Origin of the sequence: Sporolactobacillus sp. CQH2019, assembly GCF_028765345.1 — a bacterium.
Classification (GTDB): Bacteria; Bacillota; Bacilli; order Bacillales; family Sporolactobacillaceae; genus Sporolactobacillus.
In genome coordinates, this window is the sequence record NZ_JARAJZ010000007.1 from 114733 (window position 1) to 172403 (window position 57671).

Genomic DNA, 57671 nt, shown 5'->3' on the forward strand with positions numbered 1-57671 from the left:
AATTTTACCGGCTGAAAACGGATGCGCACGTCCCGGGGACCGGGCTCGGGTTAGCCATTGCCAGGGGAATCATAAAGGCTCACGGCGGGAACATCCGGGCGAAGCAGAATCCTGATCGGGGCATCACCGTCTTCATCAGCCTTCCTGCGGAAGACGTCAATGAAAAATGAGGCGGGGACGATTGCAAACGGAGGTGTCGACTGTTGACGGACAGTTCAGGAGCAAGATTATTAATTATTGACGATGAAGCACAGATACGCAAATTATTGAGTGTCGCGCTGCGCGCCTACCATTTTGAAATTTTTGAAGCAGCAAACGGCGAGGAGGGCATCCGCCAGGCTTCGACAGTCCGTCCGGATCTCATCGTGCTCGATTTGGGATTGCCGGACGGCTCGGGTATCGGCGTATTAAAGACGATTCGTGAATGGTCGCAGATCCCCGTGATCATTCTGACGGTCAAAGAACGCGAAGAGGATAAGATTCTGGCTCTGGAAAGCGGAGCCGACGATTATGTAACCAAACCGTTCGGCATGGGCGAGCTTATTGCCAGGATCAAGGTCGCCTTAAGACATACGGCTAAAACGGAAGAAAAACCGGTGCTCGATTTCGGACGCCTGGTGATCGATCTGTCCCGCCGGATGGTCTGGGTCGACAAGAAATCAGTCAAATTCACGCCCACAGAATATGAGCTGCTCAGGCTGCTGGCCACACATGCCGGACGTGTCATGACACATCGCCAGCTGCTTAAGCAGGTCTGGGGCGGACAGCTGATCAATACCGACAGCAACTATCTTCGTGTCTACATCGGGCATATACGCAAGAAAATAGAAGAAAATCCGACAAAACCCAAAGTGATCATCACGGAACCGGGAGTCGGCTATCGATTTGTGGAAAACACATGAGGCAGATGAAAAATTAAAATCACGGGTATCGCCTCAACTCATATATCCAGTCGAAACAAGGCGTGAATGCATTAGGTTTGCAGGGGCGGCAGTCTATTCCCCCGAATGTTCCTGCGGAGGCGATGTATTCCGCTGAAAAGGGAGCTATCCTGCGCGGACAGCGTCCGGGAGTTGATCGGTCATTATGCTGAATTTATCGGCCGTTGCCGGGAGTTGATCGGTCATTATGCTGGATTTATCGGTCGTTGCCGGGAGTTTATCGGTCATTATGCCGGATTTATCGGTCGTTGTGCGTGATTGATCGGCCGTTTGGAGCAGTTTATCGGTCGCGGAAACACTCTCCGTCTTTCGAGCGATCGATGGTTTCAGGAGAAGGCGGCCATCAATTGACGGTACAGCGGAAAATGAGCCGAAGGGAAACTTGTAATTAAAAATGCCGGCCCAGGTAAATCCGTCTGACAACAGTGTTTAGATAGAACATGCGAGAAAGGATGACCGCTAAAATGTGAATTTTTCTTGACAAATTGATGGTTTGCTTTTAGACTGTGGAAGCAAGTTGTTTTGTTGTTCGAGTGAAAGCCTTTCCCTTTCATCGTGTGTTCAAAGAAAACTCGGATTTATTTTTTTAGCGGATCCGCCCGCCGGATCGCCGACTCATCATGAATTCCAATCCAATAATCTCCAGCAATCAGACTGACAACCCTTCAGATCAGAATATCTTCCAGCATTCGCAGACCGGATAACAGTTAAAAAAATAGATGGTTGTCTTCATTATCCGGAAAATTCACTCCATCAATGTTAATTGTTTATGAGCCGCAAACTAAACGTCAGGTTAAAAAAAGTCGGGAAAATGTAAGCGTTTACCAAACTGCTGTTTCTTTTATTGTCAGAAACAGAATCAGCCGGTCACGGCAGCGGAAATATTGAAAACGATTTTTTTGAGGCGGGGGAAGGCAGAAAACTCAATGACCCTTAATAATCCGAATGCGAACGTTCTGTTGAACGAAGAATGACTGGAGGGACTTTCATGAAACACCGTATGTTTATTCCGGATTTTTTGAAGCGGGCGGTCACGTATTATCCGGATAAAACGGCCGTGGTAGACGGAGAGATCCGATTAACGTATCGCCAGCTGGGCGAACGGGTGAACCGGCTGTCCAATATGCTTATTGATCTCGGCATTAAGAAAGGGGATCGTGTCGCCTATCTTGCGCCCAACACCCTGCAGAAGCTTGAGGGGATGTTTGGCGTGACACAGGTCGGTGCGGCGACCGTTCCGCTGAATATCCGCCTGATTCCTTCTGCATATGCCTACATCATTAATCACAGCGGTGCCAAAATTCTAATGGCGGATGCGGAGCTGGCGCCTCTTGTTGAACCGGTGAGAAAGGAACTGGGCTGCGTTGACCATTTTATTCTGCTCCCCTCTCCTGACTGTGAAGAGAGAGAAGGCTGGATCAGTTACGAAAAATTGCTTGAAAAGTATTCGGCCGAGACGCCGCCGATTCCGGAAATGGATGAAATGGATCTGGCCAGCATCCTTTACACAAGCGGAACGACGGGCCTTCCGAAAGGAGCAATGCATTCTCACAGAAGCCTGTACTTTAACGCAATAAACGGCCTGATTCATGTCCGGGTCACGGACCGCGATGTTTTGCTGCATATCCTTCCTTTATTTCACGTGAACGGCTGGGGCACGCCTTTTATGATTACAAGTATGGGCGGGACGCATGTGATGCTCCGAAAGATCGACCCCGCTCACATTTTTGAACTGATCGAGCGGGAGAAAGTCAGTCTGGCGTGCATGGCGCCGACGGTCGTTAATATGCTGCTCCATGAACCGAAAGCGAAAACAGCGCGGATCAGCCATCATTTAAGAGCCATTGTCGCCGGTGCGGCACCGCCTCCGTCTTATATTGAAAAGGTGGAAGACTTATTGAACTGGGAGTTTATCCAGGGATACGGGGCGACGGAGACAGCGCCCCTTGTGCTGCTCACTCAATTCAAATCCCATATGGATCCGAGTATTGAAAACGTGCGCCGTATCAAGGCCAAAGCCGGTATGTGCCTGATGAACGTGGATGTCAGAGTAGTTGATGACGCAGGGCGCGATGTCTCCCATGACGGGAAACAGATCGGCGAGCTGATCGTCAGAGGCAACAACGTAATGGAAGGTTACTGGCGGCAGCAGGGAGAAACGGATCGGGTGATCAAAGACGGATGGTACTATAGCGGCGATATGGCGACGATTGATGAGGAAGGGTATGTCGATATTGTCGACCGCAAAAAAGACATCATTATCAGCGGAGGCGAAAATATTTCTTCGATCGAAATAGAAGGCGTCATGGCCCGGCATCCTGCCGTTCTTGAGGCAGCGGTCATCGCCGTTCCCGATGATAAATGGGGAGAAGTGCCGCATGCTGTCTGTATCCTGAAAGAGGGCCGAAACGTGTCGGAAGAGGAACTAATTGCCTTTTGCCGGAATCATCTGCCCTCTTTTAAATCGCCGAAATCCTGCTCCTTTGTAAAAAGTTTTCCGAGGACGGCAACAGGAAAGGTCCGCAAAATGGAGCTGCGTGAGCCGTTCTGGGCAGATAAGAAAAAAAAGGTGAATTAACAGTTACAAGCCGGCGTACGTTAAGCTGACGGTGAAAAATAAAAATAGTAAGGAACAGGAGGAGAGTTCATGAGCCGAATGATACGCAGAGCGGCGGTGATCGGATCGGGGGTCATGGGTTCGGGAATCGCCGCCCATTTAGCGAATTCGGGAATCGCCTGTCTGCTGCTGGACATTGTTCCGGAGACGCTGACAGCCGAAGAAGCGGCAAGAGGCTTGAATCTGACGGATGCGAAAGTACGGAATCGCCTGGCCGTTTCGGCTGTTGCCGGATTAAGAAAAACCCATCCGGCGCCTTTATATGACAGCGCTTTCTCTGAACTGATTACCGCGGGGAACATTGAAGACAATCTGGAACAGCTGAAAGAAGTCGACTGGATTATCGAAGTGGTTGTGGAGGATCTGGCGGTCAAAAGAAGCCTGCTTGAGAAGATCGAAAGCAACTGGCAGGAGGGGACGATCGTCAGTTCCAATACATCGGGGATTTCCATTAATGAAATGGTTCGGGGAAGGAGCAAGGCTTTTAAAAGGCATTTTCTGGGCACCCATTTCTTTAATCCTCCGCGCTATCTGAAATTGCTGGAAATCATTCCGGGAGAAGAAACGGATCCCGCCATTGTCGACTTCATGTCTTCTTTTTGCAATAAGGCGCTGGGGAAGGGTGTTGTCAAGACTAAGGATACGCCGAACTTTATCGGCAATCGCATCGGAACGTACGGCCTGCTTGTGACATTGCAGGAGATGCGGGAAGCGGGCTGCAGCGTCGATGAAGTGGATGCCGTAACAGGTCCGGCATTGGGCCGCCCCAAAAGCGCCACCCTCCGGACGCTCGATGTAGTCGGCCTCGATACTTTTGTGCATGTTGCCCAGAATGTACACGATCATGTTGCCGACGAAGGGGAGAAAGCCGTTTTTAACGTTCCAGAGTACGTGCGGGAAATGGTCGCCCGCGGTTGGAACGGCGCTAAAAGAGGGCAGGGTTTCTATAAAAGCATCCCGACAAAGAGGGGAAAAGAGATCCTGGCTCTGGACATCGATTCCATGGAATATCAACCGCGGCGGAAGATTGACTCCGAGACTCTGGCGAGGGCCGGAAAAATCAGAGAAGCCGGGGAAAGAATCCGGACTTTAATTAATGGGGAGGACCGGTACGCGAGGCTTGCCTGGAATGCAACTAAAAAAGTGCTGCTTTACTCGGCGGAAAAGCTGGATGAGATCTCGGATTCTATTGTCGAAATCGACCGGGCGATGAAATGGGGATTCAACTGGGACCTGGGCCCTTTCGAAATCTGGGATGCTATTGGACTTGAAGCGTCCGTATCACGTATGGAAGCGGAAGGACTCGCGATACCCGAATGGGTGAAACAATGGATCACCGCGGGCAATCACTCATTTTACAAATGGCAGAACGGGCGAATCTATCATTTCCAGGCCGTTCCCGATGCGCCTGCCGTTCAGCACGGCGATCGATCGGAAGCATACAGCTCAGATGTTGGAACACACTCGCGGAGACAGCGCTACGCGGTGCTTGAGCAAGATCCGGAATCAATCTCGCTCCGGTCTTTGAAGGAACGGAATCCGGCCGTCCTGTCCAACCGGGATGCGAGCCTGATCGACCTTGGAGCCGGCGTCGCCTGCCTGGAATTTCATTCGCCGAACAACGCGATCGGCGACGGGATCATCGAAATGATCGAGAAAAGCATGGAGGAGGTCAGACGTGGTTTCAAAGGACTCGTGATCGCTAATGAAGGAAAAAATTTCTGTGTCGGGGCCGACCTCAAACTGCTGCTCGGCAGTGCGGAGAAAAAAGATTGGCCGGCCATCGACAAAATGATTCAAGCTCTTCAGAGTACACTGCTGCGATTAAAATATTTTGAAAAACCAGTAGTCGCCGCGCCGCATCAGATGACACTCGGCGGGGGTGTTGAAATCTGTCTCGCTGCGGATCAGGTCAATCTGGCAGCCGAGACGTACGCCGGTCTGGTCGAAACGGGGGTCGGCCTCATCCCAGCCGGAGGAGGCTGCAAGGAGATGGCTGCCCGCGCCGCAGCAGTCATTAAAGGCTATCCGGAGGCCGATCTGCAGCCGTTTATAAACAGGCCGTTTGAAATGATCGGAGCGGCAAAAGTATCGGCCAGCGCCTATGAAGCGAAAAATCTCGGATGGCTGAGAAAAAGCGATCGCGTGATTGCAAACAGAGATCACTTGGTTTATGAGGCCAAGAAAACGGTTTTATCTCTGGATGCCCTCGGTTATGCAGCGCCCAGGGAAGAAAAGATCAAAGTCGTCGGCGAAAACGGGAAAGCCTTGCTGCTTCTGGGCGCCGACCACTTGCGCAGGAGCGGCTATATCAGCGATTATGACCGGACCATTGCCGGCAAGCTGGCTCACATTCTTTCAGGCGGAAATGTTCCGCCCGGCGCCTCGGTGACGGAACAATATTTGCTCGATCTGGAGAGGGAGGCATTTCTCAGCTTGTGCGGCGAAACAAAAACGCAGGATCGGATTCGCCATATGCTCGTCCGCGGCAAGCCGCTGCGAAACTGACGATTCACGATGAAATGAAAGAGGTGGAGAGAATGAATGAAGCCGTCATTGTCGCGGCGGCCCGCACGCCTGTGGGCAAAGCGAAAAAAGGAAGTCTGGCGCAGACAAGGCCGGAAGACCTTGGCCGGACGGTTCTGGACGCCGTGATCGAACGTGCACCCGGACTGCAGAAGAAGGACGTCGAGGATATTGTCCTCGGCTGCGCCATGCCGGAAGGACCGCAGGGACTGAATGTTGCCCGCATCATCTCGCTCTACGCCGGCTATCCGGAATCTGTTCCGGCGCTGACCGTCAACCGTTTCTGCTCCTCGGGGCTGCAGGCCATTGCGTTTGCCGCCGAACGGATTATGCTCGGCCATTCGGATATCGTCGTGGCCGGCGGCGTGGAGAGCATGAGCCACGTTCCGATGGCCGGCTTCCGGCCGTCGCCCCACTTGAGAATTGAGGAAGAGATGCCTCAAATATACATCAGTATGGGCCATACGGCGGAAAATGTAGCGGAGCGCTTCGGGGTCAGCCGCGAGGATCAGGATCGGTTTGCCGCTTCCAGCCACAGAAAGGCCGCCGCCGCCCTCAGGGACGGGAAATTCAAGGAAGAAATTGCACCTGTCCATACTCAGTTAAAAGGAATTGATGAAAATGGGAGCCCATGGCATAAGGCCTTCACATTCAGCGAAGATGAAGGAGTGCGGCCGGACACTTCTGCAGAAAAACTGGCGAATCTGCGGCCTTCCTTTTCAATTTCGGGTTCGGTGACTGCCGGTAATTCATCACAAATGAGCGACGGCGCCGCCGCCGCAGTCGTCATGAGCAAAGAAAAAGCCGAGGCCCTGGGCCTGAGCCCGCTCGCTACGTTCCGTTCGTTTGCGGTTGCCGGCGTGGAGCCGGAAATTATGGGCATCGGTCCGATCAAAGCTATTCCTAAAGCACTGAAAATAGCCGGCCTGGCTTTGAAAGACATCGACCTGTTCGAAATCAATGAGGCGTTTGCTTCTCAATGCCTGCAGGTCATTCGCGAATTGCAGCTCGACGAGGAAAAGGTCAATGTAAACGGCGGCGCGATTGCCCTGGGCCATCCGCTCGGCTGTACGGGCGCCAAACTGACCTCCAGCTTGATCTATGAGCTGAGACGGCGCGGCGGCGGAATCGGCGTGGTCTCAATGTGTATCGGCGGCGGAATGGGTGCGGCCGGTGTTTTTGAAGTGCACGCTTCCTGATACGTCAAACCGTTTACCGCTGCGTCAGACTTGCCGTTCAAAAAATGAAGGGAGAGTTGGAAGATGGTTTTGAAAAGCGAAGGAACAGGCGCCCGTTTTTTAATAGAAGAAACGGGCACGGCCGATGTGCTGACGCCTGAAGATTTTTCGGAAGAACAGCGCATGTTTGCGGAAACAACGCGGAATTTCGTGGAGAAATCGGTCATTCCGAACGACAAACAGATTGAAAGTCTCGATTATGATCTGACCGTAAAATTGCTGCGTCAGGCAGGGGCGCTCGGCCTGCTCGGTGCGGATGTACCAGAATCTTTCGGCGGTTTGGGAGTGGATAAAGTCAGCTCGACTTTAATCACCGAATCACTGGTCCGGGGCTCCTCTTTTTCCTTATCCGCTTCGGCGCATTCAGGGATCGGAACGCTGCCCACTGTTTTCTTCGGAAACAGACAGCAAAAGGAAAAATACCTGCCCGGATTAGCAAACGGTACGAAACTGGCGGCCTACTGTCTGACGGAACCGTCTTCGGGTTCGGACTCTCTCAGCGCAAAAACGACAGCAAAACTTTCCGAAGACGGCAAGTATTATCTCCTGAACGGACAAAAGCAGTTTATCACAAACGCGGGATTCGCCGATCTTTTTACCGTCTACGCCAAAATCGACGGAAAGGATTTTTCGGCTTTTCTCGTTGAACGGACGATGGAAGGAGTCAGCCTCGGCCCGGAAGAAAAGAAGATGGGAATCAAAGGTTCTTCAACCCGGCCGGTCATTTTGGAAGACGTCAGGGTGCCTGTCGAAAACCTGCTCGGCGAACCGGGCAGGGGGCACATTATTGCCTTCAATATCCTGAATATCGGCCGCTTCAAACTGGCCGCCGGGGCGCTTGGCGCCTCGAAGGAAGCCATCAGACTTGCGGCCAAATTCGCCAATGAGCGCAAACAGTTTCGGCAGCCGATTGCCGCTTTCCCGATCATCCGCCAGAAGCTTGCCGACATGAACACAAAGGCTTATGCGCTGGAGAGCATGGTTTACCGTACGGCCGGACTGATTGATCAATCGTTGAAGGATCTGGATTACAGCAGTCCGGACGCGGGTCTGAAGTCGGCCAGGGGGATGTCCGAATATGCGATCGAATGCTCTATCAACAAAGTATTCGGTTCCGAAGCTCTGGATTTTATTGCCGATGAAGGTCTGCAGATTCATGGCGGATACGGTTATACCCAGGATTATAAGATCGAACGCATTTACAGGGATTCGCGCATCAACCGCATTTTTGAAGGAACAAATGAGATTAATCGATTGCTGATTATCGGCACTCTCCTGAAGAAAGCGGAAAAGGGCGAACTGCCGCTGCTCAGAAAGCTGGGCACGCTGGAATCTGAAATTCACGAGCTGCTGCAGAAAAAAACGGGGAACGGCAGCGAAAAACCGGAAGCAGATCTTATATCTTCCGCGAAAAAAATCTTCTTATATGTTCTCGGGCTGGCCATAAGGAAGTACGACCGCCAATTGCAGCAGGAGCAGCAGGTGCTGGCCTGCCTTAGTGATATGATTATCCGGATTTATGCCATAGACAGCGTTTCTCTGCGTTCTCTGAAACGTCTTGAGAAGCTGGGAGAGGAAAAAGCGGAAAATGCGCTCGATATGATGCGTGTGTTCGTGAATGAAGGATTTGACAAGATAGGGGACCTTGCTAAAGAAACGCTGGTCCATATCGAAGAAGGGGATTCCTTGCTTCAGCGGCTGGCTGTTTTAGAAAAATTAACACACCGGCCACCGTTTGATTCTTTGACTGTAAAAAACCGTATCGGCAGACGGGTCGCCGAAAAAGAGGATTATCTCAATTAAAAAAGATACAGCCTGTCCGGAAGATTGTCAAGGCATAGAAACCCGGCGCGAAAGCGAGTATTCGCTTTCGCGCCGGGTTTCTAGCCATTTTAATCTGCGTCATCTATCATGAATCGGATTTTTCGATACATGAGAAGAAGGGTGTTACTTTGGATCATCTCTCCGAATCAGGCGTTCTCTTTACGTGCAAATCCAATAGAACATTGTAAAATGAAGATATCGATGCCTGACTGTACGAACGGGAGAAGATCGGATCGATTCACATTTCGGACGCCGATCAGATGGGATTTTTCATGGGGAGATGATTTTTTGTGATCAGAAAGTATTTATCTAATCGTTTGTTTTTGTTCTTCTCGTGGATGATCGCTGTCGCCGCCACTTTCGGAAGCTTATATTTCAGCGAAATCAGGCACTTTATTCCCTGCACGCTCTGCTGGTATCAAAGGATCCTGATGTATCCGCTCGTGATCATTCTCGGGATCGCTTTCTTTAGAAAAGATTTTTCAATCAGAAAGTATGTCCTGCCCATTTCGATCCTCGGCTTCATCATTGCCTCCTATCATTTTACGATTCAGCATTTTCCCAACCTGTATTATGTCCGGACCTGCTCACTTGCCGATCCGTGTACCAGCCAGGATTTCTCTGTCTTCGGGTTCGTTACGATTCCTTTTATGTCGGGAACCGCCTTCCTGTTGATTACGCTGTCTCTGCTCCTGCTAAAGACAGGATCCGCAAATGAAAAAGTGCTGGATGAAGAACGATCAAATGCAAAAGCCTGATTTTTTGTTTTCATGCTGAGAGCTGAGCTGAATGTAAGAAATCCGCCATGCTCAGTGGGTTTCCGTACGATCTGTTTCCGCTTTTTTGAAGGTGACCGGAGAATTGGAAACGAGAAGTGCCGTCTGTATAAAATCCATTGCACCCGCTTCCTTTTATGAGCAGAGCCGTATAGGATCCATCATCTGATCAGGTAAGGACGCTGTCACTGAACTATGGGTAAATTGACGTGCTGCACTCTGTATTCTCTCGGTGTACACAAAACTTGCCTCTTAAAACGCTCAATATAGTAACTTGTGCTTCCAAATCCTACAAAACCGGCAATCTCGCTGACCGTCAGATCGGTTGTCCGCAGCAGCTCGATGCTTTTGTTGATCCGGCAGTTTGCGATATAATCGAACACCGTGCATTTGACCGTCCGCTTAAAAAAGCGGCAGCATTCTCCTTTGCTGATGTGGACGATTGCCGCGATCTCCTGAAGTGTCATTTTTTCCATATAGTGTGTCTGTATATAGGACATGATTGTTTTTATTCTCTGCTGGTTGATCGGCTCATTCGCATTCGTATCCGCTTTCAGCTCATCCTGTTTAGAAATAAGCTGCCTCCAGACAGCCGCTAATAGGATACATATATCGAGTTCGTATCCATAATTCTTTTGCGTGTAAAGTCGATAAACTTCCTTTATTTTTGTCAGTATGATTTTCTGCCATTCCACTTGATCATCTAATGTGACCGCTGAAAAGCCTTCAAGTTTCAGATAAGGTTTGACATACTTCTGTTCTATGGCACTGCCTTGAAAGAAGGAAAGCATTTTAACGGCAACGTCCAGGCAGATAAACGTGCTGTCGGGCGTTGATATCGGCTTTGACCTGTGCAGGCATCCGCTGTTGATAAAAATGCCCTGTCCTGCTTTTAAGACATATGTCTTTTGATTAACGCAAAACTCCACGTCTCCCTTCGTTACCAGTGAAAACTGAATTTCATCGTGCCAGTGCCAGTTGACGAACCCTAGGGCATTTTTATCGAGCTGATCCACATAAACAGCCATCGGGAATTCATAACTCCCGTGCAGGGTTGTTTCCCGGTGATTTTCGTCAATCAATATCTCTTTTTTCTGCATGCTATCGCCTCAGTCAATATAACACTATTATAGGTTAATATATTTGTAGAAAAAAACGTTATATATCAATATAATTGTATTATGTTTTCAACATTGAAGCAGAGTTTTTAATACGATAGTCAGAAAATATCACTTAGTTCGGTAAAGACGGGATGATCATGGCAAGACCGGAAACAAAAATTTTATACCGAGACGGCGGCTATTCCAGAGCCAGGGGCGTTGCCCTTGTCTTAACAGGGGCGATTCTCTGGGGCGTCTCCGGCACCGCCGCTCAATTTTTATTTCAGAATGCAAAAATAAATGTGGAGTGGCTGACCGTCTTTCGGCTACTGGCCTCAGGACTCCTGCTTCTGGGGCTTTACTATAGGAAGGAAAAGGAAAGAATCTGGGGCATTTGGCGGGATAAAAGCGGAAGAGCCAGCATCATTCTGTTTGGGTTATTGGGAATGCCGGGTGTACAGTATACTTATTTTGCTGCGATTAAAAACAGCAATGCGGCGACGGCAACGGTTCTTCAAAGCCTGGGACCTGTGATCATTACTTGTTATCTGGCGTTTAATCTGAGAAGACTGCCCGGATTCAGAGAAATCATCGCTGTCGCTCTGGCGGTTCTCGGAACGTTCTTTTTAGTGACTCACGGCAGTATTCACCGGCTGTCGGTCTCCGGCTTAACTCTTTTTTGGGGCCTGTGTTCGGCTTTTGCTGCTGCTTTCTACACGCTCCAGCCTAGGAAGCTTCTTAGAAAATGGGGATCCGTCGTTGTTGTCGGCTGGGGCATGCTGATCGGAGGAGCGGGTTTAAGTTTTATTCATCCTCCCTGGCTGGCTGCCGGTGAATTTACCTTTCATTCAATCGTTTCTATTGCCTTTATCATTATTTTCGGGACACTGATCGCCTTCGTTTGCTATTTGGAAAGCCTGAGATATTTGAGTGCTTCCGAAACGAGTGTGCTCGCAACGGCTGAACCCTTGTCCGCTGCCCTGCTGTCGCTGATCTGGCTCCACGTTTCTTTCGGCTTTTATGATTATGTCGGAGCGCTTTTTGTAATGAGTACGATTTTCATTTTATCTATGAAAGGGAAGCATGCTTCCGCGAAGTCTTAAAAGCTATTCAGTCGAAGTTAGATAGCCGTTTCTGCCGCGTGTGCGTGTCAATAAAATTGCTGAGGGCGAATGATCGTGCACGGCAGCCCGGACTGTAAATAAAATCAATAGGGATAAAAGAAAGGACTAAATGGAAAGGAGGAACTTTTTAATCATGTTGATTCACCGGGTTCAATCTGGATTTTGGAGCGACCGCTCGGGTTCGGAGCGGCCTTGACCTGATTCGGAGCGAACGTTCGGCTTCGGCGCAGCTTGCTAAATTCGATCGGACGGTTGTGCAGATCCCGTTTACTGCGTAGTGGTTCCTTCCTTTTGTTATGGAGCAGTAAAGAACTTTTTCCCAGCAAATCTATGCGTCAGTTATGAATGGCTGCTTATTTTTACGAAAGGCCGCTGATTCGTGCCGTTTCGGCACATCTTGGTTGTATTTATCGGTTCACACTTATAGTGTTTTGTTTGGAGCACTAGTTTAAAAATTCTGGTAAAAAATAGTCCCCCGACTCTTGATTTGGGGGAGACACGGATCCGTTTTGAATCGTTATTGCAGGGCTTTGATAATAGCGATGACTTCTTCCGGGTCTGTCCGCTTCTTATAGTCCGAATCGACATGGGAAAATACGATTGTTCCCTGTCGATTGACAACAAAAGTCGCCGGTTTCGGCAGTTCCCAGCTCTCGTTCCCGTTGTGGGCGGGCAGATCGATCCCGGATTTTTTGTAGAGTTCGATCAGTTCACCCGGCAGCTTGAAGAGCAGATCATACGCTCTGGTTATTTCTCCGCCCTCGTCGCTTAAAACAAAAAAATCCAGCCCGTCTTTTTCTTTGGTTGAAAGGGAAGCATCGGGTGTCTGAGGGCTGATGGCGATCAGTTCAGCACCCGCGTTCTTAATTTCAGGCAGCACCCGCTGGTAGGCTCTGAGTTCAAGATTGCAGTAAGGGCACCAGCCGCCGCGGTAGAATGACAGGATGACCGGGCCTTCGGCAAGCTGATCCGACAAAGAGACATCGCGGCCGGTTGCATCCGGCAGTGTAAAATCGGGGGCGTGATCACCCTTTTTCAGGCCTTTGGCAATGCCGGACTCCTCCAGTTCTTTGGTCGCCTGCGCATGAATCCGTTTCTTCTCCGGTGATGCTTTTTTGTCGGAAGAAGCCTTATATTCATTGATTTCATCGATTAACGAAGCCATTTCGGCACCCCCTGTTTATCAATATTCCTATTCTAATAAAAATCAGACCCGATTTCTATAAATGTGACTTGAGCGAAAATTTTCCCGAAAAATTTTTACCTAAACCTGACTTTGTCTATTGCCCTTTTAAGTGCTTCATCCTGATTTGTACCTATGACTATTTTTTCCCCTGTTGTCAGCCCAATCTCAATTCCTTTATTTCCCCCTAAATTATATACTTTCTCGCCCTGTAAGTTAACGCGGATGCCGATTCCTCCGAAGCGTGCAATCGTACTATAATGAACCGGATAGTAGTAGGCAATGGTTTCATAGGAAATTTTTTTGTAGTGCATGTTGAGAGGAAACAATCGAATATACAGGCCATCCATTCGTACTTCTATAGCGAATGTCAGCGTACATAGCAGGAGCGGCAATAAAATGCCGAGGAGCAGCCAATAAATAAACAGCCCGTGTGCAGAGGTACTGCGGATTAAGCTGATATTAAAAAGATATTGCAGAAAATATGTAATCCAGGCAGAGGCAGCGATCAAAATAACCGGCCAAAAAAGGATCGGTGAATTCCAGAATCCCTGAAGCTCATGAAAAATAACAGCCTCTTTTTTCACATAATCAGCCCTTTACGATTTTCTGCCCTTTCCCAAAATAGTGTTCTGAAAAATTTTCTCCGGATCTATGCTTTCTGAGACTTCTATTGCAGGCCGTACTTCATGTAACATTCGCCATGTACCCATTTTTCTCCTTCAGACAGCACCTGCGGTATAAAACCTGACCTGTCGGAAATCAATCGGCGGCACCCGGCACAGGATGCTTTCCCATTCCCGTTTGGATGAATGTCCTTCCTCTTTTTAAAATATGCTTATAGAAGCATCTTTGCGGAAGGGGAGGATGACGAGGATGGCAGCCGATGTGTCCGCCGAAATCAGTCGGATTGTCCGTATTTTAATAAGAGATCAATTGCCGAATGGATCATGGAACTATCCTTTTGAAACGGGAATTGTCACAGATTGTTATTTTATCATTTTACTTCGGTCGCTGGAAATAAGAGAGGAGTCTTTGATTCAGGCACTGGCTGAACGCATTGTGCAGAAACAGGAGAGAAACGGTTCGTGGAAATTGTTTTATGACGAGACGGACGGAAATCTGTCGGCGACGGTGGAAGCCTATACGGCACTGCTTTATTCCGGTTATCGGTCAAAGGACGATGACCGCATTCAGGCGGCAAAGCATTTTATCCGTGCCAACGGCGGTCTGAAAAAAACAAATACGTTCACAAAAATCATGCTGGCCCTCATCGGGCAGTACGACTGGTCCGATCTTTTTCAGATTCCGGTTGAAGCCATCCTTCTCCCGCCTTCTTTTCCTGTCAGTTTTTTTGATTTATCTGTATTTACCCGGGCCAATTTTGCACCGATACTGATCCTTTCGGACAGACGCTACCATGTTAAGACGAGCATGACACCCGATTTGTCGGATCAGGATGCGGACGGGGTAGCCGGCGCCGATCTTCCGGATTCCGATCCCTGGCAGCCGATACTCGCTCTGATCAGGCAGGGCATACAGGTGCTTTCCGGCCAGATCGAGCCGGTACACACAGACGCTTTAGAACAGGCGGAGCATTATATGCTGAAAAGGATTGAAGCGGACGGAACACTTGAATGCTACTTCAGCGCCACGTTCCTTATGGTCTTTGCCTTGCTGGCCCGCGGGTATTCAAAAGGAGATCCGGTTATTTCAAGAGCGGTCCGCGGTCTGAAGTCAATGATCTGCCGGATTAAAGGCTATCCGCATGTTCAATATACGACGGCGACCGTCTGGAACACGGCTCTGATCGGCAGTACCCTGCAGGAGGCGGGCATTGCCGATTCGTCGGAAATGATCCGCCGGGCGAATCACTATTTATGGCAGCGCCGGCATCGGCATGCGAAATTCGGCGACTGGGCGATCCATAATCCGGAGGGGCGGCCGGGAGGCTGGGGATTCTCCGACGCAAACACGATCAATCCGGATGTCGATGATACGGCTGCCGTCCTGCGGTCGATTCGATTTTCCGCCCGCGAAAACGAAACATTTCGCCGGGCGTGGGACCGGGGGATCCAGTGGGTTGTATCCATGCAGAACAGCGACGGGGGATGGCCGGCCTTTGAAAAAGGAATTGACAAACCGTATCTGGTTTGGCTGCCGATTGAGCAGCCGCAGGACATTCTGCTTGATCCGTCGTCGCCCGATTTGACGGGAAGAACATTGAATTTTTTCGGAGAATGTACCGATCTTGACACCCGGAATCCTCTGATCGGACGGGGAATCGACTGGCTGCTCCGCAACCAGGAAAAAGACGGTTCCTGGATCGGCCGCTGGGGCATCTGTTTTATTTACGGTACCTGGGGGGCCGTGACCGGCCTGACTGCCGCGGGCGTGAAACCGGAACATTCCGCGGTGAGAAGAGCGGCCGGCTGGCTGCGGAGGATCCAGAATCCCGACGGAGGCTGGGGCGAATCGTGCAAGAGCGACGTGAACAAGCATTATACAGCGCTTGGGGCCAGCACGCGGACACATACAGCCTGGGCGCTGGATGCGTTGATTTCAAGTTCCGCCGCTCTGACGCCCGAAATAGAACGCGGCATCCAATTTCTCATCGCTGCAGGTGCAGCGCCGGACTGGACGGCGGACTATCCGAAAGGAAGGGGGATGGCCGGTGCGTTCTACATTCATTATCACAGTTACGATCTTATCTGGCCGCTGCTGGCGCTCGCTCATTTTAGAAGAAAATTCGGATAGACCGGCTGCCTGACCCGGTATTCTCTGCCCAGAGACCAACTAAGTCCGCCAGACCGGCGATTCAAGGTGCAGATGCCGGACTTGCATAAAATCAAGAAAACAGAATAGGGATGATCAATTCTTTTGTTATGCCACTCAGCCGGGTTTAATGTGAATCCGGCTCGGCTTTCTTGCATTTCAGTTCAATTTTTTCGGATTTCGGATCGGCCCTTTAATCATTTGGCCACGGCTTTCTGATACTTCGCTGCTCATTTTCGAGTTCAATTTTCCCTGATTGGGTTCAGCTTTCTGAATCCAAACGGACGGTTGTGCCGTCCCGTATGTAAAAGAAAAAGGCTTGAAAAAGCCCTTTTTCCCTTTTAAAAAAAAACGGGACGTTCTTTCGTGCCCCAGTCTTCCTCAATAATATTTTTGAATCATTCATTCGGCAGAAATAATAAAATAAGATCTTTTTGCTCCTTCAATGGACAACGGCACCGATAATGATCGCAACGACTCCTGCAGCGATGGCCACCCAGTTTAATGTTTTTTGCGGTGTAAATAGGCCGATGATTCCAAGAATGACTGCGAGGCCGCCGAGCCAGTAACGCGCGACAAAGAATCCGATCACTCCAGCAATAATGCCTAACCATCCAAACCATTTGCCAGCTACATCGTTCATTTTTTCCACCTCCATTCAAGTATTGGAATTTCAACGAATTGTCTTTTAATAGACAAGTTGTTGATTAATCATCTTCATGTTTATTATAATATAAATCGAATAAAATAACATCAGGCAGAGAAAAAAATCCCATTATTTACAATCTTTTCTCCACTTCGGATGCGAAATCTGATGAGATGCGAATCCGCCAAACGCAGGCGGCCGCGGGGAATGGCCTCATCCAACAGCATGAATAAGATCGAAAAAATCGGAGGTTAATGAAAATGACAGGACAGCAGACAGACAGAAGAATTGCCCGCACGAGGCGGATGATCAGGGACGCTCTGACAAAACTGATCGAAGAGAAAGGCTTTGATGCCATTACCGTCAGTGATTTGACGGAAAGGGCGGATATCAACCGGGGGACATTCTATCTTCATTATCGAGATAAATATGATCTATTGAGGCAGAGTGAAGAGGAAATTCTTGCCGACATAGAAGCAATCAGCGAAATGTCTATGGAACAATTGAATGACGATAGCCCGGTACAGTATGAAAAAATGGAGAAACAGATTCCTTTTCTTGTACACTTGCTTGTCTATTTAGGCTCGAATTCGGACTTTATGAAAGTCATACTCGGTCCGAGGGGAGATCTTTCTTTTCATATTAAGCTAAAAGACATCATGAGCAGACATTTGATCCTGAAATTAAAAGAATGGCAGAGCGGCGAAAGCAGTGTCCCGATCGAGTACATTGCCGCCTACTTGATTTCTGCGGATTTCGGGATCGTTCAGCTCTGGCTGGAAAACGGAATGAAAGAATCGGCGAAAGAGCTTGCCGTCATCATGAATAATATAACGTTTCAGGGACCGGCCCGTGCCGCCGGATACAGGCCTCCGAATCATCCCCGTGACATGTAGAAGTTTTCCTGTTCACTTTTATCAGTCTCCTTCGGGTTTTACGAAGCGGGGCTGACATTTTTCTGCCTCTGTTGGCGGCCGGATTCATCACTGTTTTTTTATCGGCTATTTAAGAGCCGAGCTGAAAAAAACCGCCCGTTTTGAAAAGAGGGCGGCGCGGTTCCGGACGTTTGCTCAGTCTTTCAGAACTTCTTTCATTTTTTTGTACTCTTCCTCGGTTATCTCCCCTTTAGCAAAGCGCTCTTTTAAGATGTCTTCACTGCGATTTTCCCGCCTGTCGGCATTTGACGGCACATTCAGCCTTTTTATCAAAATGAAGGCAAGGTAAATGACAACAACAAAAACCAGCAACTGCAGCAGCCAGCCGAGGCCGAATCCCCAGCCGCCCATCATTCCGCCGTTCCATCCATACAAAGTCATCACGGACCTTTCTTAAATAATCTGTTCAGCATGATCCCCGGTTCCGGCCGGTTCAGCCTATCCTTCACCGGTTCTATACATATTATACGGGTTAATTATAAAGAATCTGTGAAGAAAAAGCAGTAAAACCGCTCCGGGCATGTTCCAGTCGCTCTTTATGATGGAGCGGATTTTTTCAAAATGTAAAAACAGGTTTACATAAGTTTTCTAATGAGGTAATCTTGTAATGCAGGGCACGAAGCCTTGTTCCGGATCTTTGCGAAAGGCCTTTGCCGGGAGTTCGCAGCGGCAAGGCGCCGGTGTGTGGTACATAAATGATAGAAGACAATAGGTTCTCACCACGAAGGTTAATGGCTCTGAAAATGGGGCGATCAATTTTCGTGGTTTGTTTTTGTAAAGAAAAGAGTGGCGAAATTCAGTCAAATTTTATTGCCGTATTGGGAAAACCGGAACCCGGCTTCAGATTTGATTGCGAGGAGAATGCTTATGAACAACAGAAATTTTTTTCCCGTTATGAGTGGCTGCCCTATATGACAGGAACATTATTCCTGCACCTGGCCGGGATCGTGTTTTTGACCCTTTCAGCCCACCAGTACCCGATGCTGGTCGGCTTTGCAGCGGTTGCTTATACACTGGGTCTGCGCCATGCTTTCGATGCCGATCATATTGCCGCGATCGATAATACGGTACGAAAGCTGATTCAGCAGAAAAGCAATCCGATAGGTGTCGGTTTCTTTTTCTCTCTCGGCCATTCGACCGTCGTGTTCCTGATGGCAGTGGCACTCGGCTTCTCAGTCCGCTGGGCGGAGAAACATATGCCGCTGTTCGAACAGGTCGGCGGTACGGTCGGTTCGATCGTTTCCGGTGTTTTCCTGATTCTTATTGCTCTGTTTAATCTGATTATTCTGGTTGATCTGCAGAAAATGTTTTTCGCATTGAGACGGCGGGGATTTGACCGTGAAAAGTTTGAAGATCTTTTACTTTCACGGGGATTTCTCTCAAAACTGTTCCGTCCGCTTTTAAAATTCATTAATAAGAGCTGGCACGTGTATCCGCTCGGATTTTTATTCGGGCTCGGCTTCGACACCGCGACCGAAGTCGCACTGCTTGCTCTTTCTGCTGGGGCATCGAGAAGCACGATCTCTTTTTCCGGCATTCTTGCTCTGCCGCTGCTGTTTGCAGCGGGAATGAATCTCATGGATACGCTGGATTCAATCATGATGTCCAAGGCCTATAAATGGGCATTCGATACACCTGTCCGGAAAATTTATTACAACATAACGATTACGGCGATATCCGTATTGGCCGCCCTTTTCATCGGCGGTATTGAATTAATCCAAATGATTGCGGGAGCGCTGAATCTGAAAGGCGGTTTCTGGAGCTGGATTGAGGGCCTGAATTTCAACTGGATGGGCTATGGACTGATTGTCATTTTTTTAGGACTCTGGCTGATTTCTTACGCAATCTGGAAACTATTCGGGATTGAAAAAAAATGGAATCAATACGGAGCATAACTTCGCCGTTTGAAAGGAAGCAGGGTTCTAACAATCGGACGCTCGCATAGATTTTAACACCCTTTTTTTTCATCTGTCTCTTCTCCGTATTCATCTATCATCCGAATGATAACTTTTTTACTTGAACAGCGAGGTGATCGAACAGATGGCCTGGTTTTCTTTGAAGGGGCCGAACGCCGGGATTCTGCGAAAAAGGGGGGCTGATTCCCTGCAGAAGAAAAATGCCCGGCTTTCGAGAAAAGCTGCCGGCGAGGGCATGGTTTTGCTGCAGAATCATAAAAAAACCCTGCCGATTAAGAAAGGAACGGCAGTGGCTCTTTTCGGCGCCGGTCAGATAAAATTTCATCTCCACGGGGGCGGGTCGGGGTCCGTTCCCAATGCCTTTGAAAACGTCAATTTACTTCAGGGAATGGAAGACAAGGCATCCAAAAATCAAATTTCTCTCTATCGGCCGATCATTGAAGCTTACCGCACCTACTTTCAAAAGGGCGGCCGTGGCGAAATGCCGCTTTCGGACGAGTTGTTGAAGAAGGCTGTGAAAAAGGCCGATACGGCAATTTTCACGATTTCGCGCTACGCTTCGGAAGGATCCGACCGCCGCGCGGTCAAGGGTGATTATTATTTGTCTGATTGGGAAAATCGCACGCTCGAAAGAATCATTGCTGCCGGTTTTAAACAGGTCGCCGTCGTACTGAACATTCCCGGTGTTATCGATACCTCCTGGATGTCCCGCTTTCCCGATGTTTCCCTTCTTATTTCCTGGATGCCGGGGATGGAAGGCGGGCATGCCGTTGCGGACGTTTTGTGCGGCGCGGTCAATCCGTCGGGAAAGCTGGCCGATACATTTGCTGCTTCTTATGACGAATATCCGAGTTCCGGGAATTTCGGCCGGCATAGCGATTATGTCAACTATGAGGAAGACATTTTTACGGGATACCGCTATTTTGAAACTTTTGATCCGAATCATAAAAGAGTGAACTACAGTTTCGGATACGGACTTTCTTATACAACTTTTAATTTGTCAAAAATAAAACTATACGTTTCGGGAAAACGCGTCAAAATCACGGTGAGAGTCACGAATACGGGCGGGTGCTCTGGAAAAGAGGTTGTTCAGGTCTATTACAGCGCACCCCGCGGAAAGCTTGGGAAAGCCGCGAGACAATTAGCTGCTTTTCAGAAAACCGGATTATTGAAACGGGGACGTTCGGAGGTCCTCTCGATGAGCTTTCCGATTGCCGATATGGCCAGCTATGACGACACCGGCCGCATCAGAAAATCGGCCTGGCTGCTAGAAAGGGGCAGCTATCGCCTTTTTGTCGGGAATTCTCTGTCTGATGCCGATCGAAGAGGCGTGCAGGGAACGGTCAAAATAAACGAAACAAAAATAGTCCGGCAGCTGACAGCATGCGCAGCTCCGGTCCGGTTGCCGAAACGCCTGCTGGCGGACGGATCGTATGACCTGCTGCACGCGGGCGATATTCGAAAAGAAGAGAAGAAAAAGAAACCGGACGATTCAACCGGTAAGAAGGAAGAAAAAAAGCCGGAATTTTATAGGAAAAAGGCCAAAATCATGCTGCAGGACGTTGCCCGGAGGTCGGCCGGCCTCGATGCTTTTATTGAGCAATTGGAAGATGATCAGTTGATCGGCCTTTCAAGAGGAACCCAAGCGACGGTGGCCGGCGGAGCCGGGGGCATTGGGAATCTTAACGAATACGGCATTCCGAATGTTCAGACAGCCGACGGACCGGCCGGCTTAAGAATCGCCAGCCGGACAACGGCCTGGCCGATCGAGACTCTGCTTGCTGCAACGTGGAATCCGGAGCTGATTCGGTCGGTCGGGGAAGCGGCGGGCCGGGAAGCGGTCTTAAATGCTGTCGATATCTGGCTGGCGCCGGGGATGAATATTCACAGGGACCCGCTGAACGGCCGAAATTTTGAATACTGGTCGGAAGATCCGCTGATGGCCGGCAAAATGGGGGCGGCTTTGATTGAGGGGGTGCAGTCCCGCGGCGTTGCGGCAGAAATCAAACATTTCGCAGTCAACGGCAGAGAAACGAACCGGCGCGAATCGGACAGTAGAGTGTCTGAAAGAGCCTTGCGCGAAATTTATTTGAAAGGGTTTGAAATCGCAATCAAAGAGTCGCACCCGCGATTAGTCATGAGTGCTTACAATCTGATTAACGGCGTCCGCGCCTCGGAGAACAAGGATCTTCTAACTGATATTCTTAAACATGAGTGGGACTATCATGGTGTCGTGACCAGCGATTGGAACAATACGGCCGCGTTTGAAAAAGAAATCCTGGCCGGTAATCACGTCCGGATGCCTTTCGGCAGTACAACGGCCGAACATTTGCTGATGGCTTTGCAGGAGGGAACGATCACCAGAAAAGATTTGCAAAATAATGTCCGCCCGATTTTAAAAATGATCATGGCAACACCGGCCTTTAAGAAATTTCGGCCGAGACAGATTCCGGTCGCAGTCGGCGGAGCGGGAGCGGCACGGATAGAAGCCGCGGCTTTTCTTGATGCGAGCGCAGGAACCGGCATTAAAAACCGCACGGACGAAGAATCCGGATTAAAAATCGTGCGGGCGGCTAACGGAGAATGGCTGCGTTATTTCATTTTTGTTGAGAAAACCGGAACTTATACTTTTACACCCGGGATCCCGGCAGGAAATGGCCGTCGGAGGATCGAGATCTTCCTGGACGGACGCCGGATCGGGCAATCGATGCAGAGAAGGGCAGGGACGGAAAGCGGCCGGAGCCGGGAGAACGGGGAAACGATTGATGTCAGGCTGCCGGAGGGCCGCCATACGTTAAAATTAACGTTTCATGCTGCGGAAAGCGAGATCGCCTGGTTCGAAATCGCCTATAAAGGGATCTCCTGATTAACATCGATCATTGACTTAGGCAGAAGCTGTCCTATGGCTCTGATAAAAATCGCATTTTTTCTGACGGGAACGGCATCGGCCGCTTCCATCCGATGATCGGTGCCCATTCTTAATGATTTTTTCAAACTGAAATGAGAACAATCGGAGATGACTCTCCATTCGGCTTCACCGTATCCCGGCGAAGCCATTTTCCGTCCGCGAAACGGTTTATGCTTCCGCATCAGGAGCGCTGGATGCAATCAGAAAGCTACCTGTACGGAATTTCTCCGAATGAACAAATACACGGATTGTGTCGGCAAATGCAATCCTGGCTTATAGAATTTCATTCGTGCAGTGACTTTCATCACATAATTCCTTTCTGTCGAGTCGGACGTACGTTACAGCCTGCCCATCTGAAGCAGACGATTGCTGTTCCGAAAATAGCCGTTTTCTCGTGTGATCGACTTTCGCTGTTAAATCTTCAGCCCATCGATAAAATATTCCGGCATGTCACTCGTCAATGTCAGATCCATCGAATCGATCCACTGCAAATCCCGTAGGAAAAAATTAAGATTCCGGAGAACGAGAACGGCCATCAGGCAGTCGCCGGTAAATCGTCCCGGCCGCCGTTTATCTTTCAAAAGGAAAAGTCCGCGATCAGAAAATTCTAGGCGGTTAATCGCTGAAGCGCCATGAAAACCGAATAGATTAAGCTGATCGGGAGGTGTAAACCGCGAAAAAATGAAAACACTTACTAGGCAGACCTTGAACGGGTCGGAAAAAATTCGATGATTTCATTGATTCGGCCGATCAGTCTATTCACAAATAAAATGCATATGATGAGGAGAATGCAATAAGCCTGATCCGAAAAACATTGTGACGGAGACATGGGCGTTTTTTCAGGGACTGTCCCCGGGTTCAAAGCGAGCGCCCGGTCCCTGTTCGTTAAAAAGATGTTTGAAAGCGGATTCAGAATGGATTCGGAGGCGAAGGCGGCCCCCTTCAGTCAATCGGAAAACAGGCGCAAGCTCTGCCGAATAACGGCAGTCCGGTTTTAACAAAAAGATGGATAAGGAGTGAGACTCGCGATGAACATTCTTGTTTGTATCAGGCAGACTTTCGATACCGAGGAGAAAATAACCCTTAAAAACGGAACGATTGATCAATCCGACGTGAAATTTATCATCAACCCCTATGATGAATACGCAATTGAAGAAGCGCTTCGGATTCGCGATGAGCACGGCGGGCAGGTGACCGTCGTCACGGCCGGACCGGAGCGCTCGGAAAGTGCATTGCGTACGGCGCTTGCGATGGGGGCGGACAAGGCCGCTCTGATCAGCGATGTGTCTCTTCCGGACGATGAATACGTTTTGGCCCGACTGCTTGCTGAATTCGCCCGGAAGGAAGCAGCCGATCTCATTCTCGGCGGAAACTTCGATGTTGACAGCGGTTCGGGCCAGGTCGCCATCCGGGCAGCGGAAGAGCTGGATATACCGCACATCGGCGCAGTCACAAAATTGACAGCAGCAGGCGGCCGGGTTACCGCGGAAAGGGATGCTGAAGGCGGAACGGAGGTCGTCGAGAGTGCGCTCCCCGTTCTTGTGACGGCGCAGCAGGGGCTGAATGAACCGCGCTATCCTTCTCTTCCCGGGATCATGAAGGCAAAGAGAAAAACAATTGCCCGTCTCTCAGCGGAAGATCTGGGAGTGAAGGACGCTTTCCAAGTGAAAACATCCGTCGTTGAAACCTATTTGCCGCCGAAGAAAGAACCCGGCAGAATACTGAGCGGAGAGCCGGATGATCAGGTTAAAGAGCTGGTTGAAGTCTTGCGGCCCATCATCTGATCGATCAACTGGCTGTTCCTGTTATCTTCAGGGGGCCGGCGCAGAACGGGAGCCTGTTAATTTCGTAAAAGGGGAGATGTACAAATGGGCAGAACGACGTTGGTTTTTACTGAACAGAAAAACGGCCGGCTCAGAAATGTGTCTTTTGAAAGTCTGACGGCTGCCGCCCGGATTGCCGAGGGGGGCGAAGTGGCTGCCGTCCTGTTTGGCGGCATTCGGGACGGACAGGTGGAAGAACTGGGAAAATACGGGGCGGATCGGGTGTATGCCGTTGTCCACGATGATCTGAAGCAGTACACGCCGGATGCATATAAGCAGGCGATGCTGCAGGTGATTGAAAAAGCGGATCCGGCGGCGATTGTGCTCGGGCATACGGGAATCGGCAAAGACATCGCTCCACGGCTGGCGGCCCGTCTCGGTCTCGGCCTGATCACGGATTGTACGGATGTGCAGGCTGCAGGCGGCGATCCGATTTTTGTCCGTCCGATTTTCGCAGGGAAAGCTTTTCAAAAGAAAAAATTCACGGAGCAAAAGCTGTTCGTCACCATCCGTCCGAATAATATTCAGCCGAAAGAAAATGAAAGATCGCCTGAAGTCATTCCTGTCAACGTCGAAATCAGGAACCTGCGCTCCACGGTTAAGGAAGTGGTTCGGCGAACCGCGGAGGGTGTCGATCTCAGCGAAGCGAAAGTCGTTGTATCCGGCGGGCGCGGGATAAAAAACTCCGACGGATTTAAGCCGCTTCAGGAACTGGCCGATGTTCTGGGAGGCGCAATCGGGGCATCGCGTGCAGCCTGCGACGCCGGCTATTGTGATTATGCTCTGCAGATCGGCCAGACGGGCAAGGTCGTGACCCCCGAATTATATATAGCCTGCGGCATATCAGGTGCGATTCAGCATCTGGCGGGCATGTCGCAATCGAAAGTGATTGTGGCGATTAATAAAGATCCGGAAGCTCCGATTTTTCAAGTTGCCGATTACGGCATTGTCGGAGATTTGTTCGAGGTAGTGCCCAAATTAACGGAGGCATTCAAAAAGGTGTTGTCGGAAAAACAATAACATGATCCATTCCATTTATTCTGTATGGGAGTTGAGAGCTATGTGGCAGCTGATCCAATTTTTCCTCTTCCTGCTCGTAGCCGGGTGCGGAATCTATCTGACAGTTAAAGTCATCTATCGCCGCTACACGTATATTAAACTCGGAAAGCCGGCCGTTTTGCACGGGAGATTAACAGAAAGAATCATGGCGCTGCTCGCACAAGTATTCGGCCAGAAAAAATTACTCAAAGACCGAAAAAGCGGCGTCATGCATGTGGTCATGTTCTATGGCTTCATTATTTTGCAATTCGGGGCACTGGACATTATCTTCAGGGGACTGAGCGGACACCACTTGCCGATTCCGGGTTTCCGCTATTTTCAATTTTCGCAGGAGCTGACGGTTTTCCTCGTACTGATTGCCGCGGCCTATGCCGTTTATCGGCGCTACGGAGAGAAACTGAAACGCCTGAAGAGAGGATGGAAGCCCAGTCTTGTGATTTTCTTCATCTTTTTTCTGATGCTTGCCGTCCTGTTTACATTAGCATTTGATCGTATGCGCTTGAATGAAGGGGCGTCTTTGTATGCTCCGATATCGTCGCTCATTGCCCTGGCATTTTCCGGACTGCCGGCAAACTCGGCGGCAGTCCTCTACTATGTTTCCTGGTGGGCGCATCTGCTGATTCTGCTTTCCTTTGCCCTCTATATTCCCCAGTCCAAGCATTTTCATCTGATCACAGCGCCGATCAATATCTTTCTTCACCGTACGGATCCCGCGGGCAGGCTGCGTTCCATCGATTTCGATGACGAGGAAGCGGAATCATTCGGGACGGGCAGAATTGAGGACTTTGAACGGACACAGCTGCTGGATCTTTACGCCTGCGTCGAATGCGGGCGCTGTACGAATATGTGTCCCGCTGCGGCGACCGGTAAGGTCCTGTCGCCGATGCACCTGATCACGAAAATGAGGGATCATCTGACGGAAAAAGGGGCGGCGGTGACTTCGAAATCACCTTGGATACCCAATCTCGGCAGCGCTGCGGGCGCACACATGGTAAAGAGTAGGCCGGATGGAAACGGCACTTGGAAGATGGCAAAAATGACTGAAGAGGCGGCCGCACGTTCCGCAGCGGAAACGGCAGCGATTCCGGCCGCTGCTCCGCTTGCGCCGGTTACGGATATCGAACCGACAATCAAATGGCATAAATTTTCCTGGGGCCAATCGCCCGGCAGCGATGTCAGGGATGTGAATCTGATCGGAGACGTGATTACGGAAGAGGAAATATGGTCCTGTACAACATGCCGTAACTGCGAGGATCAGTGCCCGGTCGGCAATGAACATGTCGATAAAATCATCGACCTGCGCCGTTATCTCGTCCTGACGGAAGGAAAAGTACCTCAGGAAGGACAGCGGGCGATGCAGAATATCGAACGGCAGGGCAATCCATGGGGAATGAGCCGCAGCGACCGCTCAAAATGGATGGACGGCCTGTCTGTTCCAACGGTCCGGGAGAATCCGGATTTTGATTATCTCTTTTTTATCGGCAGCATGGGTTCTTACGACAGCCGCAGTATTAAAGTGACCCGTTCGTTGGTCCGTCTGCTTAACGAAGCCGGTGTCAATTTTGCCGTACTCGGCAACGAGGAGAAAGGCTCCGGCGATACGCCGCGCCGTTTAGGCAACGAGTTCTTGTTTCAGCAGCTTTGCAAGGAAAATATAGCGGTTTTCGAAAAGTATCGTGTCCGCAGGATTGTGACTGCCTGCCCGCACACATTCAATACATTTAAAAATGAATATCCGGAATTCGGACTGAAAGCGGAAGTGCTTCATCATACGCAATTGCTCGAACAATTAGTCAAGACAGGCAGGCTTAAGCCCCGGTACCGGATGAACGAACGGATCACCTACCATGACTCCTGCTATCTCGGGCGCTACAACGGCGTTTTTGATGCACCGCGAAATATACTGAAAGCCATTCCGGGTGTGGAACTGATTGAAATGAAACGTTCGCGGGAGAACGCAATGTGCTGCGGAGCCGGCGGGGGCAGAATGTGGATGGAAGAAAACGCCGGCAAACGCGTGAATCTGGCACGCACGGAACAGGCGCTCGAGGTCCGCCCGACCATTATCGGCAGCGCCTGTCCTTATTGCCTGACGATGCTGTCCGATGGAATGAAAATGAAGGGCATCGAAGACTCGGTTAAAACGAAAGACATCGCCGAAATCCTGGCGGAATCGGTCTTCGGTCCGCTGTAATGATCGCGGCGATTCAGGGGCGGAACTTGTCTGAGCCTGCATAAAAATTTCATGATTTGCTTTTAGGGGCATCCGGCCGAAAAACAGACGGCAGGATGCCCCATGGATTGCTGAAGCTAAGGGGTGCAGCGTACAGGCGCTGCTGAACAGGAAAACTGTTCAGACAAAGTTCCGGTGACGGACTTTGTCTGAATCCGGTTCGCAAACTGTTAACTGTGAACAGAGAGTGCGGATATTTAAGCAGAAATCTTATAAAGGATGAGGCCGGATAAAATTCATCTGAACATGATCGGGATCTTCCTTGTGTTTTTTGAATGCCTGTTGGCGGGAAAACTCTTCGGACTTTCTTCAGAAGATAGTGAATCGCCGCCGACAATCCGAATGGAAATCGGGATTTTCTCATGCAAGCAGTCGAAATAGCCATCCGTCGAATAAAAATAAAAATCGAGAGGTTTATTTTCTCTCGATCTTTATTTATCTAGAAAGCGGCGGCCCTGGAAAATATCGCCCGGCGCCGCTCCGTTTTATTAATTTTTTTGATTTAAAAGCGCAGGAATAGGATTGTTTACTGCAGAAAGTCCGGTTTCCGGAACAGGTCTCTTTTCACTCGATCACGGGTTCTGCTGTTTAATTGCTAGCATCGAGAGAAAAGTATTTCTGAATAACGGACTGAAGCTGACCCGGATCGAGGACAACCTCGTCGTTGTAGGACTGAAGCACATCGTCGTACATCGTGCCATTGGCCCCCTTAACCTGACGGTAATGGATCTGCTGATTCGGGTGGAAATCGCTTTTGACGCCGAGCCCGATGCTGATCATATCTTCCTGGCTCATATTGGTCGCAATAAGAAACTTGGAAAGTGAATTTGACAGAGCCGGGTATTTTGTCACATTAGACGGCTGGACGATTTTCTTGGCAATGCCGATCAGCGCTTCTTCCTGCAGCTGCTGCCGTCCGTAATCGGTTCCGGGCAGTGAATAGCGCTCATGCACGATTTCGGTAACCATTTTTCCATTGAGCGAATGGGTGCCGGCTTTAAAAGTCAATCCCTTGTCTTCCGGATACCACGGGTGTGTCAGTGTAACGTCAAAAGGAAGTTTCATGCTGATGCCGCCGATCGCATCGACCATATACTGAAGCCCCCAATAGTTTGTTTCTGCATAAAAATTGATCGGCACGCCTGTCAGATTGGAAATGGTTTTCACCGTGTCGACAATTCCCGTCCGGCTTCCGTGTTTAAGCTGAGAAACGTACTGAACACTTGTCATTTTTGTATAACCGTAACCTTCCAGATAAACCCTTGCGTCGCGGGGAATACTAAGCACATTATATGTGTGCTTAGTAAGGTCGGCATTGATAAGGACCATTGAATCCGTATGTCCCGCGGGATCGCCCTTTCTGGCATCGGTTCCGATCAGGAGCACATTGAATACACCGGCCCTTGCCTGATAGTCGCTTGTCGTGTTGCCGCCGATCGCTTTCAGATTTTGAAAATGATTCTGCGGATTCAGTCTTTGATAGGCGTAAGCTCCGAACCCCGTCAGGCTGAGAAGCAATATCGCCAGAATCAGTAACGTATAGCGAAGACGTCTATGGCTCTTTTTAGGTTTTTTGTTTGGCTTGCGGTATTTCATATCCAATTGTTTTTGTATCATTTTTGCTCCCTTTCCGTTCCGCTTATCAATAGATAGATAGAGTTTGAAACTGATTGATCTATAAAATCTGATTTAGCAAATAAAAACACTTTTAGATTTTAAAGGCCGACGACTATTTCCTGATTAAACGATTTCAAAGTTTCAGTCAACCGAACGAGAGACAGCCCCAATTATGTATCCTGAAAAGTACTCATCTTTAAGTATTCGCATGAGATTCAGAAATAAGAGAGGTATCCCTTATTTTATTTTGACAGAATACGACAGAAAAATCCATATCCTGGGTATCGGTAATATCTTAATTTTAAAAGAAGACGGGTTCTGAAAAAAATTATTCTTTTTCTGCATGCAGCGCACGATAAAGTTCTGCGGATGCAGTTCTCAAAAGCCCGGTATATTATCGATGAGTCGTCTAAGGGGTTACCCGATTTAAAGGGGGACGGCCTGCCCGGTATATCCTGAATTGAACGGAAGCCGGTTTTTTTTATGCTGGATGCAGTCTGTCGCCATTTTGACTTTTATTGTCGGGTTAGCCTGATTATCAGATTGATCCACTTATTTTTGAATCGAAAATGCATGAAAAATTTTGTGAAATTCATAAAAATAGAGCATTAGACGTTAGCGAAGACCAATGCAACAATGAAACAAAGGGAGATTCTTAATTCTAATAAATTCGCGAACTCATTCGCCAATTCTGGTAAAACGAATCGAATGAATCTGGCGGCATGCAGTGCTCGGGAAAATAATTGTAAAGAGGGGATATTTATGAATTTCAAATTTTCGGAAGAACAGGAACTTATAAGAAAAAGTATGGAAGAAACTGTTGCTGGCGCAGAGAAGAAAGATCCTAATGATCTTTTAAAAGATTTAGCCGGAATGGGCTTTATTGGACTATTTTATCCTGAAGGCTTTGGTGGGTCTGAGGGTGATTTTTTAAGCTTTATTATAAATCTTGAAACATTGGCGAAAGTCTCGGCTTCAAGCGCGCTTGCTTTGGCGATTCAAAGTACACAAGTAGCTTATTCCTTGTTCAACTGGGGTTCATCAAAATTAAGGGAACGTTATCTGATTGCCTTGAATGGCGGTGGAAAGACAGGGACGTACGCATACAGTGAACAAGGCATCGGCTCCGATCAAATAGCAATTGATACCGTTGCTAAGAAACAGGACGATTTTTATCTACTCAATGGTACGAAGACTTTTGTCATTAATGCGGATAAAAACGATTTTCTAATTGCTTTTGCAACAGTAGACGGTCGCTTAAGCGTGTTCGTCGTCGATAGGGTGCAACAGGGCGTGACGATTAGCGATCCATACAGAAAAATGGGACTGGACGGGTTATCAGCAGTGACCGTTACATTTAAAAATGTACGAGTACCGAAAGATAATTTACTCGGTGAAGAAGGCGATGGTGAATCGATTGCCCAGGGTGTAAATGAGCTGTTTAGTGTGGGCATTGCAGCTATTGCTGCAGGCCTATCGGAAACAGCACGTGAGAAGGCAATTGCTTACGGGAAACAGCGCATTCAATTTGGCCGTCCGGTCATTTCATTTGATGCTCTTCAGGAAAAAATAGGCATTATGTCCGTCAATATTGAAGCGACTCGATTATTAACCTATAAGGCGGCAGTGAACAAAGATGAAGGAGAACCACTCGCACAAGTAGCAAAAATTGCCCGGTACCATGCTCTGACAACCGGCATTAATAATTGCCGCGAAGCCATTCAGATTCATGGGGGATACGGGTATACAAGAGATCTGGGCATAGAGGCACTCTACAGAGATATGGAAGGATTGAAAGTTATTGAATCACAAACGAAACCGTTAATCCTGAATATCGCAGCAGAGGCTATCGAAGTATAAAAACGATTTTAAACAAAGAAAGAACAGATTCTTCATTAGGAGATGGACAAACGTGAAGATATTAATAAACTATAAATGGGTGCTAGATGAGACGGACATTACAGTTGATCAGGAAAAAAGAATAATGGATACGAGTCGTGCAAAATATAAAATCAGTGAAATTGATCGTAATGCGATTGAATTAGGATCAACGTTAAAAGAAAAGCTAGGTTGTGACATCATTTCTCTGACAGTGGGAAAGGGCGTCAAAAGTTCTTTGAAAGATGTTCTTTCCCGCGGCATCGATAAGGCCTATTACATTGAATCAGAGACCCTGGAAAGTTCAGATACGGCAAGGATTTTAGCTGCAGCCATTAAGAAAATAGGAGATGTGGATCTTGTAATCTGCGGAGAGGGATCCAGCGATAATTATTCCCAGCAAGTCGGTCCTCGGCTGGCCGGTTTGCTTGGCTATCAACTTGTTACCTATGCCTCTGAAGTCAGTCCGGAAGATTCAGATTTTAAAATTGTGAGAAAATTAGAAGATGAAATTGAAACAGTTAAAGCGAAAACGCCGCTTGTGCTGACGGTTGTTTCCGAGATCAATGAACCCAAGATCCCGGGAATGAAGCAAATTCTGTCGGCAAGGAAAAAACCTTCAGAAGAATTAAAAATTGAAGATCTGGGCCTTTCACCCTCTGAAAGAGTTTCTCCCGTTGCCGTTGTCAAAGAAGGGGCGTCAATCATGGATCGTAAACAGGTAAAGTTGAATAATGGTGATACATCAATTAAAGAAGCTGCTGTCAAACTGGTACAGTTTTTGAGAAATGACAAAGTTATTTAAATGATCGGAGGCAAAAAAATAGTCAACAAGAAAGGTTCTCCTGAGCAAAAAAGTTTGAAAGAAAGGTGACGAAAAATGAAATTAATTTGGGTCATTACAGAAACAGCGAACGAGGCTTTCGGATTCATCAGCAAAGCATCGGAAATGGGAGAAAAAATTGCAGTTTTCACAGGCGGTACGTCTGAACAAGCAGCTGAATGTTATAAGTACGGCGCTTCGGAAGTCACTCTTCTAAAATTACCGGAAGAAACGTTGTGGGAACAATATGCGGTTGCATTGGCACCGCTTGCACTTCGTGAGAAGCCGGAACTGATTCTCATATCAGCGACGAAACGCGGAAAAACATTAGCCGCCTATCTGGGGGGGCTGATTGACGGACCCGTTCTGACAGAAATCAAATCGCTGAAACAGGAAGAAGGTAAATTGCTTGTTTCGCGAACAATTTATGGCGGACTTGCCGAAAAACAGCTAGTGATTTCCATGAACAAAAGCGTTATTGTCACGGCAGACACAGGGAGTTTCAATAAAAAAGTTGTCAATGATACCAGCGGCAATGTTGCTTCTCTTTCGCCCCGCATAGAAAATTCACCTGTATTGCTGGAACGAGCACAAAAAGAAAAGGCTTCAGTTAATCTGGCTGATGCGGATATTGTGATCGGTGTCGGCCGCGGCTTCGGTTCTGAAGGCAATATCCGGTATGCAAAAGAATTGGCCGATCTTTTGGGCGGTGAAGTGGCCTGTTCGAGGCCGGTGACAGAGGATCTTCACTGGATGCCGGAAGAGCGCTATCTCGGCATCTCCGGTCAGGTGATTAAGCCGGACTTATATCTTTGTGCCGGTATTTCTGGGCAGATCCAGCATGTATATGGCATACGGGATGCGAAAAGAATTGTCGCAATTAATAAAGATGAGAATGCGCCGATTTTTAAAGTTTCGGATTATTACATTGTTGGTGATCTCGTAGAAATACTGCCGGAAATCAGCGCGGCACTGAAATAATAGATTGTGCCTTGCTGAACTGGATTGAAATGAGGTGTTTATTTTGTCGGATAAATTCGATGCAATCATCGTCGGTGCGGGTGTAGCCGGAAGCACGGCTGGTTATCTACTGGCCAAAGAAGGACTGGATGTCCTGATTATTGAAAGAGGAAACTATCCAGGCAGCAAGAATATGACCGGCGGACGTCTGTACAGTCACAGTTTAGAAAAAATTATCCCCGATTTTGCTGAAAAAGCACCATTGGAGAGAAAAATAACAACAGAAAAAATCAGTATGATAACAGAAGACAGTTTAGTGACCGTTGATTATCAGTCGGAAGACTTAGGTGCACGTGGAACCGCTTCTTATTCCGTCCTTAGAAGCAAATTCGATCCATGGCTTGCTGAACAGGCAGAAGAAGCAGGGGCTCAAATTGTTCCGGGAATTCGTGTAGATGATTTGTTGGTTAAAGATGGGCATGTCTGCGGTATAAGTGCCGGAGGGGAAGAGATGGAATCGGAGGTCGTTATTTTGGCGGACGGCGTCAATTCGCTGCTTGCCCAAAAGTTGGGCATGCGCAGCGAGCTGAGACCAGATCAAGTTGCGGTCGGCGTAAAAGAAATTATTGAACTTCCTAAGAAAACTATTGAAGATCGATTCAATCTGAGCGAAAGCGAAGGGGTTGCCTGGCTTTTTGATGGGAGCGCATCGGCGGGACGAATCGGTGGCGGATTTCTTTATACGAATAAGTCGAGTCTGTCACTCGGGATCGTCTGCACTCTTTCAGATCTGAGCGATTCACCGGTGCCATTGCCGCAAATGATGGAAAATTTCAAGATACACAAAGCAATTGCTCCTTTGATTGCAGACGGGAAAACTGCAGAATATTCGGCCCATCTTGTGCCAGAGGCCGGCTTGAACATGGTACCCAGGATTGTCGGCAATGGTGTGCTTGTCATCGGTGACGCAGCAGGGTTCTGCATTAATATTGGCTATGCGGTCCGCGGAATGGATTTGGCAATTGGATCAGCTGAGGCAGCTGCTAAGGCGATTCTTTACGCTAAAGAAAGAAAGGATTACAGTGAAACCTCTCTTTCTAAATATAAGGAACTGCTTGATCAAAGTTTTGTGATGAAAGATCTGAAACTATACCGGAAATTCCCGAAATTTATGGAGAATAGGCGTATTTTTAATGATTATCCACAATTGGCGGCCGATATTATGAAAGATCTATTTACTATTGACGGTGGGGAGACTCTACCTCTTCGTAAAAAGATCATGCACGAAGTGAAGAAGGCGGGCCTCATGAATCTCATGAAGGATGTTTTTAAGGGAGTTCGAGCATTATGAGCATAAATGTTGAGCAAAAACTTGGAAACAATAAATATAATGTAGACGAAAGCAATCCGCATATAGTTTTGAAAACAGGCAATATTGACAGAAAAGAAATAAAGAAACTGATTAATGCGTGTCCGGCGGCCTTATACAAATTAAATGATGACGGGACTCTTCGCTTTGATTACGCCGGATGTCTGGAATGTGGAACGTGCCGCGTTTTATGCGGGAAGACAGTGCTTAATAAATGGGAATTTCCCGCCGGCACTTTTGGTGTAGAGTTCCGTTTTGGCTGATTGGCAGCGCCCAACCCGCTTCTTGTCCGGAAAAATAAAGTGAGAGATAAAGCACGTGACCATTGCCTATCAGGGTATTGTCCGTGCTTTTTTATTTATACGGGTAAATTAACCTTCTGCTCAGCAGATTTAATGCAGGCTATCTTTTCTACATACTTTCGAAATAAATCAACAGAAGGAGAAAGGGCTTTATTTGACAAATAGTTCAGATAGATGTAACGATGATATAAATTCTTCGGAATTTTGTGAAGAACAATGTTGTAATGATTGATGCCATAAATCTTAGGAACGATGGCAATGCCCAGTTTCGCTGCTACAAAACCGCAGATCGTGTCATCGTTTTCAAGCTCGAAAGCGATCTTTGGTTCAATATGGATTTTTTGCAGAATATCCTCTACAATTGGACGAATTCCGCTCGATTTCTTATAAATAATAAACGGATCTTCTTCAATTTCTTTGAAATTAATAATCTTTTTATCAGCAAGCGGGTGGCTGGCCGGCGTAATCAAAAACAATTCCTGTTCAAAAATCGGTATGCTTGTAACACTATTGTTCGAAATTGATGAAGAAAGCGCAACATCAATTTTACCGGCGAGTAATTTTTTGGCGATCTCTTTTGTTGTCCCTTCAGAGAAATTAAAGTTGATATTAGAAGGAACCACATCGTTCTTGAACTTCTCCAATAATGCTGGCACTGTCTCTTCTGCTAACGAGGGCAGAAAGCCTAAATTTACAACTCCATGTTCTGGATTTAATAGTTTCTGCATCTCGCCTTCCCCCTTTTTAAGGGTTTCGAGAGCACCATTCACATATTGCAAGAACACTTTGCCGTAACGGTTCAATTTTATATTACGGCCATCTTTATCAAAGAAAGAAACATTCATTTCTTTTTCCAATTCTTTAATCGCATGTGTCAGAGTCGGCTGGGTAATAAATAACTTTTCAGATGCACGGGTAAAATGTTCCGTTTGGGCTAAAACACTAAAGTATTTTAACTGATTCAGATTCATTATTATTTACCCTCCCCCAAATAATGAAAAAGAAAGCGATTACAACGCTCTTCTAAGTTTATTGATTATTAATCTTAAAGATACATTTATTATTTACTGTCATTAAAAAAATATTTATTATTTACTACCATTAAACATAAATTTATTATTTATATAAATATGTGACTTTATTCACAAACATACAAAAGTACTTTTAAAGTTCAAATAATAGTTATAATCTTGTGAACGTGAAAAACAGATCCTGCCTTTTTTAATTGATAACCAGTAACATAAAAACGGAATGACGAAAAATAGATTCAGCCGGCACCTGAAGTGCAGGCCGTTCTTCTTGCTATTTTATTTATAGGGCAACGTGCTGATAAGTTTCTTGCTTTGAAGTTCACGATATTGATATATGTAGATAATTTATTGGTTCAGTAAAAAAACGCATTAGACAATCTTAGTGAAAAAGATAAAAATTGAAATGTAAGATGATTCACAAGTTTATGAGTGCAGGTGTGCTCACGTTAAACAGGAATAGATACTGGAACGTGAAATCGTTTGCAAAAATGTGAATCAGCAAAAAAGGGAGGGGTATGATGTATTATAAACTTTCAAAAACGCATCAACTGTTAAGGCAGATGCTCAGACAGTTTGCGCAAAACGAAATCAGGCCGATCGCAGCCGAACTGGATCGTGAAGAACATTATCCCTATGAGACTTTGAAAAAATTCTTTGAAAATGGATTTATGGGATTTCATTTGGCACCGGAACTTGGCGGATCAGGAGGCGATCATTTAGGATATGTCCTGACGATGGAGGAATTTGCTAAAGTCGATACACCGACCGCCGGTATTTTGTCCGGCCACAATGAGGCGACCATTGCCGCCATTGCAAAGTGGGGAACGAAGAAACAGAAAGAAACTTATTTGCCGCAACTTCTGCGGGAGGGCAGAAAGCTGGGAGGATTTTCGATGACCGAGCCGACTGCCGGATCCGACAGTAATGGTGTCCGGACAACGGCAATCCGCCAGGGAAATTATTATTTGGTAAATGGAACGAAGTGTTTTGCGACAAACGGCGGAACGGCAGAGATTTTTATTCTCGTTGCAGTTACCGATCCGGCCATCCATGGAAGCAAGGGAAAATCTGCTTTTATTCTTGATGTTCATACGCCTGGAGTAACGATTGGAAAAAAAGAAAAAATGATGGGATTTAGAGAAGCATCTATCTGTGAAATTATCCTTAATAATGTGAAGATTCCGATAGATAATATTCTCGGGCAGGAAGGCGACGGACTGAAAGTTGCACTTGGCGGACTCGAGGGAGGCCGTGTCGATGTTGCCGGAGAGGCCATTGGAAACGCTCAGGGCATGCTGGATGAAGTCAAGAAATTTATTAATTCCACTACATGGAACGGTAAACTTTTAGCAAGATATCAAAATGTACAGTTTAAATTTGCTGAAATGCAGACACAGGTGGATTGTGCGCGATTATTAACCTATAATGCTGCCTCTATGATGGATGAGGGTCTTCCTTGCAATCTTGAAGCTTCTCAAGCAAAGTATTTTGCCACTAAAACAGCAAACGACATCGCGAGTGCCTGTATAGATTTGCTGGGACAGTTTGGCTATACCGATCGCTATATAGGTGAGAAGTTTATGCGTGATGCCAAGTTGCTGGAAATCTATGAAGGGACAAATGAGGTACAAAAGATTGTTATTTCCAGAGGTATGGGATTAAAAACAAGAAAGCCGAGAAAATCGGAGGAGAAAAAAGAATCGGTTCATGCGTGATTTAAGTTGACTTTTGTGACTCGGATTACTCAGTCGGGGCCTGCCTGTACTATAACAGATTGGAAAGGAGTTAAACAGATGAATATCGTTGTCTATTTAAAGCCATTCGATGAAAAAGAGCAGCTCGAGAATGACGGTATTGCTTGTACGAATATCAGTGAAAACGATAGAGCAGCGATTGAAGCGGCTCTTCGGCAGAAACAAAAAACGGGTGCAACGGTTATCGCGTTTGCTGTCGGTGACGAGACGGCTGATACCCAGTTGCGTGAAGCTTTTGCCATGGGGGCCGATGATGCCGTGCTTTTTCAGACAAGTGGCGAGGAGGCGGCTAATGCCTTGGTGATTGCATCCGCATTGAAAAAATTGCGGGCGGATTGCTACATTACTGGAAAGGTTACTGATCTTTCTCTTATCGAAAGGGTCGCCAAATTAGCCGGATTTCAGATCACGGATGCGAATACGGACGAAGTTCCGGTTTCTGCCGACAACACCTATTTTGCCTTGGCTTCGGCAGAGGCAATAAAACCTCGTTATATGCAAATTGCCGGTATTTATACGGCTTACCGCCGCAAAGTCAGACAGCTTGTATTCTAAATAGATTTTAAGATTGCAGGCTTTGCAGGGGAATTGAGAATAAATGAAAAATACGATGAAGGGTCTGAAGCGCTGTGGAAAAATTTAATGAAGATAGAATTGACGGAAGAACTAAACTAATTGGCCTGATTGCGACACCGATTGGCCATTCCCTGTCACCGCGGATGCACAATATGTCGATGAAGAAACTGGGATTGAATTACACATACATGGCTTTTGAAGTCGGCAATGAGCAGCTGGAAGATGTGATTAAAGGCTTCCGTGCATTGAACCTTCGCGGATGGAATGTTTCAATGCCGAACAAAATGAAGATTATTCCTTATCTGGACGAATTGTCACCGGCGGCTAAATTTGACGGAGCGGTGAATACGGTTGTTAATGAAAATGGGAAATTGATTGGTCATAATACGGATGGTGTTGGTTATGTCCGCGGTTTAAAAGAAGCAGGTGTCGATATTACAGATAAGAAAATGGTACTGCTCGGCGCGGGAGGAGCTGCCACGGCCATTGCCATTCAGACGGCCCTTGATGGCCTGGCCGAGATCTCAATTTTCAACTGCGAGGACCAATTTACAGAAAATGCGAAGAGAAACGTCCGGGTTATTAACGAAGAGATGGAGAATATCAACTGCAAAGCACATTTTTATCCGCTGGAAGATACAGAGAAATTGAAAGAGGAGATCAGCACGTGTGATATTTTGACTAACGCGACGGGTGTGGGAATGAATCCGCTTGAAGGTAAAAGCTTGATTACAGATGCAAGCTGGCTCCGTAAAGATCTGGTTGTTTCTGATACAATTTATAGCCCTCGCAAGACGAAACTGTTGGAATTGGCGGAGGAAGCAGGCTGTAAAGCAGCGATCAATGGCTTAAATATGATGCTGTTTCAGGGTGCTAAGGCTTTTGAGATTTGGTTTGGGAAAGAAATGCCGATTGATTTGGTCAAGCAGCAAATGGGTTTTTAATTGACACAGTGAAAACATCTTATGGAGGGGCAAGAGAATGAGTGAAAAAGTACTGCAGATTAAAAAAACAACGATTGGGAAGGGCAAACCTAAAGTTATTATTCCTTTAGTCGGAAAAACGAAAAACAAAATTTTTGAGGAGGCTGAACACGCAAAATCATTGCAGCCCGAAGCCATTGAGTGGCGCGTCGATGCGTTTGAGGAATTCGGCGATCCAGATGCAGTAAAAGAAGTCATTGCTTATCTGCATTCTCTCTCTACAGATAAACTGTTGCTGTTTACGTTCAGGAGCAAACAAGAAGGCGGCTACAAAGAAATCAGTAAGGAAGATTACGTTGCTATTAACAAGACCGCTATTGAAACGCATCAGATTGACTTGGTCGATGTTGAACTCTTTGCCGGAGAAACAGAGGTAAGAGAGATTGTTGCAGCGGCAAAAGCAAACGGTGTGTATGTTGTGATGTCGAATCATGATTTCCAGAAGACCCCGAATAAAGATGAAATCGTTGCTCGCTTGCGGAAAATGCAGGAATATGGCGCCGACATTCCGAAGATTGCCGTTATGCCTCAGCAGGAGACGGATGTACTGACTTTGCTTGAAGCGACTGCCGAGATGAAGAAGAATTATGCGGATCGCCCTATCTTTACAATGTCGATGGGGGGGCTTGGAGTGATCAGCCGTATATCGGGAGAAATATTCGGATCGTCTATGACTTTCGGCTCAGGTGATCAAGCATCTGCTCCGGGGCAAATTCCTGTCGATTCCTTGAAAAAAGCACTTGATATCGTTCATAGCGGGTTGGCTAAATAAACCCCGCCTCTGTTTTTCTTGAGTGTATGGAAATGGATAATCCTTATTTTCCAGCCAAACCCCGTGATGGAGTTGAAGAACTTTTCATTGGGTGTCTGCGTTTCACGATAGAAGCGTAAAAAAAAAGCAGCAACAAAAAGATGCTGTTTTAAAAGTATGATTTGTCAGTACAATTTTATTTTAGCACGATGAGAGAAAAAATTTAACATTTCTGTTTACAGAGTTCTTAATAAATTCAATTGTGTCAACACCCTTGAGGAGATGGAAAGTAATGAAGAATAAGTATATGCCGACAGCTATCGGCCTCTATATCAACTATCTTGTTCACGGAATGGGTGTCATCATTCTGGCGCAAAATATGGATGCTTTGTCAAGGCATTGGAACACGAATTTAGCAGGTGTTGCGACGGTCATTTCGGCTTTAGGCATCGGACGTTTAGTTGTCTATTTCTTTGCCGGAATTTTGTCTGATAAATTCGGCAGAAAACCGTTTGTTTATCTAGGTTCTTCGATCTACGTACTTTTCTTTGTCGGCGTCTTGATCAGTCCGAACATTTGGATTGCCTTTGTATTCGGAATTCTTGCCGGCGCTGCGAATTCATTCCTTGACTGCGGAACGTATCCGGCTCTGATGGAATCCTTTCCTAATGCGGCAAGCAGTGCCAATGTTTTCATTAAAGCGTTTGTTTCCGCCGGTCAATTTTTACTGCCGTTGATTATCAGCTTCCTTGTTGCTGCTAATCTATGGTTCGGCTGGTCATTCATCCTTTGCATTGTGCTTCTTGCCTTCAATGCGATTTATCTGTTTAGGCGTAAATTTCCGCCAATGCAAGTGTCAGACGAGGCAGGTAAAGCGGCCGAAAAATCGCCTATTCAGTTTATCGGAAAACCCAAGTTTTATATAGAAGGAATCGCCTTCTGCCTCTATGGCTATATTTCTCAGGCAACCTTTTACCTAGTCAGCCAGTGGCTGACTCAATATGGCTCCAGTGTTGCCCATATGGGTGATACCGCGGCGCATGCCCTGATGAGTTATTACGCGATTGGTTCTATCGTGTGTGTATTTGTGACCGCAGTAATTGCGACAAGGATACACTCCACTTACTTAATGATTGTGTACACCTTTATTTCGATGTTGGCTCTGACTGTCCTTGTCCTGCATCCAACGGCGGTAGTAACCACCCTCTTTTCCTTCGTTATCGGCTTCTCGGCAGCCGGAGGTGTGATGCAGCTAGCACTGACTCTGATGGCGGAAGTGTTCCCGAAAGGAAAAGGGACGATGACAGGCGTCTTCTATACTTTAGGAAGTATTGCTTCCTTCACGATCCCCTTAATTACCGGACAAATGTCAAACAAAAATATCTCGAGCATCATGGTTTTTGATATGTGGATTTCTGTCGCGGGCTTTGTTCTTGCGCTGATTATTGCTTATCGCTGCCATAAAGTGATCGGATTTTCATCTTCATCTAAAGTAAAAACAGCGACTAGTGGAAATTAACAAGAAACAAAATCCGCAGCATGCAAAAATGAATGGTTAAGTTGGATAAACGGATAGCTTTATTCAACTTAACGTTTTTATTATCGGATCTTTTATAAGGCATGACAACGTCAACAGACGCTATTCGTTAATGAATCTGCAAATTAAATTCTGTAGAGGTGAAGATAGATGAATATTTTGAAACATAGGTATGCCCGTTCTGCTTCACTTTGTTATCTTGACTATTTTCTTTACGGCATGGCGTACATCATACTTGCGCAGAATATGTCCTTTTTGGGTAAGCAGTTTCAAGTAGACAGCACAGATATCAGCTTTCTTATTGCTTTATTTGGATTAGGACGGTTGTGCACAGTTTTTGTTGATGGAATTCTCGTGGACCGTTTAGGAAGAAAACGTATTATGATTGCAGGTTGTTTATTAATGATTGTTTTTCTGGTAGGTGTTCCATTATCCCCAAGTTACCAAATGGCGATGTTTTTTTCACTGTTCGGCGGATTTTCGATAGGATGCCTGGACACGAGCACGTATCCGTCCCTCATTGAATTTTTCCCGAATAATGCCGGAATCGCTACGGTTGTACTTAAGCTTATTGTATCTTTTGGTTCTTCTGTCCTGCCGCTTGTAACGGTGTTCTGTTATAATCGGCATTTATTCTTGGGCATTCCATTTTTTGCAATAGCCTTGGTTTTTCTGATTTCTGCCGTTTTTTTATTCCGCTCCTCTTTTCCGGATAAGAATTCAGCGGCGGTATCTGCAGAATCTCCTCCTAATATCCATTTTGTAAAGAAACCTAATTTTTGGCTGGATGGGACTTCGCTTATATTAATTGGTTTTACAGCGCCCGGTCTTTTGTATCTTATGCAGACCTGGCTTCCGACTTACGGGCAAAAAATAATAGGAATGGGTCTTAGTGAATCCTTGAAATTGGTTTCTTTTTATAATGTCGGAGCTATTCTTTCAGTTATTGGCATGACTTTTTTACTTGCAAAAGGGATTAAACCAGTGACTTTTTTACTCGCTTATCCGGTATTATCCATTCTGGCGACTATCGGTTTAATGGGTTCGACAAACAGCCTTTTAGCGCAGATAGCAGCTTTCTTTATCGGTGTTTTTACAGCGGGTATTTTTCAGTTATGCTTGACCGTAATTTGTCAGTTTTTCTGGAATATTAAAGGAAAAGTTACTGGAGCAGTCGATACAGCGACAGGTATTGCTCAAGCGGGGATACCTTTCATTACCGGGATAATTCTCCGTTATGGCACGATTCATTCGGTTTTTGTTTTTTCTTTAATCATAAATATTATTGCCGTTTTTTGCGGCTTGTTTATTAATTACCGGTACAGAAAATTGCTCAGACGTTCTGTGGGACAGAATAGCTAAAAACCAAAATTGAATTAAATCTGGACGAAAAATTGAAAATAGAGAGAAGCATAAAAGATGAAGAAACGGGCGGTTTATCCGGGCAGTTTTGACCCCGTAACCAATGGTCATCTGGATATGATGCGAAGAGGGATGAAAATATTTGATCAACTTGTTGTTGCTGTTCTTAATAACAGCAACAAGAAACCGCTTTTTACATTGGAAGAACGGATAACTCTTCTGAAGCAGGCAACCGCCGAAATGACTAATGTTGTGATCATGAGTTTCAACGGATTACTTGTCGATTTTATGAGAGAACAAAATATCCACATTATTTTACGCGGGTTACGCGCTATCTCTGATTTTGAATATGAATTACAAATTGCAGAAACGAACAATCATTTGTTGGATTCTGTGGAGACCTGTTTTATGATGGCTGACAAAACTTATTCCTTTTTAAGCTCAACTATTGTAAAAGGAATTTCAAAATATGGCGGAGATGTTACAGAATTAGTACCAGAGGCATCGGATCTCGCCTTGAAAGCAAAATACGGTTTTGCATCAACTTCTATCAGGTAAGAGTCGAGGAGATTTTTAGCAAGTTGTAGGAGGCAGATTATTATGCCTAAATCGTTGAAAGTGAAAATCAATAATCTGAGAAGAGATGAATACAGAAAAAATGGATATTGGGGCGACGCGACACTGAATGATTACTGGCAAATGGCAGTTTCTGGATATCCAAACAAGGTATTCGTGAGGGATAATCTAGGCAGCTGTCAGAGGTTTAAGGAAGTTGATCATCTGGCGGGAAAACTCGCCTCTTATATGAAGAAAAGAGGTATCATACCCGGGGATGTTATTTCCGTGCAGCTGCCGGCATGGTCGGAGTTCTTTATTATAGGCATTGCCTGCTTTAAAATAGGCGCCGTTATTAATCCTATATTGCCTAATTACCGTGGACATGAACTGGTGCATATTCTCAATAAATGTAGGACTAAGATGATGTTTATTCCCTATTTCTTTCGAAAATTCTATTATAGTAAGATGTTGAATGAGATTATTCCAGAAATACCGGAACTGAAAGACATTGTGATTGTCAATAAGGGAAATAATCTGCTAAAAGAATATGGGACAACCCTTGAAGAAATACTTTCCTGTTCCAATACGCTGAATGAATGTGCATCAGTCAGTGCCGATGATGTGGCCGCTGTGTTGTTTACCTCCGGATCGGAAGGGGAGCCAAAAGGTGTGATGCTGACACATAATAATATTATTTCCAGCGAGCGCGCTTATTCGGCTTCATTCAATATCACTTCATTCGATCGTCTACTGATGCCTGCACCGATCGCGCATGCAACAGGTTTTCATCATGCTTTTGTTAACGGCTTGCTTACAGGTGCAACGTGTATTCTTCAGGATCATTTCGAAGCTGATACATGTCTCAAACTGATCGAAAGATATCAATGTACCTGCATCATTGGCGCTACTCCATTTGTTTACGATATTCTCCGTTCATTGGAGAAAAAGAGATATGATATTTCATCATTGAGATTCTTTTTATGCGGCGGTTCGCCACTCCATTCTTATGTGATAAAAAAAGCGCTTGGTGCAGGGCTGAAAGTCATAAGCGTATACGGCTCGACTGAAAGTGTACCGCATACAGCGGTCGGTATCGATGCACCAATGGATAAATTTATCCATACAGACGGAAAGGCGATGCGGGGAGTTGAAATTAAAGCCGTTGATCCATTTCGCCACACCGTTCCAGTGGGTATCCAAGGCGAAGAGGCTTCACGGGGACCCAATGTTTTTGTTGGTTATTTAGATGAACCGGAGCTAACGAATCATGCACTAGATGATGAGGGATGGTATTATAGCGGCGATCTCTGCGTGATGGATAAGGACGGTTATATAAAGATAACAGGGAGAAAAAAGGATATTATTATACGAGGCGGTGAAAATATCAGCAGCAGTGAAATCGAGGGTTTACTTCTCTGCCATCCGAATATCCATGAAGCCTGTGTCGTTCCTATGCCCGATCGGCGGTTGGGAGAGCGTGCCTGCGCCTATGTCGTTCTGAATGATCCGACCCAAAAGCTAAATCTGAAAGATATTCAGAATTTCTTTGAAAAACTAAAAGTTGCGAAGTATAAATATCCGGAACGCATTGAAATAATCGATCGGTTGCCCCGGTCAGCTACATGTAAAATAAAAAAAAATCAATTGTATCGAGATATTCTTTCGAAATTGGAAAAAGAGGGTTTACTGGAAAGAAGGGACAGAGGTACTGACAATCGGTAAGAAGTGGGGATCGGCTGACTGAAACGTTAATGAATGGTGGAAAAGAGTCGGATCGCTATAAGATTATCTGAAATTTACATTCCTTCTTCTTTCAATTTCAGATATTTTTTAATGTAAATTCATGCGTACTTTTTCCAGGATATTTCTTCCTGGTTTTATTTATAAATTACTGAACATAGAGTTTGAATTGATTTCACAGTATGTTTTAAGTATAAGTGGGAAGATAGGAGTCTGTTTTGCGTCCTCTTGTAAGCCACAAGCATTGTAAAAACCAAGCATCGAAAACTGCGGACAAAGAAACGCCGCGACAATTACTTTCGCCTGCGTAATTGTTGCGGTGCTCTTTTATTCTTCTTTATTAATAAGCACTTATGGTGGCATTATATGGCCTTGTAGGGTTGTTTAAATCTTGCTTCAAAAGCCTCGGCCAGTTCGCTGCGGAATTTCGGATGGGCAATCTTTATTAAACTTTCAGCCCTTTGCCGGATTGATTTGCCCTTAAGCTCCGCAATGCCGTATTCGGTCACGACATAATTGACATCGTGACGGGAAGTCGTCACGGCCGCACCTGGATCGAGGGACGGAACAATACGGGATACTGTACCTTTTTTGGCAGTAGAAGGACAAACAATGATCGCTTTTCCGCCCGGCGACATTGTAGCACCCCGGACAAAATCAAGCTGGCCCCCAATGCCGCTGATCTGGGTAGGCCCGATGGTCTCGGCATTGACCTGGCCCATAAAGTCAACCTGGACGCAGGCATTAACAGAAATCAATTTAGGCACTTTCGCCAGATTAACCGGATTGTTGACGAACTCAACCGGATACATGAATACATCGTTATTTTTATCGACGAAATCGTAGAGCTTTTTTGAGCCTAAAATAACAGAAGAGATAACCTTTCCTGGATGGACGGGATTGTATTTATTGGTCACGGCACCGGATTCAATCAATTCAAGCGTATGATCGGAAAACATTTCGGTATAGATCCCCAAGTCTTTCCGATCTTTTAAAAATTCGATTGCTGCTTCAGGAACGGCGCCGTATCCGAACTGAAGATTGCAGCCGTTGTCAATTAATGATGCAACATTACGTCCAATTGCTTTCCCGACTTCATCGGCGATAGCAGCCGGTTCTTCTGGAAGCGGTCGGCTTGTTTCAACAAAATAATCGATATCCTTTATATGCATTGTCGAATCGCCCAGGGTAAACGGCATTTGATCATTGACTTCGGCGACAACGATCCGTGCCTTTCTGGCAGCAGCCAATTGATAGTCGACGTTAATTCCAAAACTGACGAGGCCGTGTTGATCGGGACAGGAAACCTGGACAAAAGCAACATCCAGGGGATACTGATGATCAAATAGTTCCGGGAGCTCATAATAAAAAATGGGCGTGAAATCTGCTTTTCCTTCAACGACAGCTTTTCGTGTCGTTCCGCCTACAAAAATCAGATTATACTTTATGTGTCCCTCCGATTCGGGTGTAATAAAAAAAGAATTTTTAATAGGCCTGTTTTGAAAAATCTCAACATCTTTCAAACGCTTATAATCGGCCGCTAAAGCATCTGTCAGTGAAAAGGGTTCAGCAACGGACTGTGCGACAAAAATATGATCCCCGGATTTGACCGCTTGACTGACGGCTTCTTTCGCAGTCATTGTCCGCTTGTGATAAATCTCTTCCCAATCCATTTTTCCACTCTCCTTCGCGATCTATCAATCTTCATTTAGATTTGTTTAATTGAAATGATCGACCATTTCTCTAACACTCTTTATCGTAAACCCGCCAATCAGCGCAGTCTAATTGGATTTTTTTTGTGTACAATAGAATTTATCTATTGCTTAGCTCTGAGAGAAACGGATGTCATGGAAAACAGACGCTAATAAGAATTGACTAATTAAAGCGGGGTGATTGACCAGGTCGGATAAAATATATCGGGAAGGTAAACAACAAGCCGATCCCTCTCGAACGAGGAGAGGGGACCGGCCTGTCATAATGATTTTGATTTTCTTTTATGAAAAACGTAATACTTCATCAGGTAGAAACTTGTTAAGGAAGACAACACCATTGACATCAGCTTTGAGATGTTCTGTGCGAGCCACGCACTTTCGAAGAGCCTCTCGGCAACGAATACACTGCCGATGAAGACGGCGTTGCTCACGAGAAAACAGATCACCACCTGGACAATGTAATGAAATCTTTGTATTGCCGTCCGGTCGGAATGTTTTTTAAAGGTGATTCGTGAATTCAGAATGTAACTGTTAATCATCGTCAGAGTATAGGCGGCTGAATTATATAAAAGCAGCAGAAGATGCAGCTTAGTCGGGAAACAAATAAGCAACAGATTCATCGAGCCAAGATCGACGACGGCATTGGTCATTCCGATGATCACAAACTGCGTAAACTGAAACAAGGGAAGGGCCTCCTCTCCTGGCACGCTGGTTCGGACCCGAGACAATTCAAATTGGAAAAGTACCGTTCATGCGACAAACATTTTAAATCATATGATTTTTCTTTTATTCGTGTGCAGAGGCACACGATCCACTACTTGTTTATAAAATTCGAGCAGCTGTTCGGACGCTTTATTCCAGCCCAGGTGAATGCTTTCCTGCCTGGCCGTTATTTTCATCGTCTCGAGATATTCGGCGTCGTTAACAATCGACAACACTTTTTGAAGGAAATCGCCGGGGCGTTTCGGATCATAAAGCACGCCGCTTTTTCCGTTTTCAATCTGCTCGCGCGAAGGGCCGCTGTCCGCGGCAACCACCGGAAGGCCGGAAGCCATGGCTTCCAGGATAACCAGACCGAGCGTTTCCGTTGTCGACGGAAACACAAACAGATCGGATGAAGCATAGGCTTCGGCCAGCGTCTGATCGTGCAAAAAGCCGGTGAAGGTGACATTGGAATGGCTGAAATAAGCTTCCAGCTCTTTCCGATACGGTCCGTCCCCTACGAGTGCCAGCCATAAGCCGGGAGAAGCCTCCAAAATTTCTCTGACTTTTTCGATTTCCTTTTCGGCCGCCAGCCTTCCCACATAAAGAAGCAGCGTTTTATCCGGATGTCCGTCCGTCAGTCGGCTGCGCATGGCCGCACTTTTCATTTCCGGGCGGAACCTCTGTAGATCCACTCCCCGTTTCCAAAGGCGGACATTCCGGAATTTCCGTTCTTCCAGCTCTTCTCTCACAGTCTGAGATGTACACAGATTGATTTCCGCCTGATTGTGCATGGCACGGAAATATCGCCAGATTAAAGGCTTAAAAAGAGACAGGTGATAATAATCCATGTACCGGGCCACATTCGTGTGATAGGAGGCAATTAAGGAAAGCCCGAGCCGCTTCGCAAAAAAAATGCCGGCCAGGCCGAGAAGAGCCGGATTCACGACATGAACGATATCGGGCTGAAAAGATTCCAGGTATTTTTTGACGAGCGGATGCGGCAGGGCAAATTTTTTTGTTCGGTAAAAGAACAGCCGGTGAGCGGGAATTCCCTTGACCGGTATCCCATTATACTCGGACACGCCCAGATCGGGAGCGATAATCAGAATCTGATGTCCCTGAGCCTTAAGCCATCTGACGCTTTCGCACAGCCGGGTCACAATTCCGTCCGTGGAGGGGAGAAAAGTTTCCGTAACGATCGCTATTTTCATCCTGGAATCCTCCCGCCGGTTCATCGCCATGTGATGGTCGGCAGGACGTTCTCAGCGATTACACGTTCTTTGTACTGGATGACCGCATGCAGGATGTTGCGAATGACCTCATCGGTCAGCAAGTGAGGCTTCAATCCCAGTTTCTGTAGTTTTGTATTCTTCGCGTGAAAGAAGTGCTCTTCCAACTCGACGCGCGGGTCTTTGAGATGATCGATTTTTACAGGCATTCCTTCTTCTTCGGCGACATGCTGGACTCTCCGGGCCAGATCCAGAACGGAGAATTCTTCGGTAAACTGGTTAAAGACACGGAATTCGCCGAAATCTGCGGGATTTTCCGCCGCGATTTCAATGCAGCGGACCGTATCCATGATGTTGAGAAACCCGCGGGTCTGTCCGCCTTTTCCGTAGACGGTCAGCGGATGTCCGATCGCGGTTTGAATGATGAAACGGTTAAGAGCCGTCCCGAATACGCCGTCATAATCAAGGCGGTTGATCAGAGCAGGATCGATCAGTGTTTCATCGGTGTGCAGGCCGTACACAATTCCCTGGTTCAAATCGGTTGCCCGGATTCCGAACGTTTTACAGGCAAACATGATATTATGGCTGTCGTGGACTTTGGACAGGTGATACATCGAACCCGGCTGTTTTGGGAAAGGCAGGACATCTTCGCGCCCTTCGTGCTGAATGCGGATATAACCTTCTTCAATCGGGATATTCGGATTTCCGTATTCGCCCATCGTTCCCAGCTTGATCAAATGGCACTCGGGAACGATTTCCTTAATACCGTAAATCACATTCAGCGTACCGGCCACATTATTCACCTGTGTAAAAACAGCGTGTTCACGATCGATCATAGAGTAAGGCGCCGAGCGCTGCTCCGCAAAATGGACGAAGGCATCGGGACGAGCCTGCCTGAGAACCTGGCTCAGAAAATCATAGTGATTCAGATCCCCTTCATATAATCTGATGGTTTTTCCGGTGAGTTCTTTCCATTTTGCGACTCTCTCTTTTAATGTCAGAATCGGAGTCAGTGAATTGGAATGCAGCTCTTTGTCCCATTTTCTCCTGAAATAATTATCAATAATCGATACTTCATGGCCCTTTTTCGAAAGATAAAGAGCGGTCGGCCATCCGCAGAATCCGTCTCCACCTGCAACGATAATCTTCATGTCACGGCACTCCTATTGGGTTAGTTTTAACGCCGGCGGCAGCCGTCAGGCGTTTTAACCAGAATGTAACGAAAAGAGCTTCCGGGTTGTCCATTCCCGCCGATTTTTTTAAAAGACGGGCGTTGTCAATCGGACAGAGAAAATAAAAAACCCATCATTCAGCAACGCCGCTCTGCAAAAATCAGCAAAAACCCTCACTTTCCACAAACATCTTCATTATATCAGTCAAATATGAAAAATTACTGAAAAAAGATGAAAATTGGCTTAAGTTTTTCCTGTGTTAAGGCTGTAATCAAATAAATAGGGATAATCATGGATCGACGGGGCAGCAAAAAGGACTGCCCGGACAGAATGGCAAGCCGGTTTTCGTGGGCTCAAAAGGCGCGTAAGCCCAAGGCATCCGCAGCCGGGTTATCGGCACGCGGGAAAGGTCATTCGATTTGCAGGAAGCACGGCCCATGACAGTGTGTGCGGCCGGTTCATGATAAAGCGCCGGCCCGATCCTTTAATTATAACCCGATCTATAGCTGTTCATTAATTACAAAGAAGTGGATTACCGGATAAGCAAGTCCGCAGGCGAATGTTGGGCGGCATCGGCTGGTGCATTGAAGTAAAAAATTAAAAAGACAGGTGAAATGAATCGATTTTTTAGTCATATTAACTCAGCCGGTTCAATTTAAAATTCGGTGCGGCTGCAGTCTGATCCGGTGCGGCATTTTGGCAATTAGGAGCAACTTTTCGACGTTTCGGAGCGCCTTTAACCCGATTCGGAGCGACGTGCGGCTGCAATCTGATCCGGTGCAGTTTGCCCTTGGAATGCGGCTTTCTAAATTCGATCGGGAGGCTGCGCAGGTTCCGTTAACTGCGTAGCCGTTCATTTCTTTGGTATAGAGAAGCAGTAAAGGATTTTTTTGATCAAATCTGTGCGTCAATCATGGAACAGCTGTCTGAATCAACGGCTCTTTTTTGAATGAGCACTGATCTTAACGAAGGACTGTTGATTCATTCTTGAATATAACCTGATTCACTACCGACGCCAGTTCACAGGATTGACAAAAAATAGCTATTGAGATACCATTATCTCGAAATAGAGATATATGAATTAGGAATAACAATATCATCGGGAGGTGAACCATGTGACTTATCGATACATTTATAATGAAGGAAAAACGGCGCTGTCGCCTGTTCTTGTCTTATTGCACGGGACAGGCGGAGATGAATATTCGCTGCTGCCCCTGGCTGAGACGGTTGCTCCGGAAGCCGCAGTGCTCAGTCTCCGCGGCAATCGGACCGAAAACGGGATGAACCGGTTTTTTAACCGCTATCCGGACGGGCAGATTGATGTGGCGGATTTAACAGAAGAAACGGATCGGCTTTATCGGTTTCTGACCGATTTTGCCGCGGAGCATCAATTTGACAAGAGGCCGGTTGTCGCGGTCGGTTACTCAAACGGGGCGAACATGATCGTCAGCCATTTTCATCATATAAATCCGATCTTTGATGGGGCGATCCTGTTTCGCGGGACAGATTATCGCCCTCTGGACAGTTTTCACGATTTAAAGGGGCGATCGATTTTTGCGGCGGCCGGAAGCAGTGATCCGCTCGTTCCGCCTGAGTCTGCCAGGCGGATGATTGCCGGTTTTGAAAAGGCTGAAGCTGCGGTACAGGCATATTGGTCCCATTCAGGCCATCAGCTGACAGACAGTGAAGTGCAGGCATCGGCGAAGTGGTTTCAATCTTTTATCGGAGGAAGTCCGGCGATGAAAAAGCTCCTTAAAGAGATCAACGATTTGGCCGGAGCCGCCAAAGAAAGGACACTGACAGCCCGGGAATTGGAAAAAAGGGATGAGCTGAGGCAGCAATACCTGAGCATCTTCCGAGGGGCTTTCCGACAAAATCTGCTCAATGTCACCGTCATTGATGAAAAGGGAAACAATGTCACTCCGCATAAAGCGAAGATCGTTCAGGACAGTTTAAAAAAAGAGCGGGACAGGAAAGCGAAGCATGCACTATTGAATAGACTGAAGGAGGGAAACCCTATGAATCAGCTGCTTGGATTGCATCACATCTCTTTGGTGACGAGCAGCGCCAAAAGAAACGTTGCCTTTTACACGAAGGTGCTCGGTATGAGATTAGTTAAAAAAACGGTCAATCAGGACGACATTTCTGTCTACCACCTGTTTTATGCGGATCAGAAGGGAAGTCCCGGAACAGACCTGACCTTCTTCGAGTTTCCGGGCACGCAGCCGACGAGGAAGGGGACAAATTCAATATCCCGGGTTTCTCTGCGTGTTCCCGCCGACCGCTCGCTCGCTTTTTGGGCCCGGCGATTTGATGCGCTGCATGTTGCCCACCGGGAGATCACGATGCTGTTCGGTCACAAAGCCCTGGAGTTTGAAGACTTTGACGGTACCCCGCTGCGATTGATTTCGGACGAAAAGAATGCGGGTATCCCCGGCGGCATTCCCTGGACAAACGGACCGGTACCGGTTGAACATGCGATTTATGGATTGGGTACGGTAACCCTTACCGTGTCGCGGCTTGAGTTAATCCGCACCTTTCTGCAGGATGTGCTCCATTTCCGGGAAGCAGCCCGTGAAGGTGAAGATACTTTGTTTGAAGTGGGAGAAGGCGGGCACGGAGCCCAGCTGATAGTCCGGGAAGACACGGCTCATGCACCGGAAATGCCGGGATACGGCAGTGTCCATCATCTTGCCTGGCGTGTCGCCGACCGGGACGCTCTGGATGAGTGGATCGGTACGATCGGAAAAACGGGCCTGCCGAATTCGGGCTTTGTCGACAGGTTTTACTTCCAGTCTCTGTATGTCCGAGAATTCAACGGTATCCTGTTTGAATTTGCGACGGACGGGCCGGGTTTTGCGACAGATGAAAAGGAATCGGAACTCGGACAGACCCTTTCTCTTCCGCCGTTTCTGGAAGATCGCCGCGCATTCATTGAAGAACGGCTGGAACCTCTGGATATTTGACATACGGACGAACACAGCCACTCAACCCCGCGATGACCGATCACTTGATTCTGTACCGGTTTCATTATATAATTATCTCGAATTAGAGATAAAAGTGAGGACGACGGACAATGGATGAAGAGCCGAATAAAGGGATTCCAGATAAAAAGGATACCGCATTAAAATTATGGGTCGTTTTGACTCGGGCAACACAGTCGGTCAGGAAACGGATCGAAGAGGATATTAAACGGCACGGACTGAATCTGACGGAGTTCAGCGTACTCGAACTGCTCTTTCACAAAGGGGATCAGCCGATCCAGAAGATCGGCGGAAAAATTCTGATCGCCAGCAGCAGCACGACGTATGTCATCGATCAGCTGGAAAAGAAAAAATTGTTAAAAAGAGTACCCTGTCCGCAGGACCGCCGGATCACTTATGCGGCGCTTACAGGGAAAGGCCGGAAACTAATGGAACAAATTTTTCCCGAACATGAACAGGCAGTCGTTCAAATTACGGGAGGCCTGAACGACGAAGAGAAAGTCGCCATGATCGGCCAGCTGAAAAAGCTGGGATTATCTGCAGCCTCGCCGTCCGGCCGCGATGAAGCACTGTTCAAATAATTACTCGGAATATTGGGGCTGTTAATAAGGGCAGCCAATGATGCAACGAACGCCTTTCCGTTTTCTGTTTTAAAATAGAAACAGCGGAAGGGCGTTTTTCTTTTGCGGATAAAATGTCGAATCGGAGATCGGCGGAAAAATAGGCTGTTTGTGTACCTATGGAATTATTAGGAAAAAATAAATATTGATCAATGTTTAAAATGAAATCTATCTTTCTTCACTTGCAAAAATGGATTTAACATAAAGAATTCTTTTCACACCACGTTTTCCTTATTATTCCTGCCTTGTTTTCTGAAATATCAAAACCAATAAATTTATAATAAATTAACTGTTAAAGAGTTGTAATCGGTATTAACAGATAAATGTGTTACTATTAATCCGTCGATGAAATTCGAACTGAATGACTACATAGCGGTTCAGGTGTTGCAGTATAACGCGAAATTTGGAACATAAAATTCGGAGGGGTTTTTGTATGAAAAAATCAGCTTTGCCTATTGCGATTGTCGGCGGTCTCGTTTTATCAGGAACAGTTGGCGGTCATTATGCCCTGGCTGCCACCCCTGTATCGGTTGCTCAGCAGGACATCGGACAGAAGTATGTCTGGGGAGGAAATGACTGCTCAGGGTTTACAATGAAGGTATTCAGCCAGTTCGGAATCAGCCTGCCGCACAGCGCCGCGGCACAGGCTAATTACGGAACCTACGTCAGCCAAAGTAACCTTCAGCCGGGCGATCTTGTATTCTTCAGTACGTATGCACCCGGTATTACGCATGTTGGTATCTATGTAGGCGGCGGCTACATGATCAGTTCTGAAAATGAAAAGGTCGGCGTCCGCGAAACGCAGATTTTCGGGGGCGGTGCTTCAAGTTACTGGGCGCCGAGATATATAACCGCACGTCGTCTGATCAGCAGCGGTTCATCAAATACTACTGCGGCAGCAGCGGCTCAGCCGGCTGTTAAATCGGTCAGCACAGCGGCTCCGGCGGCATCGACTCAGTCGAAAGCGGCTTCCCAGCCGTCTTCTGCTGCTCAGACGTCCGCTTCTTCTCAGCAGCCGGCGTCCGCGCAGACGCAGACATCGTCAGTATCTGCCGCAAGCGCGTCGACCTATAAAGTACAGACGGGAGACACTTTATCGGCCATCAGCCTGAAAGTGAACGTGTCCGTCTCCAATCTAAAAGCAATTAACGGGCTTTCTTCAGACAGCATCAAAGCCGGACAAACTCTGAATCTGAAGGGACAGGCTCTTTCGCAGAAAAGCACGGCGGCAACCGCAGCTCCCGCTGCGGCATCGTCGTCCGCTTCTTCTCAGCCGGCAAGCAGCACAAAAGCGAGCACGACGGCATCCGCTCCGACCGGAACAACCGTTTCCACGACGAAAACAGCGGCTAAAAATACTTATATCGTCAGCACCGGAGACACGCTCTGGGCCATTTCGCGGGATAATGGCATCAGCATTCAGAAGATCCAGTGGATTAATCATTTGAAATCGACAACGATCTATCCGGGTCAGAAACTGTCTTTTCAGAATCCCGCGCAAAAATATACAATTAAGAAGAACGACACACTCTGGGGTATTGCTACGTCTCACGGGATTACCGTCAGCCGGCTGATTCAGGCGAACAACCTGACTTCAACGACGATTTATCCGAATCAGCAGCTTGTCATTCCACAATAAAACAGTTGATTTTCAGTCAGGAGAGAGCGCCCGCTTTATAACGGACGCTCTCTTTTTGTATCAAAAAAAGAAAATTTTTAAGGATTTTTAAGGATACAGTATAAGCGGACGAAATCAGATAGAAAGTGACAAAAATCTTTCAGATGCCGATTGACTCCGTAAATGACATGGACGATAATGAAATATGTGTAAGGCTTTTTGCGGCAACGATCTGTTCATTCGTACAGGCCGGCCTGCTTGTGCTATTTAAGATTCATATGTCGGAACGGACTTCAGGGGAAAAACCAGGCATAAAAATGAATCGATTTCTCAAACTAAGAAAAATACAGATTATAAACGGCGGAAAATGTTTTGGTATTTTTGTTTCGGCTAGAAGCATATACACTTAAAAGCCGCCTGAAACGTGTCATTGAAGGCACTGCCGTTCATTAGAACCATTCTGGAACAATTGATACCGTTTTATACATGTGTCTGTTAAAAAAATGGGACAAATTGTTGAGATTTGTCCGGGCCGATCTTATTTTCGGAGATCAGATGAGAGGAGGTCGACATCCTTTGCCGGCTATTAATACGTATATGGCAATATTGACAAACAGAGGGGTAAAAAAGTTTATCCAGCTGATGCATCAGGGACATGGGAATACTCTGTCCGGAGAATTGGCAAGAATGATTGATCCCCGCATTTTGAAAAAGCTATCCAGTACAATGAATGTGATTGCAGTGACCGGAACGAACGGAAAAACCACGACCTGCAATTTGATTTCGAATATTTTTAAGTCCGGGCACATCCCGTCGGTTCACAACTCTTTAGGCAATAATCTCATGTCGGGCATTACGACGGCATTTATTGACGACGCCGGGCTTAACGGAAAAATGAAGGATAAGTGGGCGATCGTTGAAGTCGATGAGGCGACAATGGTTCCTTTGCTGAAAGAAATTACGCCCAAAATCATTGTGATTAATAATTTTTTCAGAGACCAGCTCGATCGCTACGGAGAAATTGATTTATTGATTGAAAAAATTTATAAAGCGATTGAAAAAGTCGACGCCAAGCTTGTTTTAAATGCCGATGATCCGTTTGTCAACCGTTTTTCCGATCTCAAGAATGAAAAAATATACTTCGGCATCGGTGCCGATGCGATTCATTTTGAAAAAAACAGTATGGCGGATTCAAAATATTGCCCGAATTGCGGCAGACCGCTTCATTATTCGCAAACTTTTTACGGACAGCTCGGTTACTACTCCTGTGAATGCGGTTTTAAAAGACACGATCCGAAGTTTGAGGTGGAGAACGTCCGAAAAGCGGAGCACGGCTATCAACTGACCATTAATCAATCGGACTATATCCTCGGTCTTTCAGGCGTCCACAACATTTATAATGCACTGGCGGCTTTTTCTGTCGCCCAGGAAATCAGGATTCCTATTGAAGCTGTTAGAGAGGGATTAGAGACATACAGCGTCAGGAACGGCAGAATGACGACGTATCTGTTCAATCATACGCGTCAAGTACTGAACCTTGTGAAAAATCCTGCCGGCTATAATATAACGATTTCAGAGGTCAACGATGATCCTCAAAAAAAACAAATTGTGCTCTTTCTAAACGATTTTGCAGCAGACGGCGAGGATATTTCCTGGATCTGGGATGTGGATTTTGAGAAATTCAGAAATGAGAAAGTGTGGCAGATTATTTGCAGCGGCACGAGGGCGTATGATCTGGCCATCAGGCTGAAATACGCCGAGATCGGGGAAGAAAAGGTCAGAATCATTCCCAATTTGAAAAAAGCAATCGACCAGGCTCTCGAATCCGCTTCCCTGACCTACTACCTGCCGAACTATACACCGCTTGAACATGTCAGAAGTTATCTGGAATTAAGGACACAGTCCGATCAGTCTCTTTCCGTCCCGGAAAAAAGGATGGTCCGCAATCAGACGTGATTCCGGGGAAAGCGGATGGCAGAGGGCGAGGCAAGCGCCGCTACACAATAAGAAGGAGTTCTTAAATTGAAATCGCTGACTCTTTTTCATTTCTTCCCGGATAAGTTAAACCTTTATGGCGACCGGGGGAATATTCTAACATTGAAGAAAAGGTGCGAATGGCGTGAAATCTCATTGAACATCGTACCTATTAATAAAATTGATCAGGCGAGCGACGTTCCGCTCTCCCAGGCCGATATTCTTTTTATCGGCGGCGGGAGCGACCGGGAACAGGCTCTTTGTACGGAAGAATTAAAAAAGATCAGGGATGGTTTCAAATCTGCTGTAGAAGACGGGACCTCTTGTCTGGCTGTATGCGGCGGATACCAGTTTCTGGGCAACTATTATCAGATGCTGAACGGCGAGAAACTTGAGGGGCTGGGTATTGTCGATTTTTACACGATTTCAAAGGAAAACCGGCTGGTCGGAGACGTCCTGATCGAGTCGGAAACGTTTGGCAGACTGGTCGGATTTGAGAACCATGCGGGCCAGACCTTCCACCCTTACGAACCGCTCGGTACGGTTATTAAAGGCTATGGAAACAACAAAAGGGATAAGAAAGAGGGGCTCGTCTATAAACATTTAATCGGAACGTATCTCCACGGCCCCGTTCTTCCGAAAAATCCTTCCATTGCTGATTTTCTTATCGGCAATGCACTCGATCGCAAGTACGGCCGGACAGAACTCGCGGATCTGGATGATTCGTGGGAACATGCAGCAGCCGAGAAAGTGTGGGGCAGATACGGATGATTTTCTATCGGGAATCCGCCT

The 57671-nt window shown here is 46.9% G+C and carries 44 protein-coding genes and 1 pseudogene (1 of these 45 running past the window's edge); 34 read left to right on the forward strand and 11 right to left on the reverse strand.

Going from position 1 to position 57671, the window contains the following annotated elements; translation table 11 throughout:
• From OYT88_RS11435 to OYT88_RS11465, 7 genes are all read left to right on the forward strand, one after another.
• Positions 1–170, forward strand: partial view of a DUF4118 domain-containing protein gene (locus OYT88_RS11435; RefSeq protein WP_274400150.1) — the 3' portion only. 1849 nt of this gene lie to the left of the window's left edge; only the last 170 of its 2019 coding nucleotides appear in the window; its start codon lies beyond the left edge, outside the window; its stop codon occupies positions 168–170.
• Positions 171–200: 30 nt separating this feature from the next.
• The gene (locus tag OYT88_RS11440; RefSeq protein ID WP_443029670.1) at positions 201–902 is read left to right on the forward strand and encodes a response regulator; all 702 of its coding nucleotides are present in this window, start codon (positions 201–203) and stop codon (positions 900–902) included.
• A gap of 1027 nt (positions 903–1929) precedes the next feature.
• The gene (locus OYT88_RS11445; RefSeq protein WP_274400152.1) at positions 1930–3519 is read left to right on the forward strand and encodes a long-chain-fatty-acid--CoA ligase; all 1590 of its coding nucleotides are present in this window, start codon (positions 1930–1932) and stop codon (positions 3517–3519) included.
• Positions 3520–3588: 69 nt separating this feature from the next.
• Positions 3589–6066 carry a 3-hydroxyacyl-CoA dehydrogenase/enoyl-CoA hydratase family protein gene (locus OYT88_RS11450; RefSeq protein WP_274400153.1) on the forward strand — a complete coding sequence of 826 codons (2478 nt, stop codon included), beginning with the start codon at positions 3589–3591 and terminating at the stop codon, positions 6064–6066.
• A gap of 32 nt (positions 6067–6098) precedes the next feature.
• On the forward strand, positions 6099–7283 hold the full coding sequence (locus tag OYT88_RS11455; RefSeq protein ID WP_274400154.1) for an acetyl-CoA C-acyltransferase: 1185 nt from the start codon (positions 6099–6101) through the stop codon (positions 7281–7283).
• 63 nt (positions 7284–7346) lie between these two features.
• Positions 7347–9125: an acyl-CoA dehydrogenase FadE gene (locus OYT88_RS11460; RefSeq protein WP_274400156.1), complete on the forward strand. Its 1779-nt coding sequence runs from the start codon at positions 7347–7349 to the stop codon at positions 9123–9125.
• A 311-nt stretch (positions 9126–9436) separates the two neighbouring features.
• Positions 9437–9904, forward strand: coding sequence for a disulfide oxidoreductase (locus OYT88_RS11465; protein ID WP_274400157.1), 468 nt, complete (start codon positions 9437–9439; stop codon positions 9902–9904).
• A gap of 203 nt (positions 9905–10107) precedes the next feature.
• Here the strand turns inward: OYT88_RS11465 and OYT88_RS11470 are convergent, their stop codons facing one another.
• The gene (locus OYT88_RS11470) at positions 10108–11022 is read right to left on the reverse strand and encodes an AraC family transcriptional regulator (protein WP_274400158.1); all 915 of its coding nucleotides are present in this window, start codon (positions 11020–11022) and stop codon (positions 10108–10110) included.
• 158 nt (positions 11023–11180) lie between these two features.
• Between OYT88_RS11470 and OYT88_RS11475 the strand changes: the two genes are divergently transcribed.
• A complete protein-coding gene (locus OYT88_RS11475) occupies positions 11181–12125 on the forward strand; it encodes a DMT family transporter (RefSeq protein ID WP_274400159.1) in 945 nt (314 codons plus the stop codon).
• Between the two features lie 538 nt (positions 12126–12663).
• Here the strand turns inward: OYT88_RS11475 and OYT88_RS11480 are convergent.
• Together OYT88_RS11480 and OYT88_RS11485 are read right to left on the reverse strand one after the other, a co-directional pair.
• A complete protein-coding gene (locus OYT88_RS11480) occupies positions 12664–13311 on the reverse strand; it encodes a peroxiredoxin-like family protein (RefSeq protein ID WP_274400161.1) in 648 nt (215 codons plus the stop codon).
• A 95-nt stretch (positions 13312–13406) separates the two neighbouring features.
• Entirely contained in the window at positions 13407–13916 is a 510-nt protein-coding gene (locus OYT88_RS11485; RefSeq protein WP_274400162.1) for a DUF6141 family protein, read from the reverse strand.
• A 289-nt stretch (positions 13917–14205) separates the two neighbouring features.
• Here OYT88_RS11485 and shc point away from each other — a divergent pair, with 289 nt between their 5' ends.
• Complete coding sequence (shc, locus tag OYT88_RS11490; protein WP_274400163.1) at positions 14206–16086, forward strand: squalene--hopene cyclase; 1881 nt, start codon at positions 14206–14208, stop codon at positions 16084–16086.
• A 460-nt stretch (positions 16087–16546) separates the two neighbouring features.
• Here the strand turns inward: shc and OYT88_RS11495 are convergent, their stop codons facing one another.
• Positions 16547–16747 (reverse strand): hypothetical protein, encoded by a 201-nt coding sequence (locus OYT88_RS11495; protein ID WP_274400165.1) that lies wholly within the window; start codon positions 16745–16747, stop codon positions 16547–16549.
• A gap of 263 nt (positions 16748–17010) precedes the next feature.
• Between OYT88_RS11495 and OYT88_RS11500 the strand changes: the two genes are divergently transcribed.
• Positions 17011–17646, forward strand: coding sequence for a TetR/AcrR family transcriptional regulator (locus OYT88_RS11500; RefSeq protein WP_274400167.1), 636 nt, complete (start codon positions 17011–17013; stop codon positions 17644–17646).
• A 174-nt stretch (positions 17647–17820) separates the two neighbouring features.
• Here the strand turns inward: OYT88_RS11500 and OYT88_RS11505 are convergent, their stop codons facing one another.
• The gene (locus tag OYT88_RS11505) at positions 17821–18066 is read right to left on the reverse strand and encodes an SHOCT domain-containing protein (protein ID WP_274400169.1); all 246 of its coding nucleotides are present in this window, start codon (positions 18064–18066) and stop codon (positions 17821–17823) included.
• Positions 18067–18596: 530 nt separating this feature from the next.
• Here OYT88_RS11505 and OYT88_RS11510 point away from each other — a divergent pair.
• From OYT88_RS11510 to OYT88_RS11530, 5 genes are all read left to right on the forward strand, one after another.
• Positions 18597–19580: a HoxN/HupN/NixA family nickel/cobalt transporter gene (locus OYT88_RS11510; protein ID WP_274400171.1), complete on the forward strand. Its 984-nt coding sequence runs from the start codon at positions 18597–18599 to the stop codon at positions 19578–19580.
• Positions 19581–19725: 145 nt separating this feature from the next.
• On the forward strand, positions 19726–22467 hold the full coding sequence (locus OYT88_RS11515; RefSeq protein ID WP_274400173.1) for a glycoside hydrolase family 3 N-terminal domain-containing protein: 2742 nt from the start codon (positions 19726–19728) through the stop codon (positions 22465–22467).
• A gap of 1070 nt (positions 22468–23537) precedes the next feature.
• Positions 23538–24293 carry an electron transfer flavoprotein subunit beta/FixA family protein gene (locus OYT88_RS11520; protein WP_274400174.1) on the forward strand — a complete coding sequence of 252 codons (756 nt, stop codon included), beginning with the start codon at positions 23538–23540 and terminating at the stop codon, positions 24291–24293.
• A gap of 84 nt (positions 24294–24377) precedes the next feature.
• On the forward strand, positions 24378–25352 hold the full coding sequence (locus tag OYT88_RS11525; protein WP_274400175.1) for an electron transfer flavoprotein subunit alpha/FixB family protein: 975 nt from the start codon (positions 24378–24380) through the stop codon (positions 25350–25352).
• Positions 25353–25392: 40 nt separating this feature from the next.
• On the forward strand, positions 25393–27585 hold the full coding sequence (locus tag OYT88_RS11530; RefSeq protein ID WP_274400176.1) for a (Fe-S)-binding protein: 2193 nt from the start codon (positions 25393–25395) through the stop codon (positions 27583–27585).
• 627 nt (positions 27586–28212) lie between these two features.
• Here OYT88_RS11530 and OYT88_RS11535 read toward each other — a convergent pair.
• Positions 28213–29241, reverse strand: a complete 1029-nt coding sequence (locus tag OYT88_RS11535; protein ID WP_274400177.1) for an LCP family protein — start codon at positions 29239–29241, stop codon at positions 28213–28215.
• Between the two features lie 636 nt (positions 29242–29877).
• Here OYT88_RS11535 and OYT88_RS11540 point away from each other — a divergent pair.
• The 5 genes from OYT88_RS11540 to OYT88_RS11560 all read left to right on the forward strand — a co-directional run bounded on the left by OYT88_RS11540 (position 29878) and on the right by OYT88_RS11560 (position 34534).
• A complete protein-coding gene (locus OYT88_RS11540; RefSeq protein WP_274400179.1) occupies positions 29878–31101 on the forward strand; it encodes an acyl-CoA dehydrogenase family protein in 1224 nt (407 codons plus the stop codon).
• Positions 31102–31153: 52 nt separating this feature from the next.
• Positions 31154–31924 (forward strand): electron transfer flavoprotein subunit beta/FixA family protein, encoded by a 771-nt coding sequence (locus tag OYT88_RS11545; protein WP_274400181.1) that lies wholly within the window; start codon positions 31154–31156, stop codon positions 31922–31924.
• Positions 31925–31999: 75 nt separating this feature from the next.
• Positions 32000–32923, forward strand: coding sequence for an electron transfer flavoprotein subunit alpha/FixB family protein (locus OYT88_RS11550; protein WP_274400183.1), 924 nt, complete (start codon positions 32000–32002; stop codon positions 32921–32923).
• Between the two features lie 34 nt (positions 32924–32957).
• On the forward strand, positions 32958–34253 hold the full coding sequence (locus OYT88_RS11555) for an FAD-dependent oxidoreductase (protein ID WP_274400185.1): 1296 nt from the start codon (positions 32958–32960) through the stop codon (positions 34251–34253).
• Complete coding sequence (locus OYT88_RS11560; RefSeq protein ID WP_274400187.1) at positions 34250–34534, forward strand: ferredoxin family protein; 285 nt, start codon at positions 34250–34252, stop codon at positions 34532–34534. Before OYT88_RS11555 ends, OYT88_RS11560 begins: the two co-directional genes overlap by 4 nt.
• A 95-nt stretch (positions 34535–34629) precedes the next feature.
• On the opposite strand, the gene OYT88_RS11565 is transcribed toward OYT88_RS11560, so the two are convergent.
• Positions 34630–35544, reverse strand: coding sequence for a LysR family transcriptional regulator (locus OYT88_RS11565; RefSeq protein WP_274400188.1), 915 nt, complete (start codon positions 35542–35544; stop codon positions 34630–34632).
• 578 nt (positions 35545–36122) lie between these two features.
• Between OYT88_RS11565 and OYT88_RS11570 the strand changes: the two genes are divergently transcribed.
• The 8 genes from OYT88_RS11570 (at position 36123) to fadK (ending at position 44847) form a co-directional block, all read left to right on the forward strand.
• On the forward strand, positions 36123–37319 hold the full coding sequence (locus tag OYT88_RS11570) for an acyl-CoA dehydrogenase family protein (RefSeq protein ID WP_274400189.1): 1197 nt from the start codon (positions 36123–36125) through the stop codon (positions 37317–37319).
• 78 nt (positions 37320–37397) lie between these two features.
• Positions 37398–37913: a hypothetical protein gene (locus tag OYT88_RS11575; protein WP_274400190.1), complete on the forward strand. Its 516-nt coding sequence runs from the start codon at positions 37398–37400 to the stop codon at positions 37911–37913.
• A 74-nt stretch (positions 37914–37987) separates the two neighbouring features.
• Positions 37988–38878, forward strand: coding sequence for a shikimate dehydrogenase (locus OYT88_RS11580; RefSeq protein ID WP_274400191.1), 891 nt, complete (start codon positions 37988–37990; stop codon positions 38876–38878).
• A gap of 37 nt (positions 38879–38915) precedes the next feature.
• The gene (aroD, locus tag OYT88_RS11585) at positions 38916–39689 is read left to right on the forward strand and encodes a type I 3-dehydroquinate dehydratase (RefSeq protein WP_274400192.1); all 774 of its coding nucleotides are present in this window, start codon (positions 38916–38918) and stop codon (positions 39687–39689) included.
• A 271-nt stretch (positions 39690–39960) separates the two neighbouring features.
• Positions 39961–41187: an MFS transporter gene (locus OYT88_RS11590; protein WP_274400195.1), complete on the forward strand. Its 1227-nt coding sequence runs from the start codon at positions 39961–39963 to the stop codon at positions 41185–41187.
• Between the two features lie 168 nt (positions 41188–41355).
• Complete coding sequence (locus OYT88_RS11595; RefSeq protein WP_274400196.1) at positions 41356–42567, forward strand: MFS transporter; 1212 nt, start codon at positions 41356–41358, stop codon at positions 42565–42567.
• 57 nt (positions 42568–42624) lie between these two features.
• Positions 42625–43125 carry a pantetheine-phosphate adenylyltransferase gene (coaD, locus tag OYT88_RS11600; protein ID WP_274400198.1) on the forward strand — a complete coding sequence of 167 codons (501 nt, stop codon included), beginning with the start codon at positions 42625–42627 and terminating at the stop codon, positions 43123–43125.
• A gap of 60 nt (positions 43126–43185) precedes the next feature.
• Positions 43186–44847 (forward strand): medium-chain fatty-acid--CoA ligase, encoded by a 1662-nt coding sequence (fadK, locus tag OYT88_RS11605; protein ID WP_274400199.1) that lies wholly within the window; start codon positions 43186–43188, stop codon positions 44845–44847.
• Positions 44848–45227: 380 nt separating this feature from the next.
• Here the strand turns inward: fadK and OYT88_RS11610 are convergent, their stop codons facing one another.
• The 4 genes from OYT88_RS11610 to OYT88_RS11625 all read right to left on the reverse strand — a co-directional run bounded on the left by OYT88_RS11610 (position 45228) and on the right by OYT88_RS11625 (position 49662).
• Entirely contained in the window at positions 45228–46538 is a 1311-nt protein-coding gene (locus OYT88_RS11610) for an acetyl-CoA hydrolase/transferase family protein (protein ID WP_274400200.1), read from the reverse strand.
• Positions 46539–46837: 299 nt separating this feature from the next.
• Positions 46838–47260 carry a GtrA family protein gene (locus tag OYT88_RS11615; RefSeq protein ID WP_274400201.1) on the reverse strand — a complete coding sequence of 141 codons (423 nt, stop codon included), beginning with the start codon at positions 47258–47260 and terminating at the stop codon, positions 46838–46840.
• Positions 47261–47347: 87 nt separating this feature from the next.
• Positions 47348–48493, reverse strand: coding sequence for a glycosyltransferase family 4 protein (locus tag OYT88_RS11620; RefSeq protein WP_274400202.1), 1146 nt, complete (start codon positions 48491–48493; stop codon positions 47348–47350).
• 20 nt (positions 48494–48513) lie between these two features.
• Positions 48514–49662: an NAD-dependent epimerase/dehydratase family protein gene (locus OYT88_RS11625; RefSeq protein WP_274400204.1), complete on the reverse strand. Its 1149-nt coding sequence runs from the start codon at positions 49660–49662 to the stop codon at positions 48514–48516.
• A 1301-nt stretch (positions 49663–50963) separates the two neighbouring features.
• On the opposite strand from OYT88_RS11625, the pseudogene OYT88_RS11630 reads away from it, so the two are divergent.
• The 6 genes and pseudogenes from OYT88_RS11630 to OYT88_RS11655 form a co-directional block, all read left to right on the forward strand.
• Positions 50964–51608, forward strand: a pseudogene (locus OYT88_RS11630) (alpha/beta hydrolase); the annotation flags it as partial.
• A gap of 93 nt (positions 51609–51701) precedes the next feature.
• Positions 51702–52649 (forward strand): ring-cleaving dioxygenase, encoded by a 948-nt coding sequence (locus OYT88_RS11635; protein WP_274400361.1) that lies wholly within the window; start codon positions 51702–51704, stop codon positions 52647–52649.
• 110 nt (positions 52650–52759) lie between these two features.
• A complete protein-coding gene (locus OYT88_RS11640) occupies positions 52760–53248 on the forward strand; it encodes a MarR family winged helix-turn-helix transcriptional regulator (RefSeq protein WP_274400205.1) in 489 nt (162 codons plus the stop codon).
• A gap of 472 nt (positions 53249–53720) precedes the next feature.
• Complete coding sequence (locus OYT88_RS11645) at positions 53721–54926, forward strand: LysM peptidoglycan-binding domain-containing protein (RefSeq protein ID WP_274400206.1); 1206 nt, start codon at positions 53721–53723, stop codon at positions 54924–54926.
• 555 nt (positions 54927–55481) lie between these two features.
• Positions 55482–56861: a Mur ligase family protein gene (locus OYT88_RS11650; protein WP_274400208.1), complete on the forward strand. Its 1380-nt coding sequence runs from the start codon at positions 55482–55484 to the stop codon at positions 56859–56861.
• 66 nt (positions 56862–56927) lie between these two features.
• A complete protein-coding gene (locus OYT88_RS11655; RefSeq protein WP_274400210.1) occupies positions 56928–57650 on the forward strand; it encodes a type 1 glutamine amidotransferase in 723 nt (240 codons plus the stop codon).
• Positions 57651–57671: the final 21 nt, after the last annotated feature.

Coding starts and splice junctions, on each gene's coding strand:
- OYT88_RS11445 (WP_274400152.1), top strand. CDS start 1,930: ATGAAACACCGTATGTTTATTCCGGATTTTTTGAAGCGGGCGGTCACG.
- OYT88_RS11450 (WP_274400153.1), top strand. CDS start 3,589: ATGAGCCGAATGATACGCAGAGCGGCGGTGATCGGATCGGGGGTCATG.
- OYT88_RS11455 (WP_274400154.1), top strand. CDS start 6,099: ATGAATGAAGCCGTCATTGTCGCGGCGGCCCGCACGCCTGTGGGCAAA.
- OYT88_RS11460 (WP_274400156.1), top strand. CDS start 7,347: ATGGTTTTGAAAAGCGAAGGAACAGGCGCCCGTTTTTTAATAGAAGAA.
- OYT88_RS11470 (WP_274400158.1), bottom strand. CDS start 11,022: ATGCAGAAAAAAGAGATATTGATTGACGAAAATCACCGGGAAACAACC.
- OYT88_RS11475 (WP_274400159.1), top strand. CDS start 11,181: ATGGCAAGACCGGAAACAAAAATTTTATACCGAGACGGCGGCTATTCC.
- OYT88_RS11480 (WP_274400161.1), bottom strand. CDS start 13,311: ATGGCTTCGTTAATCGATGAAATCAATGAATATAAGGCTTCTTCCGAC.
- shc (WP_274400163.1), top strand. CDS start 14,206: ATGGCAGCCGATGTGTCCGCCGAAATCAGTCGGATTGTCCGTATTTTA.
- OYT88_RS11495 (WP_274400165.1), bottom strand. CDS start 16,747: ATGAACGATGTAGCTGGCAAATGGTTTGGATGGTTAGGCATTATTGCT.
- OYT88_RS11500 (WP_274400167.1), top strand. CDS start 17,011: ATGACAGGACAGCAGACAGACAGAAGAATTGCCCGCACGAGGCGGATG.
- OYT88_RS11505 (WP_274400169.1), bottom strand. CDS start 18,066: ATGACTTTGTATGGATGGAACGGCGGAATGATGGGCGGCTGGGGATTC.
- OYT88_RS11510 (WP_274400171.1), top strand. CDS start 18,597: ATGACAGGAACATTATTCCTGCACCTGGCCGGGATCGTGTTTTTGACC.
- OYT88_RS11515 (WP_274400173.1), top strand. CDS start 19,726: ATGGCCTGGTTTTCTTTGAAGGGGCCGAACGCCGGGATTCTGCGAAAA.
- OYT88_RS11520 (WP_274400174.1), top strand. CDS start 23,538: ATGAACATTCTTGTTTGTATCAGGCAGACTTTCGATACCGAGGAGAAA.
- OYT88_RS11525 (WP_274400175.1), top strand. CDS start 24,378: ATGGGCAGAACGACGTTGGTTTTTACTGAACAGAAAAACGGCCGGCTC.
- OYT88_RS11530 (WP_274400176.1), top strand. CDS start 25,393: ATGTGGCAGCTGATCCAATTTTTCCTCTTCCTGCTCGTAGCCGGGTGC.
- OYT88_RS11535 (WP_274400177.1), bottom strand. CDS start 29,241: ATGATACAAAAACAATTGGATATGAAATACCGCAAGCCAAACAAAAAA.
- OYT88_RS11540 (WP_274400179.1), top strand. CDS start 29,878: ATGAAACAAAGGGAGATTCTTAATTCTAATAAATTCGCGAACTCATTC.
- OYT88_RS11550 (WP_274400183.1), top strand. CDS start 32,000: ATGAAATTAATTTGGGTCATTACAGAAACAGCGAACGAGGCTTTCGGA.
- OYT88_RS11560 (WP_274400187.1), top strand. CDS start 34,250: ATGAGCATAAATGTTGAGCAAAAACTTGGAAACAATAAATATAATGTA.
- OYT88_RS11565 (WP_274400188.1), bottom strand. CDS start 35,544: ATGAATCTGAATCAGTTAAAATACTTTAGTGTTTTAGCCCAAACGGAA.
- OYT88_RS11570 (WP_274400189.1), top strand. CDS start 36,123: ATGTATTATAAACTTTCAAAAACGCATCAACTGTTAAGGCAGATGCTC.
- OYT88_RS11575 (WP_274400190.1), top strand. CDS start 37,398: ATGAATATCGTTGTCTATTTAAAGCCATTCGATGAAAAAGAGCAGCTC.
- aroD (WP_274400192.1), top strand. CDS start 38,916: ATGAGTGAAAAAGTACTGCAGATTAAAAAAACAACGATTGGGAAGGGC.
- OYT88_RS11590 (WP_274400195.1), top strand. CDS start 39,961: ATGAAGAATAAGTATATGCCGACAGCTATCGGCCTCTATATCAACTAT.
- OYT88_RS11595 (WP_274400196.1), top strand. CDS start 41,356: ATGAATATTTTGAAACATAGGTATGCCCGTTCTGCTTCACTTTGTTAT.
- coaD (WP_274400198.1), top strand. CDS start 42,625: ATGAAGAAACGGGCGGTTTATCCGGGCAGTTTTGACCCCGTAACCAAT.
- OYT88_RS11610 (WP_274400200.1), bottom strand. CDS start 46,538: ATGGATTGGGAAGAGATTTATCACAAGCGGACAATGACTGCGAAAGAA.
- OYT88_RS11620 (WP_274400202.1), bottom strand. CDS start 48,493: ATGAAAATAGCGATCGTTACGGAAACTTTTCTCCCCTCCACGGACGGA.
- OYT88_RS11625 (WP_274400204.1), bottom strand. CDS start 49,662: ATGAAGATTATCGTTGCAGGTGGAGACGGATTCTGCGGATGGCCGACC.
- OYT88_RS11635 (WP_274400361.1), top strand. CDS start 51,702: ATGAATCAGCTGCTTGGATTGCATCACATCTCTTTGGTGACGAGCAGC.
- OYT88_RS11640 (WP_274400205.1), top strand. CDS start 52,760: ATGGATGAAGAGCCGAATAAAGGGATTCCAGATAAAAAGGATACCGCA.
- OYT88_RS11645 (WP_274400206.1), top strand. CDS start 53,721: ATGAAAAAATCAGCTTTGCCTATTGCGATTGTCGGCGGTCTCGTTTTA.